Genomic DNA, 57,671 nt, shown 5'->3' on the forward strand with positions numbered 1-57,671 from the left:
GCGAGCCACGAGCCGAGCCCGTGGATGGGTGACCGGCAGACGTTCCAGCTGCTGCCCTCGGCGCAGAAGGGCACGCCGGACACCGATCCGGAGAAGCGCGAACTGCCCTTCCGGCACGACAAGGAGACGGCGCAGCCGCATTACTACGGCGTGACGTTCGAGAACCGCATCAAGGCCGAGATGGCGCCCACCGACCACGCCTCGATGATGCGGTTCAGCTACCCGGGCGACGATGCGAGCGTCGTCTTCGACAACGTCACGGACGAGGGTGGTCTCACCCTCGACAAGAAGAACGGCGTCGTCACCGGCTACTCCGACGTCAAGAGCGGCGGGTCCGCCGGCGCCACCCGGCTCTTCGTCTACGGCGCCTTCGACAAGGCGGTCACCGGCGGCGACTCCTCCGGGGTCACCGGCCATATGCGGTTCGACGCCGGCAAGGACCGGACCGTGTCCCTGCGGCTCGCGACCTCGCTGATCTCCGTCGACCAGGCCAAGGACAACCTGAACCAGGAGATCCCGGAGGGCACCTCCTTCGGCAAGGTCAAGGACGAGGCACAGGACCAGTGGGACGACGTGCTCGGCCGGGTCGAGGTCGAGGGGGCGAACGAGGACCAGCTGACCACGCTGTACTCGAGCCTGTACCGGCTGTACCTGTACCCCAACTCCGGTCACGAGAAGGTCGGTTCGAAGACCCAGTACGCCAGCCCGTTCTCCAAGCCGACCGGCAAGGACACCCCGACGCACACCGGCGCGAAGATCGTCGACGGTGAGGTGTACGTCAACAACGGCTTCTGGGACACGTATCGCACGACCTGGCCGGCGTACTCCTTCCTCACCCCGAAGAAGGCGGCGAAGCTGGTCGACGGCTTCACCCAGCACTACAAGGACGGCGGCTGGAGCTCGCGTTGGTCCTCGCCGGGGCCGGCCGACCTGATGACCGGTACGTCATCGGACGTGGCCTTCGCCGACGCGTACGTCAAGGGCGTGGACCTGGACGCGAAGCCCGCGTACGAGGCCGCGCTCAAGAACGCGACCGTGGTGCCGCCGAATTCGGCCGTCGGCCGCAAGGGCATGGAGACCTCGCCGTTCCTCGGGTACACGAGCACCGAGACGCACGAGGGCATGTCCTGGGCGCTCGAGGGCTACATCAACGACTACGGCATCGCGAAGATGGGCGAGGCCCTCTACAAGAAGACGGGTGAGAAGCGGTACAAGGAGGAGTCGCAGTACTTCCTCAACCGGGCCCGGAACTACGTGAAGATGTTCGACGGCAAGGCCGACTTCTTCCAGGGCCGTGACCTGGCGGGCGACTGGCGCGTCAAGTCCGAGGACTACGACCCCCGCATCTGGGGCCACGACTACACGGAGACCAACGGCTGGGGCTACGCCTTCAGTGCCCCGCAGGACTCCCGTGGCCTGGCCAATCTCTACGGCGGCCGGGACGGTCTGGGCAAGAAGCTGGACACCTACTTCGACACCCCGGAGACGGCGGCGCCGGAGTTCAAGGGCTCGTACGGCAGCGTCATCCACGAGATGACCGAAGCCCGTGACGTACGGATGGGCATGTACGGGCACAGCAACCAGGTCGCCCACCACGCCACGTACATGTACAACGCGGCCTCGCAGCCCTGGAAGACCCAGGAGAAGGTCCGCGAGGTCCTCTCCCGGCTCTACGTCGGCAGCGAGATCGGCCAGGGCATCCACGGCGACGAGGACAACGGCGAGCAGTCGGCCTGGTACCTCTTCTCCTCGCTCGGCTTCTACCCGCTGGTGATGGGCAGTGGCGAATACGCCATCGGCTCACCGCAGTTCACCAAGATGACCGTGCACATCGAGGGCGGCAAGGACCTCGTGGTGAAGGCGCCGAAGAACAGCGACAAGAACATCTACGTCCAGGGCGTCAAGGTCAACGGCAAGAAGTGGAAGTCGACCGCGCTGCCGCACTCGGTCCTCGCCAAGGGCGGCACGGTCGAGTTCGACATGGGTCCGAAGCCGTCGCGCTGGGGCACCGGCAAGAAGGACGCCCCGGTATCCGTCACGAAGGACGACAAGGTCCCCGACCCGCGCGACGACGTCCTCGAGGGCGACGGTGCGCTGTACGACAACACCTCCGAGACGGACGCCGAGGTCGCCTCGGTGAACCTGCCGGTGGCCGAGGAGACCAAGGCCGTGCAGTACACCTTGACCTCGGCGGACCGGGCCGAGGCACCCGACGGATGGGTGCTCGAGGCCTCCAGGAACGGCGACAAGTGGAAGACGATCGACCGTCGCTCCGGTGAGTCCTTCGCCTGGGACCACCAGACACGGGCCTTCACCATCGACGATCCGGGCAAGTACAAGCACTACCGCCTGGTCCCGAAGAAGGCGACGAAGCTGGCGGAGATCGAGCTGATCGGCTAGGTCGCGTCCGGCAAGTCCGGACATGCCCCAGCCGCCGGACCCCGGTGGCCCGGCGACGGCCTCCCGATACGGGGCGGGCGCGGAGTGATCCGCACCCGCCCCGTATCCGTGCGCGAGGTGGCCGCCCGGTGCGGCGGGGCCGGGCGACACCGGGGTGACCGACCTCTCCCCGTGCGGGGACGACAGGCGCAAGGGCACCCTTTAGGGTGAATAAGTACTTTTGCGAACCCTGGGAGGTCTTTTGTCAGGCGCAGCCGACAGCCCGGGGCGGCAGGACGACGCCGCTCTGGGCAGCCGTCGAATACGGATCGCACTGGCCGTCTCCGGCGCCGCGGTGATCGCCTTCGGAGGCCTCTACCTGGCCGGGCGGCTCACGGCCGGCGACGGGATACCCCGGGGCACCCAGGTGGCGGGCGTCGACATCGGCGGCCTCAGCACCGCCCAGGCGCGCGAGCGCCTGACGAAGGAGAAGGGCGCCGACTGGTCCGCACCCCTCTCCCTGCGGGCCGGCGACCGTACCGCCGAGGTCTCCCCCGCGGCGGCCGGTCTGACCGTCGACGTACCGGCGACCGTGGACCGGGCCGGGACGAACAGCGGCAACCCGTTCTCGGTGATCGGCTCCCTGTTCACGGACTCCGACGGCCGGCAGGTCGACCCCGTGGTCGAGGTCGACGAAGGGAAGACCCGGGCGGCCCTGGAGAAGACCGCGAAGGACGTCGACCGCAAGCCGCGTGACGGTTCGATCACCTTCCGTGACGGCGAAGCGAAGGCGGTCAAGGCCCGCACCGGCCAGCGCCTGGACGAGGACGGCGGCGCCGAAGCCCTGCGCGACGCATATCCGGTGGCCGACGACCGGCCGGTGACCTTGCCGGTGGAACGCTCCCGGCCGGACGTCTCACAGGCCGAAGTCGTCCGCGCCATGGACGAGTTCGCCCGGCCGGCGATGTCCGCGCCGGTCACCCTGACCACCGGCGCGGAGCGGATCACCGTCTCCCCCGAGACACTGGGCCGGCACCTTTCCCTGAAGGCCGAGAAGACCCAGAAGGCCGAGAAGACCCAGAAGAGCGAGAAGAGCGAGAAACCGGGCGGCTCCGCGGACCCTGCGGGCGCGCAGCAGGCTGCCGCCACCGACGACGGCATGCGTCTCGTACCGAAGCTGGACGGCAGGAAACTGCTCGCGGATCCGGCGTTCGCCGACCAGCTCGCCCGCGCGGCCGGCACTCCGCAGGAGGCCCGGCTCGACGTGCAGGGCGACCAGGTCGTCGTCGCCTCCGACGGGCAGGAGGGCCGCAGCGTCTCCGCCAAGGACCTGCACAAGGCCGTCATGCCGCTGCTCACGGGCAAGGGCGAGGCGGACCGCACGGGAGCGGTGGCGACCCGGGCCGTCAAGCCGAAGCTGACCGCCGAGTCGGTGGAGGATCTCGGCATCAAGGAGGTCATGTCGTCGTTCACGGTGAACTTCCCGGCCGCCCCGTACCGCACCACCAACATCGGGCGGGCCGCGGAGCTGATCGACGGATCCCTGGTGATGCCGGGCGAGACCTGGAGCTTCAACAAGACCGTCGGGGAACGTACCAAGGCGAACGGCTTCGTGGACGGCACGATGATCCTCGACGGCAAGTACCAGGAGGCAGCCGGCGGCGGAGTGTCCTCGGTGGCCACCACCGTCTTCAACGCCGTGTTCTTCGCCGGCGTGAAGCCGGTCGAGTACGGGGCGCACTCCTTCTACATCGAACGCTATCCGGAGGGCCGGGAGGCCACGGTCGCCTGGGGCAGCCTCGACCAGAGCTTCCAGAACGACTCCGGGCACGCGATGTACATCCGGGCCACCGCCACGGACACCTCGGTCACGGTGACGTTCCTCGGCACCCGCAAGTACGACAACGTCGAGGCGGAGAAGGGCCCGCGCACCAACATCAAGCAGCCCGCGAAGCACGAGGTCAAGGGCGACAAGTGCGAGCCGCAGACGCCGTACGAGGGCTTCGACGTCTCGGTCGACCGCGTCTTCCAGAACGACGGCGCCGAGGTGCGCCGCGAAACCTTCAACACGCACTACACGCCGCGCGACGAGATCACCTGCGTGGACAAGTAGTCCTCCGAGGGTGCGGGCGGCTCACCCGCAGCAGCAGAAGGACACTCGACAGTCACGCACGGCTGTAGCTAAGATCCACGGCAGCATCGCGTGCCGGTCACCGACCGGGTGAGGCATGGAGGTGCCGGAGTCTGCCTTTGGAGGCATTCACCGTGTCAGTGCAGTTCAATCACACCATCATCGCGTCGAAGGACGCACGGGAGTCCGCGGAGTTCTTCGCGGAGCTTCTCGGACTCGAAGTAGGCGCCCCCTGGGGCCCGTTCACCCCGGTAGTACTCGACAACGGGGTCACGCTGGACTTCGCCACCCCGCCCGACGGGAACACCCCGCTGCAGCACTACGCGTTCCTCGTCTCGGAGGACGTCTTCGACGCCGCGTACCAGAAGATCTCGGACCGCCGTCTGCAGCACTGGGCCGACCCGCACCAGCAGCACCCGGGCGAGTACAACACCAACGACGGCGGCAAGGGTGTCTACTTCCTCGACCCGTCCGGGCACGCGATGGAGATCCTGACCGTCCCGTACGGCGGCTGGCCGACCGAGAAGTAGCCGCCGCCGGAGGTTCACCACGCAGCAAGGGCCGCACCCCGCGGAGAAGCGGGGTGCGGCCCAACTGCTGTGCCGGGTCGGCTACTTGCGGATCAGCGACCGGAGCACGTACTGCATGATGCCGCCGTTGCGGTAGTAGTCCGCCTCGCCGGGGGTGTCGATGCGGACGACCGCGTCGAACTCCACGCCCGTGTCGGTGGTGACCTTGACCGTGCTCGGGGTCGTGCCGTTGTTCAGCTCGGTGACGCCGGTGAAGGAGAAGGCCTCCTCACCGGTGAGGCCGAGCGTCTCGGCGGTCTGGCCCTCGGGGTACTGCAGCGGCAGCACGCCCATGCCGATCAGGTTCGAGCGGTGGATGCGCTCGTAGGACTCGGCGATCACGGCCCTGACGCCGAGCAGCGCGGTGCCCTTGGCGGCCCAGTCGCGGGACGAGCCGGAGCCGTACTCCTTGCCCGCGAGGACGACCAGCGGGATGCCCTGGTCGATGTAGTTGCGCGAGGCGTCATAGATGAACGACACCGGCTTGTCGGCCTGGGTGAAGTCGCGGGTGAAGCCGCCCTCGGTGCCCGGCGCGATCTGGTTGCGCAGGCGGATGTTGGCGAACGTGCCGCGGATCATGACCTCGTGGTTGCCGCGGCGCGAGCCGTAGCTGTTGAAGTCACGACGCTCCACACCGTGCTCGGTGAGGTACGTGCCGGCCGGGGTGTCGGCCTTGATCGCACCGGCCGGGGAGATGTGGTCGGTGGTGACGGAGTCGCCCAGCTTGGCGAGTACGCGGGCGTCCGCGATGTCCTCGACCGGGGTGGTCTCCATCGTCATGCCCTCGAAGTACGGGGGCTTGCGGACGTAGGTGGACTCGCTGTCCCACTCGAAGGTGTTGCCGGTCGGGATCGGCAGCGCCTGCCACTGGGCGTCGCCCGCGAAGACGTCGGAGTAGGACTTGTTGAACATGTCCTCGCCGATGGCGTTCGCCACGACGTCGTTGACCTCGGCCTCGGTCGGCCAGATGTCATCGAGGAAGACCGGCTTGCCGTCCTGGTCGGCACCGAGGGCGTCCTTGGTGATGTTGACCTTCATCGAACCGGCGATGGCGTACGCGACGACCAGCGGCGGGGACGCCAGGTAGTTCATCTTGACGTCGGGGTTGATGCGGCCCTCGAAGTTCCGGTTGCCGGAGAGGACCGAGGTGACGGCCAGGTCGTTCTCGTTGACGGCCTTGGAGACCTCGTCCGGCAGCGGGCCGGAGTTGCCGATGCAGGTGGTGCAGCCGTAGCCGACCAGGTTGAAGCCGACCTTGTCGAGGTACGGGGTGAGGCCCGCCTTGTCGAAATAGTCGGTGACGACCTTGGAGCCCGGGGCGAGGGTCGTCTTCACCCACGGCTTGCGGGTCAGGCCACGCTCGACCGCCTTCTTGGCCACCAGCGCGGCGGCGACCATGACGTACGGGTTCGAGGTGTTGGTGCAGGAGGTGATCGCGGCGACGGTGACGGCGCCGTGGTCGAGCTCGTAGGAGGAGCCGTCGGGGGCCGTGACCGTGGTCGGGTTCGACGGGATGCCGTTGGCCGAGGCCGGGGCGTCCGAGGCAGGGAAGGACTCCTTGCCCGCCTCCTCGTCGTCGGCGACGTAGTTGCGGACGTCCACGGCGAACTGCTCGGCGGCGTTCGCGAGGACGATGCGGTCCTGCGGGCGCTTCGGTCCGGCGATCGACGGAACGACGGTGGCGAGGTCCAGCTCGAGCTTCTCGGAGAAATCGGGCTCGGCGGCCGGGTCGAGCCAGAGGCCCTGCTCCTTGGCGTACGCCTCGACGAGCGCGACCTGCTGCTCGTCGCGGCCGGTCAGGCGCAGGTACTTCAGGGTCTCGTCGTCGATCGGGAAGATGGCCGCGGTGGAGCCGAACTCCGGCGACATGTTGCCGATCGTGGCGCGGTTGGCCAGCGAGGTGGCGGCGACGCCCTCGCCGTAGAACTCGACGAACTTGCCGACGACGCCGTGCTTGCGCAGCATCTCGGTGATCGTGAGGACCAGGTCGGTGGCGGTGGTACCGGCCTTCAGCTCACCGGTCAGCTTGAAGCCGACGACGCGCGGGATGAGCATCGAGACCGGCTGGCCGAGCATCGCGGCCTCGGCCTCGATGCCACCGACGCCCCAGCCGAGCACGCCGAGGCCGTTGACCATCGTGGTGTGCGAGTCGGTGCCGACCAGGGTGTCGGGGTACGCCTGGCCGCCGCGGACCATGACGGTGCGGGCCAGGTGCTCGATGTTGACCTGGTGGACGATGCCGGTGCCGGGCGGGACGACCTTGAAGTCGTCGAAAGCGGTCTGGCCCCAGCGCAGGAACTGGTAACGCTCCTTGTTGCGGCCGTACTCCAGCTCGACGTTCTGCGCGAACGCCTCGTTGGTGCCGAACTTGTCGGCGATGACGGAGTGGTCGATGACCAGCTCTGCCGGGGAGAGCGGATTGACCTTCGCCGCGTCGCCGCCGAGCTCCTTGACGGCCTCACGCATGGTGGCGAGGTCGACGACGCAGGGCACACCGGTGAAGTCCTGCATGATCACGCGGGCCGGCGTGAACTGGATCTCCTCGTTGGGCTGGGCCTGCGAGTCCCATCCGCCGAGAGCCCGGATGTGGTCGGCGGTGATGTTCGCGCCGTCCTCGGTACGGAGCAGGTTCTCCAGGAGGACCTTGAGGCTGTAGGGAAGGCGTGCGGAGCCCTCGACCTTGTCCAGCCTGAAGATCTCGTACGACTCGTCGCCCACGCGCAGCGTGCTGCGGGCGTCGAAGCTGTTCGCCGACACGACCGTCTCCTTCATCCGTGTGCGCGTATCTCTGCGCGCTGTACCTCTGGTGCGGTTTTCACCGCGCGGTGCCGCCCGGCGTTGCAACGATCCGCTAAGGTAAGGCTTAGTTAGGTAACCCTTACCGGGTGGCGGTGCGATGCGCCCTCGGCAGATATCTCGATGTCGAGATAACTCTAGTACATCGCCGCGGCACGGTCATGCCCGGCCACCCCAGTCTCCCGCTCCGGCGCCCATCGGGCGCGGCCGGGAGATGCCCCTGGGGTGACCGGGCAGTGGCGTGGCCGGCCGGGTGCTACTTGCCCTTGTCGGGCCCGCCCCTCTTGTTCTTCAAGGTGACGGGGACGCCGTCCGCACTGTTCTCGGCTGTGACGGCGTACGGGCCGGTGACCGGGTTGTCCGGCAGTACGTAACCCTCCGGGACCTCCGTCTCGCGCAGGTAGTACTCGCCGAGCGGCAGGTCCGCGAAGGACGACTTGCCGGATGCGTCGGTGGCGCGCCCCTGGCGGGTGCGGGTGTCCGGGTCCGCACCGCCGGTCTGCAGGCCCTCGGTGCCGTTGGTCTCGCGCCAGAGCTCGAAGACCGCGCCGCCGAGCGGCTTTCCGGTTCTGGCGTCCTTCTTGAGCAGGTCGAGGGAGCCGGTGAGGTCGTTGGGGACTCGGACGGGGCGGTTCTCGGCCGTGATCCTGGCTCCGGCCTGCGGATCCTCGGAAGTGATCACGAGCGGACCGAAAACGGCCGGGTCGGGCAGGTCGTAGCCGTCGGGGGCGGCCGTCTCGCGCCAGTAGTAGGAGCCCGGCGACACGTCCTCGGCGCAGACGCCGTCGCCGTCCGTGGTGCAGGTGTCGCCCACCCGGCTGTCGGGAGCGGAGCCCCCGGTCTGCAGGCCGTCGGCGCCGTTGGTCTCGCGCCAGAGCTCGAATCTGGCGCCGGGCAGCGGGTCGCCGGTGTCGGCATCCTTCTTGTCGACCTGGACCACACCCTGCCCCTGCGGGGCGTTGCCGCACTCCGGCAGGTCGCCGTTGAACGGATAGTTGTGGAACTCCTGACCGCCGCCGCCGGACGCCGCACTGGCGTGGGTCATCGAGCCCGTGGTGAAGAAGCGGCCGTTGATGCCCGGCAGGCTGACCGTCGTCATCGAGCTCTGCTCACCGAGCAGCACACTGCCCTGGAACTGCCCGGTGCCCTTCAGCTCGGCCGTCGTGGCATCCGGGAAGTCCACAGCAGTCGGTCGCGGTAGGAGTTGAGCGCGTCGGTGCTGTCGTCGATGCCGCCGCTGTAGGTGTTGATGACGCGGTCCGCACCGAGCACGTTGACCAGGATGGTCGCCCCGTCGGGAATGCCCTCGAAGATGACGCCCTGCTGGCCGCCGCTCGGGCCGACCATGTCGAAGTCGACGTTGAAGACCTGCAGCGACGAGGCGCCGTCGCCGGTGAAGCGGGTCTGCGTCCCCTCGTTGACCGCCGTGCCGGTCGCGGGGCGGGACTCACCGTTCGCGCGTGCGTAGCACCGGCTCGCCTCGGTGAGTTCGTCACGCAGTCCGGCGTAGGGGGTGGCGGCGTCCGGGTCCTCGGTCACCGTGGTGTCGACGTCGCCGGACACCGAACCGGCATGCCGGACCACTCCGTCCTCGCCGAGCAGGGTCTGGCCGGGCGCGACCGCCACGTTCCCGCCGGTGGTCAAGTAGTCCGAGCCGTCCGGCGGGGGTACGCGGGACCCGACGCCGGCGAGGCCGATGTTGTAGACGCCGCTGACGCCGGCGGCCTTGTTCATGTCGAAGTCGCCGAGCACGACACTGCGGCCCTCGGCCTCGGCCGCCGAACCGCGCACGAGGAAGTCCTCGCCCACGAAGATGTTGATGCCGTTGTCGTATCCGGCGATGGGTCCGTTGCTGATGCCCGGGAACGGGTCCGGACAGTCGCCGGGCACGCAGGGGCCGAGTCCGCCCGGCAGCGGCGCCGCGGTCGCGGGCCCCGCGGCGAGGCCCAGGGTGAGCACCGGCAGTACGCCGGCCAGCACCGCGCAGGCGAGTCCGGTGGAACCGGCGCGGGCACGCCACGTGGTGACGCGTCGAGTGATGGGTTTCATGCCGCGAGGATCAGAGCGCGCCCAGGACGATGCCGGGCACGACGCGTCGCTTGGTGCGTTTGCCCGACACCCCGTCACCCCCACGTGCCTCAACGTTTCTTGACGCTTGATCAGCTTTCCGGCCGCGCCGACGCCCCCTCCGCACCGCGGCAAATCCCCGCCGACACCGCCCCGTAGGCGGATCCACAACTCCACCTGCACGACCGAGCGTCACGCTTTTCCGGCCACGGGTCACTCAGGGTCATCCCCCTAATGGCCCCACCCCAGACCCCTCGAGAAGTTGACATCTCATATCTGAGATAGCCTGCACCTATGGCAGACGACTACCTCGTACGCATCGGTAAGCTCATCCGCGACGCCCGTCAGCACCGGGGCTGGACACAGTCCCAGCTCGCCGAGGCGCTCGGCACCAGCCAGAGTGCGGTGAACCGCATCGAGCGCGGGAATCAAAACATCAGCCTTGAGATGATCGCTCGAATCGGTGAAGCGCTCGACAGCGAGATCGTCTCTCTGGGCTACGCGGGCCCGATGCATCTGCGCGTGGTCGGCGGCCGCCGGCTCTCCGGCGCGATCGACGTGAAGACCAGCAAGAACGCCTGCGTGGCACTGCTCTGCGCCTCGCTGCTCAACCAGGGCCGCACCGTACTGCGCCGAGTGGCCCGTATCGAGGAGGTCTTCCGGATCCTCGAGGTGCTCAACTCGGTGGGCGTACGCACCCGTTGGATCAACGACGGAGTGGACCTGGAGATCGTGCCGCCGGCCGAGCTCGATCTGGACGCGATCGACGAGGAGGCCGCGCGCCGCACTCGCTCGATCATCATGTTCCTCGGCCCGCTCCTGCACCGGATGGACCGCTTCAAGCTCCCGTACGCCGGCGGCTGCGACCTCGGCACGCGCACCGTCGAACCGCACATGATCGCGCTGCGCCGCTTCGGGCTCGAGGTCACCGCGACCGAGGGGATCTACCACGCGGAGGTCCAGCGGACCTCGCCCGACCGCCCCATCGTGCTGACCGAGCGCGGCGACACGGTGACCGAGAACGCCCTGCTCGCTGCCGCGCGCCACGACGGTGTCACCGTCATCCGCAACGCCTCCTCCAACTACATGGTCCAGGACCTGTGCTTCTTCCTCGAGGCGCTCGGCGTCCAGGTGGACGGCATCGGCACCACCACCCTGACCGTGCACGGTGTCCCGGTCATCGACACCGACGTCGACTACTCGCCGTCCGAGGACCCGGTCGAGGCGATGAGCCTGGTGGCGGCCGCGGTGGTCACCGAGTCCGAACTGACCGTGCGGCGCGTGCCGATCGAGTTCCTGGAGATCGAGCTGGCGGTACTCGAGGAGATGGGGCTCGACCACGACCGCTCGGCGGAGTACCCGGCGGACAACGGCCGGACCCGCCTGGTCGACCTGACGGTGCGTCCGTCCAAGCTCGAGGCACCGATCGACAAGATCCACCCGATGCCGTTCCCCGGCCTGAACATCGACAACGTGCCGTTCTTCGCGGCCATCACGGCCGTCGCCCAGGGGCAGACCCTGATCCACGACTGGGTCTACGACAACCGCGCGATCTATCTCACCGACCTCAACCGCCTGGGCGGCCGGCTCCAACTCCTGGACCCTCACCGGGTGTTGGTCGAAGGTCCGACGCGGTGGCGGGCCTCCGAGATGATGTGCCCGCCGGCCCTGCGCCCCGCCGTCGTCATCCTGCTCGCCATGATGGCCGCCGAGGGCACCTCGGTGCTGCGCAACGTCTACGTCATCAACCGCGGCTACGAGGACCTGGCCGAGCGCCTGAACTCGGTGGGCGCCCAGATCGAGACGTTCCGCGACATCTGATGCGACGATCCCGCCGCACCCCGTGCGACCTGCCGTTGAGCGGGTCGCACGGGGTGCGGCGGCAGCTCCGGGGATTCTCCGCGGCTTCTCCGCGACGTTGAGCAGGCGGCGAGCTGTGCGTGCGCTGCCTCGTGCGACGGTGAGGCGGCCCTCGGCCACGCGCCGGCGGTACCAGACCCGCCTGGACTTGCGCTCGACGGCCCGAGGCAGCTGGTCGAGGCCGTTGGTCGGCTCGATTCCACCTTGTCCACGGTGTGGACCTGCGCGAAACTCCTGACGGTCCGGTCTCTCCATCAGAGACGTGTCGGGAGACAGGTGACCTCCTAAGCACCCTCACCGGGAGACACCTCATGAACAGGCACTGCTTCGGCGCCAGAATCGTTCTCACACTGACAGCGGCGGGTGGGCTGGCACTGACCGGCGTCTCGTCGGCTTCGGGAGCACCCCCGGCCTCGCCGTCGGCATCTTCATCGGCCACATCAGCCACATCGGCCACCTGGACGCTGGAGCAGTCGGACCAGGAGGTGTGCAGCCGCCCGGACACCGGGCCCCACAACTTCTACTTCCTCGCCCCGGTCACCGGATCCACCACGAAGGACATCAAGCTCGAACTCCAGGACCTGCCCACCAACGTGACCAGCAGCGGCGGGACAGTACACCCCGGCGAACTCAACGACAGCGGAGAGTTCAACGGCTTCGTGCACGTGGCCATCGGGCCGACCCCGGCCGGCGAGTACGACATCAAGCTGGTGGCCTCGGACGGCACGGACACCCAGAGCAGTCCGGCCCGGATCTCCGTCAGGTCCGATTGCTGACCACACCGGAACGCACCCTCACCAGAGGCGCCGGCTGCGGCTACGGCTCCGAGGCCCTGCTGCTCCGTGATCGCCTGCCCGCGCGAGGCCCGTCGGGCGGGGAAGTCGGCCGGCCCGCGCCGTAACAGCCCCTGCCCCGTACGAGGTCGTCAAGACCGCGCGGGATCTCCTCCATGGGGGTGACGGCATCGTGGGCGTGAGGCCAGTAGAGATCGGCGTGATCGGTGTTCGGCCGACGGAGTGCTCGGAGGCGAGGGCGAAGTCCCCACGGTCCTTGCTGATCGGTTCGCCGACGAGCCGCTCGGACGCGCCGCCCTGGTAGCCCTCGCCAGGGTCGAGGAAATTGCCGTCGGCCTGAACGTGGGTCTCGAACACTTTCGTGGGCCGGGCGGGAGTGCCAGGATGCCTTGCCAAAGAATGTTCTCGGTGTGCCCCGCGGGGGTGGGGCGGGATGTGCTGTGACGCGCGAGCCCGGAGGGTCCGCGCCATGAGGCCTGAACGGCGTTACGGCGATACCGAGGGCCTGGTAACGGTGGGGAGCGTGGGCCGTGTTCGTCGGGCGGGATCAGGAACTGGCCGAATTACAGAGTGCGTTGAAGGTGCAGCGGCTGATCACGCTGACGGGCACCGCCGGTGTCGGCAAGAGCCGGCTGGCCCGGCAGGTGGTCGAGCGCGAACGGGCCGCCAGCGGTGACGAGAGCTGCTGGGCCGACCTGTGGCAGCTGGCCGACGAGCGGATGCTCGCGGCCCTGGTCGCGGACGCGTGCGGGTTGTCCGACCACACCCCACGGATGCCGTTGGACGTCATCGCTCAGTGGATCGGCGAGCGCGAACTGCTGATCGTCCTCGACTCCTGCGAGCACGTACTGCCCGCCTGCCGGCGGCTGGTGGAGACCCTGCTCGCCGAGTGCCCGCATCTGACGATCCTGGCCACCAGCCGGGAGGTGTTCCACCTCGACGGCGAGCATGTGGTGGTGGTCGAGCCGCTGCCGTGTGCGACGGATGCCGCGGAACTCTTCCTGCAGCGCGCGGAGCAGATGGGCGCGGTGCCGCCACCCGGTGAACTGAACCAGGTGACCGAGCTGTGCACGTATCTCGACGGCCTGCCGTTGGCCTTGGAGTTGGCTGCCGGGGCGCTGCGCCACAGCAGTATCGCGGAGCTTCTGCACCGTCCGCGGCACGCTCTGCACCGCGAGGAGACCGACCCGGTGCGCATCCCGACGCCGCGTCGGCACGAGGTGCTGCGTACCGCCCTGGGATGGAGTCACGAACTGTGCACGCCCAAGGAGCGGCTGCTTTGGGCCAGGCTGTCGATCGTGCTCGGGCACGTCGACGCGCCGATGGCGGCCGCGCTGTGCGCCGGCGGCCCACTGACCGCGCGTGACGTCGAGGACGCGCTGGCCGGGCTTGTGGACAAGTCGGTGGTCACCCGCCGCGGCGAGCGCTATCTGCTGCTCGACACGGTGCGCGAATACGGGCGCCTGTGGCTCACGCAGCTCGGGGAACTGGACAGCATGGCCACCGCGCACGCCGCCCATTTCCTCGCGCTGGCGCGGCAGGCCGACGCCACGTGGACGAGCGCCGAGCAGAGCGGCTGGTACCGCACGATCAAGGAGGCCCATCCCGATCTGTGCGCGGCGCTGGACTACTTGCTGGACCACCACGTCGACGACGCCGTCGAGTTGGCCACGCTGACCGGCTTCTACTGGACCTGCTGCGGCCATGCCCACACCGCCCAGCAGTATCTGGCCCGTGCCCTGCAGGCCGGTGACAGCGGGCAGCAGGCGGCGACACGGCAACGGGCCGTCTGGGCACTGGGGTTGACGCATCTGCTGCAGGGCAACCACGCCGTTGGAACCCAGCTCGCCCGTCAGTGTCTGGCCCTGGCGCGCGGCGACCAGGACCCGTCCGGACTGCTGCGCGCCGCCTATCTGCAGGCCATGAGCGACCTGTTGCAGGGCAACGCCGATCAGGCCCTCGATCTGCTGGAGGGCGCCCTGCAGGCCACGCACGATGAGGACGGTGCTGCGGCACCGGCCGGGCACGCGGTGATGATGTGCCGGATGCTACGGCTGTTCGCGCTGACCGGCGTCGGCCGCCTCGAGGAGAGCCAGGAAGCGGCTACTGCCCTGCGCACCGAGTGCGTGGCCATGGGCGAGCACTGGATCCGCTCGTACACCGACTACCAGCTGTGTGTGATCGCGCTGCGGGAGCAGCACGGTGAAGCGGCACTGGAGCACGCCCGCTCGATGCTCACCTCCAAGCAGCAGATCGGCGACACCTTCGGGATCGCCCTGGGCCTGGACATGCTGGCCGCCTCGTACTCGGCCAGCGGCGACGGCCGCTCCGCGGCACTCGCCTCGGGAGGCGGGCAACGGCTGTGGGAAGCGGTCGGCCACCCCCAGCGCGGCGCGCCGGATGTCCAGCCGCTGCGCGAGTTCGGCGAGAACACCGCACGCGAACTGGTCGGCGCCGGCGCCTACGACACCTACCACAGTCAAGCCGCCCACACGGATCCAGCTGCTGTGCTGGCCTGGGCGGCGGGTGGTGAAGCTCCGCTGTAGGGGACAGGCGGGGGCATCGCTCAGTGGCGGGGAAGAGGCTGTCTCGCGCCGGCAGAAGACCGTATGGGCATATGGGCAAACAGGCCGTCCCTCCAAAGGGCTCCCCTCCCGAACCGATAAGCAGATCACTTGTCGCGCGCGCCCCCTTCGCCCCAAAGGCCCCTTGGGGGGCGGGGCTTGAGGGGGCGCGCGGTGGTGAATGTCCGCGCATGAATTCGACCGGGCGCGTCTCCTGCCGCAAGGGCTTTCCAAGAGCCGCCGCTGGTAACTTCCGGCATCGTGATCAATTCGTTCAGCGATGCTCCGGAGTTCGGACCCCTCACCACACCCGTCCCCGGGCACCAGGCCGCCGTCCGTCCCGCCCTGTTGCGCCCCTGCGAGCCCGACGACCGCGCCGCACTCAAAGCGCTCCTCGCCTCCGGATCCGTACGGGAGGTGCATGACCACATCGACGAGCAACTCGGGGAGCTCGCGCGCTGCCTGCGCCCGGGTGAAGATCTCTCGGGGGACGAGCTCGACGACGCTGTGCAGGATCTGACGGACGGCGTCGAGCCCGGCCACTACGGCACGTGGGTCTGGTACCCGTGGTCGGGGCGTCTGGTGCACCTGTTGCCGCGCGAGCAGTTCCGGCGGGTGCGCACCGACCGCAACCGCGACAAGATCACTGCCGCTCAGCAGCAGAGCCTGCTGGAGCGGCGGATCGCGGTGGTCGGCCTGTCCGTGGGCAACAGTGCCGCGCTCACCTGCGCCATGGAAGGCATCGCAGGATCGTTCCGCCTGGCCGACTTCGACACCCTCTCCCTGAGCAACCTCAACCGGCTGCGCGCCGGGGTCCACGATCTCGGCCTGCCCAAGACCGTGCTGTGCGCCCGGCAGATGTACGAGATCGATCCCTATCTCGACATCGAGCTGTGGCACGACGGGCTCACCGACCACACCATCGAGTCCTTCTTCGACGACCCGGAGCGTCCCCTCGATCTGCTCGTGGAGGAGTGCGACGCCCCGTGGGTGAAGACCGCCGCCCGCGAACACGCCCGCCGACACCGCGTCCCTGTCCTCATGGACACCAACGATCGGGGCCTGCTCGACGTCGAGCGCTTCGACCTCGAGCCGGACCGGCCGCTCTTCCACGGCCGTGCGGGCGACTTGAGCGCCCGCGAGGTGCGAGGGCTCCCGCCCTCGGACACCCTCGCCCATCTGCTGCGCATCTGTGACGAGAGCCGTCTGAGCGCGGCCATGACCGACGCCCTCTCCCGTATCGGCAGCACGCTGTCCAGCTGGCCCCAACTCGCCAGCGGGGTCATGCTGGGCGGTGCCCTGGTCACCGACACCGCACGCCGGATCCTGCTCGGAGACCCGGTCGCATCCGGCCGCTACTACGTGGACCTCGAAGCCCTCATCGCTCCCCGCGGCACCCCCGACGCCGCGGACTGCGCCGCGGCTCCGAGGCGCGCGACGGCGGGAGCCGCGCGGTGAACCGGCTGCCCGAACTGCACGGCGAACACCTGTGGTTGCGCGAGCTGCGCGTCACCGACCTGGCGCCCTTCGAGCGCATCCAGACCCACCGGCTGCTCACCCGCTACCTCGGCGTCGACCGTATGGACGCCCGTCAGGCGCAGGACGCCTTCGCCCAGCACCTGGCCCAGCCCTACACCCATCCGCGGCGCAAGCACACCATGGCCGTGTGCCCGCCCGGGCAGGACACCATGGTCGGCACCATGGGCCTGCTCATCGAGGAGTACGGCCGCAACGCCATGCTCACCAGTCTGGTCCTCCTGCCCGACGCCCCGGTCAGCGGTCACGGCCACGAGGCAGGACGCCTCCTGATGGCGTACGGGTTCGGCCCGCTGGGACTGCACCGCATCTGGGCCGGGCATCGCGCCGACCACACCCGTATGGAACACGTCATGCTCGCCGCCGGCCTCCACCCCGAGGCCACCTTGCGCCAGTTGTTCCACACCCAGGGCCACTGGCACGACGTCACGACATACGCGGCACTGGCCCCCGAGTGGGCCGCGCAGGCCACCTGCGCCGAACGCGCCATCCTCCAGGGCGCCCCGCCGGACTCAAGGACCGGCACGGCGTCCGCTCCCGTGCTCGGCGAGCGGGCCGGCGCGAGGTGAAGATCCTTCAGGGCCGCGGCCCCGAGGACGCCGACGGCCGGACTGCCGGGATCGTCGACGCATCTTCGAGGCTTCAGGGGCCCGGGGTCATCGGTGTTTCCCCTCGCCGCCGTCGGGACGCTTGTCGTTCACCAGGTGCCACAACCACGTGTCGGCGTCGAGCGCCTGATGTCGGTGCTCCTGCCCCGGACTGACCAGCTCGTAGGTGCGCTCCAGCCAGTCGTTCAGCGGGGCGATGGGCATCTCCACCAGGGCCTCACCTTCGAGGTTGTGGAGACAGAGCCAGAGCGTGTCCTCGTAAGTGGGCCATGCCCGAACATCCCCCCGCCCGGTGCTGCGGAGCACGCCCTCGATCAGGATTTCGCGGGCGAAGGCCCAGCGCACCGGGTTCTTCATCGCCAGGTGGAATTCGAGGTGCACCGCGTACGGATCGTCGGCCAAGTAAGTGAAACGCGAGAGCATAGGCACCGCCCACCCCTCTGCCAGCATGAACTTGACCAGCCATTCGCCTGTCGCTCGCGGCGCCGGAGAGGCACGTTCCTGCCAGACGTCGCTGCTGTTCGGCCCGTTGTCGGCGTCAGCCATCCTTGTCGCACCCCTTGAGACCCCGACCTCACGTAACGGCGAGCCCAACGAGTTGTCGCAGTCGTCGCTGACGGGGGTCTGCGGACCGGTCGGAGACATCGAGCACCGGACGTACGGGTCCGCACGAAAGGTTGGGACCACGCCGGTCCGGAAGGCGCGAGCGATTACCGCTGCCGGCAGCCTCGGGAAAGGACGTGGAGTTCGTCGGTCCTGTGCGGGGTGCTCATGTCGTACTTCTGACAGAGGCCGCCGGGGTCCGGAGCGACTGAACTCCACCGTAACCGCAGTGATTCGGGGAAACAACGGTCCGGATTCACCGACAGACGTCACCCCACCCCAGAAGGTGCACGGGTGGCGGACCGGCCGCGCAGAGGGTCAGGGGGACGCATCACCGGACACTGCGAGAGCAGCCTGGCCGCCGCCCTCGACGATGTCCCTGGCGAGGTCGGCGAGACGGAGGTTCCTGGTACGGGCCTCAGTGCGGATCCGCATGAAAGCGACGTCGACATCCAGGCCGAGCCGTTCCGCGAGCACTCCCTTTGCCTGCTCGATCAGAATCCGGCTGTTCAGGGCGGTCTGCAGCTGTTCGGTGAGACTGTCACGATGCCGGATGGCCCGCTGCTGGAGCAGGCCGACGGTGGCGACGTCGGCCAGCGCCTGCCCGACCCGCCTGGTCTCCTCGTCCAGCACGTGGGGCTCGACGTGGAAGAGGTTGAGCGCGCCGATGACCTCGGCGCGCAGCCGCATGGGCAGGGCGTGGACAGAGGCGAAACCCACCTCGGCGGCGGCCTCGGTGAAGTGCGGCCACCGGTCGGTGGCGGACAGGTCGGCGACCGATACGGGTTCGCCCGTGCGGAAACAGTCCACACAGGGCCCTTGCTCGGTCTGCAGCTGGAACAGCTCGAGAAGTCGCGTGCGCTCCGTGGACGCGGCCACCAGCTGCAGCCGGTCCCGTTCGTCGGTGAGCAGGAGCCCGGCGGCGGCGACTCCGAGGACCTCCACGCATTTCTCCGTCAACCCGTGCAGAAAGTCCAGAAGATCGAAGTCGTCCACGAGGGTGTCCGCCAACTCCACGAACACCTCGGTAAGTCGCACCTGTTTCATCTCACTCACCCGCGTCCTCACTCGGCGCCGCAGCGGAGCTTTCCCCTACCGCGTAGTACTGCCACTCCGAACACCTTCGACCACCGTAGCCTTCCGGCCACCTCACCAGGCGCCACCGAGGCGACGGCTCACGGCTCGCTCCCCCCGAAACGCAGCCGCCTGGCCACCACATCCTTGCCCACGTCGCTCAGCCGACGGTCGTGAGCGAACGCGTAGGCACGCAACCGCACCAGCGCCACCGAGGCGGACACACCCAACTGCACGGTGACCATCCCCGTCGCCTGGTGAATCTCCGGATGCTGCAGCCCGCCGCGCTCGCCCCAGCTGCCGTCCCGACGGGCGTGCTCGCCGGCGCCCTCGTCGAGCATCAGGGCGAGCACGGTGTCGGCCAGGACCAGCGCGTCAGCGAGCCGCTCACGGCCCAAGGGCCCCGGCTCGGCCCGGTACAAGGACATCACGCCCACGCTCACGCCGCCCACCTGCAGTGGAAGGACGAACAGCGCGCAGACCCCGGCTGCGACAGCCGCCGGGGCAAAGACCGGCCAGCGCACCCGACAGTCGGCATCCGCGAGGTCCGAAGCCAGGGAAGGACCGTCGGAGTAACCGTCGACTCCCGGCCCTTCACCGAGCGTGACGGTCAGCCCTTCCACGTCCAGGGCGAGCTGAGAGCTCGCGTAGAGCGTCTCGCGCTGCGCGCCCGCCGTCGTGGCGGTGACGGCGACGGCATCCACCCCGGTCGCGGAGATCGTCGCAGCGCATACGTGCGCCAAGGTGACGGGCCCGGCCTCCGCACGGTCCACGATCTGGTGCCACAAGCGCAGCCTGCGATCGTGCTCCACTCGGCTCGCCCCATCTCAGCGGACTGACTGTCGTGCGTCCCGGGAGGGGCCGTCTCGTCCCGACTTCTCCAGCTTCTTCGGGTAGGCGAGGCCACCCTACTCCGCAGCCCCGGGCGCATTGATCGGCTCCTTCTCGGACCGGAGGGCCTTACGAGTCCCCTTCGTCCCTTGCCCCGGCGATCACCCACATGAATACTGCGCCACATCCGCACTGCCGGTATCCCAAATACCGGAACGGCGATCCCGCATGGCCATGCGCAGGGGTCCCGTAGCCGAACAGTCCGACCACCCACAAGGATTGATGTGCGAAGACTCGTCAGAAGACCTGCCCTCGTCGTGCTGGCCGCCACCGCGGCGACGGCGATGATCACAGGCGCCGCCGCGCCGGCCGACCCCGGTACCCCGGACGCCGCGCCCCCGCCCGGGGAGCAGCAACCCGCGGCGCACCGGGTGCAGTTGATCACCGGTGACGTCGCCCTCGTGACCGACGGCCGGACCACCGGGTTCGAACCCGCAACGGGCCGCGAGAACATACCCGTCAGCGTGCGCAGCGAGGGCGAGCGGTCGCTCGTCGTGCCGCTCGACGCCCAGCGACTGATAGCCGACGGCAAGCTCGACGAGCGCCTCTTCGACGTCGCGCGGCTCGACACGAAGGCCGCGCGCACGGCGTACAAGGACGGGCTGCGTGTCATCGTCGGCTACCGGGGCTCCGCCTCCGCCGCCCGCACACAGGTCCGCGACGCCGGGTCGACCAAGGTCCGCCACACCCTGAAGGCCCTCAACGCCGAGGCGCTGACCACCCCCGCGGACGACCTGCCCGCGCTGTGGAAGACCCTGACGCGCGCGGACTCGGAGGCATCCCGCCGTGCCTCCCCGGGCATCGACCGTGTCTGGCTGGACGCCACGGTCAAGGCCCAACTCGACGTCAGCGTCCCGCAGATCGGTGCGGACAAGGTCTGGGAGGCCGGCTTCGACGGTACGGGCGTGAAGGTCGCCGTCGTCGACACCGGAGTGGACGAGACCCACCCCGACCTGGAGGGCAAGCAGGTCGCCGAGAAGAACTTCTCCTCTGCCGCGGACACCGAGGACCGGCAGGGGCACGGTACTCACGTGGCCTCCACGGTCGCCGGATCCGGAGCGAAGGGTGGCGGCACGTTCAAGGGCGTCGCGCCGGGGGCGGAGTTGATCGACGCCAAGGTCCTCGACGACTCCGGCAGCGGTGACGAGTCCGGGATCATCAGCGGCATCGAGTGGGCGGTCGGAGAAGGCGCCGACATCGTCAACATGAGCCTCGGCGGCGTGGACGCTCCAGGCGTCGACCCGCTCGAAGAAGCGGTCAACCATTTCACCGAGACCGACGGCGTTCTGTTCGCCGTCGCCGCCGGCAACGAGGGTCCCGGCGCGAGCACGATCGGCACCCCCGGTGCGGCGGACCGTGCGCTCACCGTCGGAGCCGTCGACGACGACGACAGGACGGCCGACTTCTCCAGCCGCGGCCCCCGCGTCGGCGACGGCGCGATCAAGCCGGACGTGACCGCACCGGGCGTCGACATCACCGCCGCGTCGGCACCGGGCAGCGCCATCGCCCAGGAGTACGGCGAGAACCCCGAGGGCTACGTCACCATCTCCGGCACCTCGATGGCGACGCCCCATGTCGCCGGCTCCGCCGCGCTGTTGAAGCAGCAGCACCCGGGCTGGACGGCCGAGCAGCTCAAGGGCGTCCTGACCGCGTCCGCCAAGGACACCGGGTTCACGGCCTTCGAGCAGGGAGCCGGACGCATCCGGGCCGACGGGGCGACCGCGACGTCCGTGTACGCCGAGGAGACCTCGCTGAACTTCGGCAAGGCCGCCTGGCCGCACGACGACGACGAGCCCGTCGAACGAACCCTGACCTACCGCAACACCGGTGACGCCGACGTCACGCTCGACCTCACGGCGAGCGGTGCCGGCGCGGACGGCCAGGACGCCCCCGACGGCATGTTCACGGTGAGCGCCGCCGAAGTCACCGTGCCCGCCGGCAAGTCGGCCGAGGTGACGGTCACCGCGGACACCACCGTCGAGGCGCCGGACGGACGGTACAGCGGCGCGGTCGTCGCCGCGGGCGAGGAACAGAGCGTCCGCAGCGCCTTCACCATCGAGCGCGAAGTCCCTTCGTACGCCGTGGAGTTGAGCCACCTGGGTCGGGACGGCAAGGCGGCCGCGCACTTCCAGACGTACGTCACCGGCTTGACCGGTGATGCCGCCGGCACCGAGTACGCCCTCGACGAAACGAGCGGATCCGGCACGCTGCGGCTGCCGGTGGGCAAGTACGACGTGCAGGGCATGATCGTCGCCGACCGGGCCGACAGCACCCAGGGCACCGACTGGATCGCCCAGCCCGAGCTGGTGGTGGACGAGGACCGGAAGGTCACGCTCGACGCGCGCACGGCGAAGCCCGTGGACATCACCGTGCCGGACCGCAAGGCCGAGGCTCAGCAGGCTTACATGGCCTACAAGGTCGTGGCGGACGGCATCAACCACCAGTCCGCCTGGCGGATGGACTCGTACGAGAACCTGCGTGCCGCCCATCTCGGTCCGGAAGCCGCCGAGGGGTCACTGCAGCAGCTGTGGGAGGCGGACTTCGCCGCCGGTGACAGCACGCAGTACTCACTGGTGTACGGCGGTCCGGTGGAGCGCCTCGCCACCGGCTTCGAGCGGCACGAGAAGCGCGGGGGCCTCGCCGTGGTGAGGGCGGGGCTCGGCGAGCCCGTGCCGGGCAAGGACTCCTATCTGGCGACGATCGGCCGCGTGCAGGGATCCTTCCTGGGCTTCGCCTCGGGCCGTATGCCGCTCACCGCGCCGAGCACGCAGCGCCTGTACCTGTCCACTGCGGACGAGGCGCGATGGAGTATCACGCACGAACAGCTCGGCGACACACTGCCGAACGGCTGGCAGGTGACCGATGCCCGGCACGGCGTGAGCGGCAAGGCGTACCGAGCGGGGCGCGAGGACACGGAGAACTTCAACACGGGGGTCTACGGGCCGGTGCTGGACGAAGGCCACGGCCTCACGCGGTCCGACGGATCCCTCTACGCCTTCCTGGAGATGTTCTCGGACGGTGCGGGCCACGGCGGGTCCAGCGAGCTGGAGTCCGTGCGCACGACCCTGCACCGGGACGGCGAGAAGATCTCCGAGAACGAGGACGATCTGACCGCGGCCTCGTTCCCGGTGCCGGCCGAGGACAGCGAGTACACGCTCAGTACCTCGCAGACGCGGGACCCGAAGATCGCGCGGGTCGGTACCCGGATCGACGCGTCATGGACGTTCCGCTCCGAGGAGGGCGACAAGGAACTGCCCGCCTCCACCGTCCACTTCCGCCCCGGCGTGGACCTCGAGTCCACGGTGCGGGCCGGGAAGAAGGTCCGGATGCCGGTGGAGGTCGAAGGTGCGGCGGCCGGGGACAACCTCGGTTCGCTGACCGTCGAGGCCTCGTACGACGAAGGTGACAGCTGGCGGGAGCTGCGCGTGAAGAACGGCAAGGTGTCCCTGCGGGCGCCGGGCAAGGACGAGGGGGTGGCGCTGCGGGCCGAGATCGTCGACCGGCAGGGCAACGTCTCCAGGATCGCCGTGCACGACGCCTTCCGCGGGCGCTGAACAACGGTGCGGCCGGGCGCCCTCGGGCGCCCGGCCGCACGCGCCGGTCCTGACGGGGCTGGAAATCAGTGGTCGTCCCAGTGGTCCGCGTGCTCGGCGTGACGGTGGCCGTCGTGCAGATAGTCGACGTGGTCGCCGTGCGGGACCGCGACGTGGCCGCAGCCCTCGCCGTGCCGGTGGGCGTGGTCGCCGTGGGCGCTGTGTGCCTCGGTCTCGCACTCGTCCGTGTGGTCCTCGTGGACGCGGTGCAGGTGGCCGTCGTGCGCGTAGTCGGTGTGGTCGCCGTGCGGGACGGCGACATGGCCGCAGCCCGCTCCGTGCTGGTGGGTGTGGTCGGGGTGGGGAGCGTGTGCAGCGGTCGGCATGGGGCTCTTCTCCAGAGGTGCGGGCGGGTCGGCCGCGAGGGTGTTCTGTGCGGCTGTGGGTGATTTTGCTCCTCTTGGGCGGGCCCGTACAGACTCTGCGGAGGGTGTGTCCGTCGCGAGCGGCGCCCCCGTACGACGTCAACACTTTCCGGCCATGTCACCCGTCTCCGTGAACAATCGCCCAGCGCGTACAACCACCGAACCCACACAAAGGTCTCAACAGGTGGCTTCAGCAACACCATGGCGAAGCCGTTCGGTTCACTGGATCGAGGTGCCATGAAGCGTTCCATGAAGACCCTGGGTGCGTCCCTGCTCACCGTCGGAGTCGTCGGCGCGGGAATGGTGGCGACGGCTCCGGCCGCCGGCGCCGCGACTGCCGCCGCCGGATACAACGGGGCCTGCGGCTCCGGCTTCGGGGTGGTCAACTCCATGCCGGTCGGCTCGGCCGGCACCGTCTACCTGACGTACAACTCGAAGACCGGCGAGAACTGTACGGTCACCATCCGCAACAGCACCGGCGAGCCGACCCACATGGTCGCCTACGTCCGCAACGTCGACACCGACGAGGACAGCTACGAGGAGGGTGACTTCACCCAGTACGCCGGCCCGGTGTACGTGGCCGCGCGCGGCGCCTGCGTGGAGTGGGGCGGCGTCATCGACAAGGTGCAGGCCTGGAACTTCGGCTCCAACTGCGGCTCCCTGGCGGGCAAGTCGTCCCACAAGGACTGGTTCGCCGGCGAGCGCTGAGCCCCGGGCGCACGATGGCCGGGCCCCGTGGGGAGGTGGGGTCCGGCCGCTCCGCGCTCCGGCGGGCGTCAGTCGACGACTGCCGTCCCGTCGAGCTCCACCAGGGCCCGCTCTCCCCAGCGGCGGGCCGCTCCGGTCACGGCCGTCGCGGGACGGTCAGGTCCGGCCAACCACCGCTGGATACGGCCGAGTTGGGCCATCCGGTGCGGCCGTCACCGCCGAGAGAGCCGTGGCCGGCGAGCCGGACACCGACGGCCGGGACGGCGTAGGAGAGCCGGTGGTCGGCGACGGCGTACGAGAGCCGGTGGTCGGGGGCGGGTCGGCCCGGGCCGATGCGCTCCACGCGCATCGGTCTGCGTACTCCCTGTCGGTGGGCACGGGAAACCTGCCGCGCGGTGTCGATGGCGAGGAGATTCGCGGCCGCTGTGCGCACCGGCCAGGCTCCGTCGGCATCTGCGCGCAGCTGCGCGCACTTACCCCACTCCCCCGCCTCCCGTAGGAGCGAGCGAGGGCGTCGGCACCCTGACGTATCGCGATCTGTTGACTGCCGTCACCACCACGATACGCTCGTTCCACGGTCCCACCAGGCCGATGGATCGAGCGGTCCCGCACCGCCCACGCCGGAACCCGGCCATCCGCGGACCCGGAACGCTCGGACGACCCGACGACAGTCAGGGGACGCACATGGAGCTGACGGCCTCGGCGCACACGGACACCTTCGCGCGGGATCACCTGCCGCCCGCCGACCAGTGGCCGGAGCTGCTCCGCGAGCTGCCCGAGCTGCACTATCCGGAGCGGCTGAACTGCGCCGCGGAGCTCTTGGACGGAACGGTGGAGCAGCACGGCGCGGAGCGGACGGCCTTCGTCCTTCCGTCCGGCGAGCGCTGGTCGTACGGCAGGCTCCGCACCGAGGTGGACTCGATCGCCCGGGTGCTGACCGAGGAACTCGGCGTGGTGCCGGGCAACCGGGTACTGCTGCGCGGGCCCACGACGCCGCACCTCGCCGCCTGCTGGCTGGCCGTGCTCAAGGCCGGCGCGGTGGCGGTGACGGTCCTGGCCCAGCAGCGCGCCCAAGAACTGGCCACGATCTGCGGTCTCGCCCGGGTCGGGCACGCGCTGTGTGACGTGCGCAGCGTCGACGATCTGGCCAAGGCGGAGGTGCCGGGCCTGACGATCACCGCCTTCGGCGGGGACGCGCCGGACGATCTGCTGCGACGGGCGGCGGAGCACCCGGAGCCCTTCGAGGCGGTGGACACCGCCTCCGACGACGTGGCGCTGATCGCGTTCACCAGCGGGACGACCGGACGCCCCAAGGGCTGTATGCACTTTCACCGGGATGTGCTCGCCATCGCCGACACCTTCTCGCGGCACGTGTTGCGGCCCGAGCCCGACGACGTCTTCGCGGGCAGTCCGCCACTCGGTTTCACCTTCGGTCTCGGCGGTCTGGTGATCTTCCCGCTGCGGGTGGGCGCCGCGTCGCTGCTCCTCGAACAGGCGGGCCCCAAACAGCTGTTGCCGGCGCTGGCCGAGCACCGGGTGTCGGTGGTGTTCACCGCACCGACCGCCTACCGCGCGATGCTCGACGCGTTCGACGGGCACGACCTGTCCGCGCTGCGCCGCTGCGTCTCGGCGGGCGAGAACCTGCCCGCGGCCACCTGGCAGGCCTGGCACGAACGCACCGGCCTCAGGATCATCAACGGCATCGGCGCGACCGAGCTGCTGCACATCTTCATCTCCGCGGCCGACGACGCGATCCGGCCGGGGACGACGGGCGTACCCGTACCCGGCTGGCAGGCGCGGGTGGTGGATGCCGCGGGGCACCCCGTACCCGACGGCGAGCCGGGCCTCCTCGCGGTCCGCGGCCCCGTGGGCTGCCGTTATCTCGCGGACCCGCGCCAGACCGAGTACGTGCACGACGGCTGGAACGTGACCGGCGACACCTACGTGCGCGAGAGCGACGGCTACTTCCGCTACGTGGCCCGCGCGGACGACATGATCATCTCGGCCGGCTACAACATCGCCGGGCCCGAGGTGGAGGACGCGCTGCTCAGGCACCCGGATGTGCTGGAGGCGGCGGTGGTCGGCAAGCCGGACGAGCGGCGCGGGCAGGTGGTGGCGGCCCATGTGGTGCTGCGCGACGCGGTGGCCGGAGACGAACTGACGGTGCAGCGGCTGCGGGAGTTCGTGAAGGCCGAGCTGGTGCCGTACAAGTGCCCGCGCGAGATCACCTTCCTCGACGCGCTGCCGCGCACACCGACCGGGAAACTGCAGCGGTTCAGGCTCCGTGCCGGGCCGGATGATACGTCCCGGGAGCAGGTTCTAGAGTGATCACGTGTCCGAGCTGCACACTCCCAGGTCCCTTATCGTCACGTACTACGGCGCGTACGGGCGCCGCCTCGACGGCCCCGTACCGGTGTCCGAGCTGATCCGGCTGCTCACGCCCGCCGGAGTGGACGCGCCGTCGGTGCGCTCCTCGGTGTCCCGGCTCAAGCGCCGCGGGCTGCTGCGCCCGGAGCGGACGGCGCGCGGGGCAGCCGGGTACGTGCTCTCCGAGGACGCGCGGCAGCTGCTCGACGACGGTGACCGGCGGGTGTACGCGAGCGGGCCGCCGCGGGCCGCGGACGGCTGGGTGCTCGCCGTGTTCTCGGTGCCGGAGTCGGAGCGCAGCAAGCGGCACATACTGCGCTCGCAGCTGGCGCGGCTCGGCTTCGGCACGGTGGCGCCCGGGGTGTGGATCGCGCCGGACCGGCTGCACGACGAGGCACGGCACACCCTGGAGCGGCTGCGGCTCGCGCCGTACGTGGAGTTGTTCCGGGGCAGTCATGTCGGATTCTCGGCGAGCGCGGACGCGGTGGCCGGCTGGTGGGACCTGACCGCGATCGCCGAGCTGCACCAGGAGTTCCTCGACCGGCACGAGCCGGTGCTGCGGTCCTGGCGGGAGCGCACGGACGCCCCGGCCGAGGACGCGTACCGCGACTACCTCCTGGCCCTCGACTCCTGGCGCCATCTCCCGTACGCGGACCCGGGGTTGCCGCCCGAACTGCTGCCCGTCGACTGGCCGGGGACACACTCGGCCGAGGTCTTCGCGGAGCTGCACGAGCGGCTGTACGAGGCGGGGGCGGCCTTCGCGGCGGTGGCGTGACCGGCGCGCCCGCCGGGATGCTTCAGCCGAGGGAGCACAGCCGGTCCGGCGCTCGCGGACGAGGCCGCCGGGCCGGCGCCCGTGAACCAGTCCCGCCCTCCCCGACGCAGGTCACCCCGGAATGTGGCCTACGTCCCACCCCGTACAGACCGTCGGCCCTGTCCCCCGCGCACGCACCTTCGTATCGTTGAAATCAGGACAGGCGCACGTCAGCGGCTGCACAGCGAACGGACCACCCCGTGCCCCCGAACCCTCCCCCGACCGCCACCTGGCGGATCGCACTGCCGCACAGCACCGCGGCCGTGCCGGTGGCGCGCGCACTGGTCCGTACCGCACTGGCCGAGATCGCCGCGGCCGATGCCTGCGACACCGCGGAGCTGCTGACCGCCGAGCTGGTGGCCAACGCGGTGGAGCACACCCCGGCGGGCTCCGGCATCGAACTGGTCATCGAGCTGCTGCCGAGCGGCTGCCACGTCGAGGTGCACGACGCCGACCCGTCCCCGCCCGGCGACCTCTCCCGGCCGGCGGACACCGAGCAGCCCGATCCGTGGCAGGAACACGGACGCGGCCTCCTGCTGATCCGCACCCTGAGTCAGGAGTGCGGACACCGTGAGACCGATTCGGGCAAGGCCGTCTGGTTCCGCCTGCCGGCCCGGGACTGACGACCGCGCAGGTCCCGTACTCGGATTCGTACGACGACGCGCGAATCGCCTCGCTCGAGGCCCCGTCCGCGGACCCGCTCCCGGCCGGTCCAGGAAGATCCACGCCGAAGTCCGAATGGCCCCCATTCCCCTCCCGTATGAGTGCTGACGCCTGGTCGACGGCCCCTGTTCAATCGGTCCCGTCGCATCCGAGGTGAGGGCGTGAGGGGACGACTGTGGACGATGGCCAGATGCTTGCGCACGGCCGGCGGACCGTTGTGGTGACCGGTGGTACCGGAGGGATCGGGGCGGCGATCGCCTCGCGGTTCGCCGCCGACGGGGACCGGGTGATCGTCGCCGGACTCGATGCGGAGCGCGCCGCGGAGCAACTGCCCGCGGCAGTACGGGTCGTACAGCTCGATGTGACACGCAACGGCGAGCTGCAGGACCTGCTCTCCGAGTTCGACGACCTGCACGTCCTGGTCAATGCCGCGGGCGTCATCACCCGGGACCAGGAGTACGACCCGGACGTCTTCGCGCAGGTCCTGGAGGTCAACCTCACCGGGACCATGCGCTGCTGCGTCGCGGCGCGCAAGGCGCTGGCCGGCTCCGGGGGTTCGGTGGTCAACATCGCCTCGATGCTGAGCTTCTTCGGCGGGCCCAAGGTGCCCGCCTACAGTTCGAGCAAGGGCGGCGTCATGCAGCTCACCAAGGCGCTCGCGGTCGCCTGGGCCGAGCAGGGCATCCGCGTCAACGCCGTCGCACCTGGCTGGATCCGCACCGGTCTGACCAGCGAACTGCACGGGAGCCCCGAGGCCAGCCGCCGCATCATCGAGCGTACGCCGATGGGGCGTTGGGGCGATCCCGGGGACGTCGCGGGGGCCGTCTCCTTCCTCGCGGGACCCGATGCCGCGTTCATCACCGGAGCGGTACTGCCCGTGGACGGCGGCTATCTCGCTGCCTGAGGCACCTCCGCGAGGGCGCCCCGCCCGTCACCGTTCAACCGACGAAGGGACCGACAACCATGCCCGCAGCCGACTCGCCCGCCGCCCCGGAGGGCCCGGTCATCCCCGTCTCCTCGGTCGTGCCGCCGGAGATCGCCGTCGCCGCACTGCCCGAGGACGAACGGGTGTGGGTCCCCCAGGCACCCCATGTGTGGTTCCGCCCGCTGATGTTCAACACCGTCACCGGACAGTGGTGCAACCTGCTGAAGGTGACCGCCGCCGGAATCGTCTCCCGGCACCGCCACCCCGGAGCCGTCTTCGGCTACGTCATCAAGGGCAAGTGGCACTACTACGAGCACGAGTGGGTGGCCGAGGCCGGCCACTTCGTCTATGAGCCGCCGGGCGAGATCCACACGCTCGCCGTGCCGGACGACTGCTCGGAGATGATCACGTTCTTCAACATCAGCGGGGCCATGGCCTACGTCGACGAGAACGGCGTCCAGACCGGCTACGAGGACACCTTCACGAAGATCGACCTGTGCCGTACGCACTACGAGAAGGTCGGGCTCGGCGCCGCATACGTGGACCGCTTCATCCGCTGAAGGACCGCTCCGCGGGGCCGTACGCCTGCATCAGATATGCGAATACCGGCATTCGAGCAGCGGACTTACCGCCCCGCGGACACCGCCCTACTGTCTCCCCGACTCGAGCTCATTCCGCAGATTGCACCAGCAGACGGGAGCAAGCCCGAATGACGACGACGACCTATCCCCAGGGGACCATCGAGGCGTTCCGCGGTATCGCCACCGCGTCGGTCGCCGACGCAGTGGAGCAGACAGGTGCCCGCGGGTACCTCTCGGGCACCATCAGGCAGATCCTGCCGGGCAAGCTGGTCGGCCCGGCGGTGACCGTCCAGGAGGTGCCGTCCCACGAGCCGGAGCCGCCCCATCACGCGCTGCGGGCCATCGACGAGTCCGCGCCGGGCAGCGTGATCTGCATCGCCGCCGGAGGGGCGGACGTGGCCGTGTGGGGCGGTCTGATGTCCGCCGGAGCGGTGGCCAACCAGGTCGCGGGCGCCGTTCTCGACGCGGGCGTACGGGATGTCGAGGAGATCCGACGCGACTACCCGCAGCTGCCCGTGTACGCCTGCGGCAGCGTTCCGGCGACCACCGTCGGCCGCTACCGCACGGTGTCCTGCAACGAGCCGGTGGTGATCGGCGGTGTTCCGGTACGCCCCGGCGACCTGATCGTCGCCGACACCGACGGAGTGGTGTGCGTCCCCGCGGACCGGGTCGCCGAAGTCCTGGTCACCGCGCAGGAGATCGAGCGGCGCGAGCGCGAACAGACCGTCCTCATCACCGAGTCGGGCTCACTGCGCGACGGACTCGAGAAGTACAACCGGATCTGAGGAGGGGCCCATGGACGTCCTGGCGATGGGTGAGCCGCTTCTGGAGTTCAACGCACGGACCGAGGCGGGCGGACGGGTCGGCGCCTCGGACTCCTTCGCCGTCGGGTACGGCGGCGACACCTCCAACTTCCTTGTGGCAGCACAGCGTTCGGGTGCCCGCACGGGATATGTCACGCGCATCGGCGACGACGAGTTCGGTGACGCCCTCGCGGGTCTGTGGCAGCGGGAGGGCGTGGACACCCGCCATGTCGTCCGGGAGGCCGGCGGGCGTACCGGTGTCTACTTCATCTCCAGGACACCGGCAGAGAGCCGGTTCACCTACTACCGCGCCGGCTCGCCCGCCACCCGGCTGACCCCGGGAGACGTGCCGGAGGAGTCCGTCGGCGGCGCACGTCTGCTGCATCTCACGGGTATCACCCAGGCGATCAGCACCTCGGCGTGCGATACGGCGTTCCGCGCCATGGAAGTCGCCCGCGGCAGCGGGACGCAGATCAGTTACGACCCGAACCACCGTGCGGCGCTCTGGCCCGTCGAGCGAGCCCGCGCGGTGATGCTGCGCAGCATCGAGCTGTGCGACATCGCGCTGCCGAATCTGGCGGAGGGACGGATGCTCACCGGGACGGACGATCCGGAGGACGTGCTCGCCGCACTGGTGCGGCGCGGACCGTCGACCGTGGTCCTGAAGATGGGCGAGCAGGGTGCGTTGCTGGCCCACGAGGGCGAGGTCACCCGCATCGCGCCGTACACCGTGGACGCGGTGGATCCCTCCGGGGCCGGCGACACGTTCGACGGTGCGTTCACGGCCCGCCTGCTCGACGGGGAGAAGCCGCTGCCGGCCGCCCGTTACGCGGCCGTGGCCGCCGCACTGACCACCACAGGGGCAGGCGCGGTCCTGCCCATTCCGCACCGGGCGGACGTCGACGCCGTGCTGTCCGCAGGCGCCGCACCGTCCGGAGACAGGGACCAGCCACCAGCCAGGTAAGCCATAGGAGATGAGTCATGTCTCGCTCGAAACGCCACATCGTGGTGGCGGCATGCGCGGGCCTGTTGCTGCTCGCAGGGTGCTCCGACGGGTCGACGGTCGACGACGACGTCGGCGGGGCCGGAGGTGCCGCGCCGACCAAGGTCTCCGCGGGCTATGTGTCGGCGATCGACCAGATCGGCCTGCCGGCCGGGGTCGAGGCGGGCTACTTCGACGAACAGAGCCTCGACGTCAAGCTGGCGGATCCGTATGCGACCGGGGTGGACGCACTCAACGCGCTGCAGGCCGGCGAGGTCGACTTCGTACAGGTCGGAACGCCGGCGATCGCGGCGGCACAGAAGGGCATCGACCTCACCCTGGTGGGCAACTACACGGGATCGTCCACTCAGCGCAGTATCGACGAGACGATGGCTGTGGTGGCGGGCCCGGGAGCGGGCGTGGACGGCAAGGACCTCAAGACGCTGAAGGGCAAGCGCATCGGCGTATCGGAGGGCTCCATCAACCACCTCTACCTGCTCGGGCTGCTCAAGAAGGCGGGACTCGAGGCCGACGACGTGAAGATCGTCAATACCGAGCCACCGGATCTGGCGGTCGCGCTCAAGACCGGCGGGATCGATGCCGCGATCGTCTGGGACCCCTTCCCGATCACCGCGGTCAAGCAGGTCGAAGGCGCCAAGGAGGTTCTGCGGGGCGGCGGTTACATCCCGTTCGTGGGCTATCTCGTCACGACACGCGAGTTCGCCGAGAAGAACCCCGCTCTCGTCGAGCGGTTCCTCACCGCGCGGGCGCAGACCGATCAGTGGATGCGTGAGAACCCGGACGACGCGGCCGATTCCGCGACCCGCTGGCTGCCGGGGACCGACAAGGCGGTCGCCGAGAAGGCGATGAAGTACAACGTCAAACAGCTCGACCCGCGCTTCTCGGCCTGCAACTTCCTCGCCCTGGACACCCTCGCCGGACTGCTGGCCGAACAGGGCGCCGTGAAATCCGGGTTCGACGTCAACAAGTACTTCGACCCGGCGCCGATCCTGAAGGTGATGGACGAGAACCCGGATCTCTTCAAGGACCTGCCCGCCGTCCCCGAGTCCGCGGCCCTCGACACCGACTACACCTTCGACCGCACGACCGCTGCGAAGGCGTGCCCGTCATGACGGCGCGGGCCGGACGCCCGGGCACCGGGGTCGCGGCGCGGAGCATCTCGGCCGCGTGGTTCATCGGGCCCCTCGCGGCGCTCGTCGTGGTCTGGGCGGTGGTGGTGTCGGCGTCCGGGGCCCCGATGCGGGTCTTCCCCGGCGTCGGGGACGTGGCGGCGGCGCTCGGGGACATGTGGGCGAGTGGTGATCTGTTCCGTCATCTGGGCGCCAGCCTCGGACGGATGGGGGTCGGCATCGCCCTGGCCCTGGTCACCGCACTGCCCTTCGGGATCGCGCTGGGCGCGAGCGCCGCGCTGTCCGCGTTCTTCACGCCGCTGCTGCGCTTCTCCGTCGCGTTGGCGGGCATCGCGTGGATCCCGATCGCCACGCTCTGGTTCGGGTACGGCGACCGGGCGGTCGTATTCATCGTCTGGAACGCGATGTTCTTCGCCCTGACGTACAACGCGATGCTCGGCGTCCGGCAGATCCCCACCCAACTCCTGCGTGCTGCACGGAGCATGGGCGCGAGCCGGTCGCGGATGTTCTGGGAGATCCTGCTGCCGGGCGCCCTGCCGAGTCTGGTGACCGGACTGCGGGTCGGGCTCGGGTACGGCTGGCGGGGCCTGGTCGCGGCCGAGATCATCGCGAGCAACGCAGGTCTCGGCTATGCCCTGTTCCAGGCCCAGAAGTATTTCCGGACCGACGTGATCATCGCGTCGATGGTGATCATCGGAGTGCTCTGGCTGCTCATGGACCGGCTCCTGCTCGCCCCGCTCGAGCGGCGCACGGTCGAGCGGTGGGGCATGACGGGGGTGGACAAGTCATGACGTCGACCGTCTTCTCCGCCGGGAAGCGGACCGGGGCCGGCGGGCCGGACGACCGGAACCTCGTGAAGAGGCGCCCGGGCAGAGTCCGGCGGACGTGGCTGTGGTGCACACGCCGGAGCGCGTTCCGCACGCTCGGGCCGTTCGTGCCCGTGGTCGCGCTGTGGTGGCTGCTCGCGGACCTCGAGGTGTTCCCCGAGTCGTTCTTCGTGAGTCCGCCCACCGTGGTCGCCGAGTTCGGTGACCTGCTGCGCAAGGGCGTGCTGCCCGGATATCTCTCGGACTCGCTGACGCGGCTCGCGTACGGCGTCGGCTTCGGGCTGCTCATCGGGCTGCCGATGGGCTTCGTCGTGGCGATGTTCGCGCGGATCCGGCGCTTTTGCTGGCCGGTTCTGCTGTTCTTCCAGGCGATCGCGGACATCGCGTGGCTGCCGATCGTGATCGTCTGGTTCGGCTTCAGCCTGACCGCCGTGACCTTCGTGATCGTCTACACGATCGTCTTCCCGCTGATGCTGAGCGTCGTCGCGGGAGTCGAGCAGGTCCCGCGCGAACTGGTGCGGGCGGCGCGGAGCCTGGGCGCGAGCCCGCTGAGAGTGTTCTTCGAAGTGATCGTTCCCGGCGCTCTGCCGTCCGTCGCGGGCGGCGTACGCACGGGCCTCGGTTACGGCTGGCGGGCCCTGGTGGCCGCCGAGATCATCGTCGGCACCAGCGGGGTCGGCTTCATGATGTTCGACGCCCGCAGGGTCGGCGACATCAGCCAGGTCTTCCTCGGCATGGTGGTGCTCGGAACGCTCTGGTACGCCCTCGACGCGCTGGTCCTGGCGCCGTTCGAGCGGGCCACGGTCGAACGGTGGGGGTTGGTACGGCGGATGGAGGCCGACGGATGAACGCACTGGAGATCAGCCAGCTCAGCAAGTCCTACGTCGATGCGTACACCGGGGAGGAGATCACCGCCGTCGGTGACGTGTCGTTCAGCGTCGCCGAGGGCGAGTTCGTGTCGATCCTCGGGCCCAGCGGCTGCGGCAAGACCACGGTCCTCAACATCATCGCCGGCTTCGTGCGGAGCACCGGCGGCTCGGCCGTCGTCGACGGGCGCCCGGTCGAGGGGCCCGGGCCCGATCGCGGTGTCGTGTTCCAGAGCCATGCGCTGTTCCCGTGGAAGACGGTGCTCGGCAATGTCGTCTTCGGCCTGCGCATGCGCGGTGTCCCGCGTGCCGAACGCGACGCTCGGGGACTGGAGTTCCTGGAGCTCGTAGGGCTGAGCGGCTTCGAGACCAAGTACCCGCACGAGCTGTCCGGCGGCATGCAGCAGCGCCTCGGGGTGGCGCGGGTGCTCGCCAGCGAGCCGGCGCTGATGCTGATGGACGAACCGTTCGCCAGCATCGACGCCCAGACGCGCCGCAAGCTGCAGGAGGACCTGACGGACATCGTCGAGCAGCGGCACCCGACGGTCTTCTTCGTCACCCACGACGTCGACGAGGCGGTGTTCCTCTCCGACCGGATCGTGGTGCTGTCGGGCCGGCCGAGCCGGGTGCACGAGATCGTGGAGGTCGACCTGCCCAGGCCCCGCTCGTGGCGTACGGCCGCGGAACTCCCCCAGTTCCGCGCCACCGCCAACCGGGTCAACGAGCTGCTCGCGGGAGATGAGGACCATGCGCACCCGGTCGACGCTTCCTCGTAGGGCGGCGAAGAGCCCCACCGTCCGCAAGATCGCCTTCGTGATCCTGCTGGTCGTCGCCTATCAGATCTGGCTGAGCGTGCAGACGATCGGGAAGGTCGATGCAGGCGTGGGCGAGGTCCGCGACCCTCGTGGGCGGTTCTCCGCAGATGTCGAACTCGGCTTCCCGCCCGAGCGGTACCACATCCTCCAGCTGCAGAAGCACGGCCGCATCGCCGGGACCGACGGCAACGTGGTGCATCTGCGGGGCGTGGCCGAGGCGGGCGTGGACGCGCTGGCGCGCGAGTACTGGATCGAGCACATCGACACCCCGGCGAAGCCCTCCGGGCGCTGATCCGCACACCTGCCCGGGCCGCACACCTGCCCGGGCCGCATACCGACCCGAACCGCACGCTGACCCGAACCGGCGCGCACGGCGCGCCGTGACTACCGGAAAGGCTCCTACCGATGACCGATGAACAGTGGGACGGCAGTTCACGCCGCTCCTTCCTCAAGCGCGGCTCGACCGGCGCCGCGGCAGCGGCACTCGCGGTGTCCTCGGGCGCCTTCGCCGCCGGCACCGCCTCCGCCTCCTCCCCGGCCCGGGCCGCCGGCGCCGATGGTGCACCGTTCCCGCAGCTGAACTGGCCCGAAGAAGTACGGGAGGGAGCGGCGACACCCAAGCTGTGCCAGTGGATGTCCCGCAACCCCGACGAGGCCACGGTCCGCCGCTGGCGCCAGGCCGGCGTCACGGGCGCGTTGGTCACCGACACACCCGAAGTGCCGTGGAATGCGGCCGAGTTGATGAAGGACCGCAAGCGCCTCGAGGACCGGGGCATGCATGTCACCGCCTACCTCATCAGCGCCCCCGACTCCGTCGTACGCGGCGAGGACGGCCGCGACCGGGCGATCGAGGACATCAAGACCTCGCTGCGCGCGGCCGGGCGGGCCGGGATCCCGGTCGTCGAATACAACTGGTACGTCCACCGCCTGATGGAGGGCTACTACGAGGAGCTCGACACCACCGACCGGATCGGCGCCGGCCACACGGCCTTCGACCTGGACCGCGAGGTGGACGGCGTCAAGGTGCGTGACCTGCCGCGCCCCGAGGGCGTGCCCGCCTTCACCCGCGAGGAACTGTGGGAGCACTACGAGCACTTCCTGCGGGAGGTGATGCCGGTCGCCGAGGAGGCGGGCGTACGGATGGCCGTTCACCCCAACGACCCGCCGGCGGCGGTCAGTCGGGGCAACCCGCAGATCCTCGGATCGGTCGACGACTGGCGGCGCATGGTGGAGACGGTCGACAGCCCGTCGAACGGGATGACCGTGCACGCCGGAGTGACCGCGGAAGTCGGCTTCGACCCGGTCGAGTTCCTGCGCTGGATGTGCGCCAAGGACCGCGTCAACCACATCCACTACCGCAATGTCCGCGTGGACGAGCCCCGGGTGAAGTACGCGGAGGTCTTCCCCGACACCGGTGACTCCGACATGTTCGGCTTCATGCGCCAGCTGGTCCGCGCGGGCTACACCCGGGGCGTGCTCGCCGAGCACCCGCGCGCTCTCGACTTCGACCGTGAGAACGGGTCGATCGAGGACAACCAGTACAAGGATGTCGGCGGGGGCGGGCACGGCGGCGAGCTCTACGACACCGGGTACGCCCGCGCCATGATGCAGGCGGCTCTGATCATGGAGCAGGGCCGGACGGGCGGTCACCACGGCCGTACCGTCAACTGACCGGCGGGGCACGGCAGATGAGCAGGCCGGTACTCGAGGACGCGGCGCGTGCGGCGCTGCGGCGGGGCGTCGACGCGGTGGCGGACGCCGCAGGAATCACGCTGGGCCCGGGTGGGCGTGACGCGGTGATCGGCGGCCCGTCCGGGGCTCCGCCCGTGGTCACCCGTGACGGCGCCACGGTCGCGGACGCGGTGCGGCTCGCCGATCCGTACGCCGGGATGGGCGCCTGCCTGGTCAGAGAGGCGGCGGCGCACACCCGGAGCGTCGCCGGGGACGGGACCACCACCACGGTGGTGCTGGCGCAGGCGGTGTACGCCGCCGGGCTGCGCGCCGTGGTCGCGGGGGCCGGTCCCATCGGTGTCAGGTACGGCATCGAGACCGCCGCGGCGGCGGTGGTCGACCGTCTCACAGGGACGGCCCGGCCGGTGACGGGTGAGCGAGAGGCGGTACGGGCCGCGAGCGCGGCTGCCGGTGACCGGGAGCTCGGCGAGCTGGTCGGGCGGGTCCTCGCCAAGACCGGGCCGGCCGGTGTGATCACGGTGGAGGAGGCTCATGTCCCGGACGTCGAGGCCGAGTTCGTGGAGGGGATGCGGCTCGACAAGGGCCTGCTGAGCCCCTTCATGGTCACGCACCCGCAGCAGGCGAAGGCGGTGCTCGAGGATGCGTACGTTCTCCTGCACCACGGCAGGATCGTCTCAGCGGACCAACTCCTGCCGGTCCTGGAGCGGGTGGCGCCGACCGGCCGGCCGCTGTTGGTCGTCGCGGACAGCCTGGAGCCGGGTGCGCTGTCGCTGCTGGTGATGAACCGGCTGCGCGGCACGCTGCTCTGCTCCGCCGTGGCCGCGCCCGCGCTCGGCGCGCGCAGGCTGGAGCGTCTGGAGGATCTGGCCGTGCTGACCGGAGGGCAGGTGGTGGCGCCGGAGAAGGGGCTGACGCTCGCGCTGACCGGCTTGGAGGACCTGGGACGGGCGGCACGCGTGGTGGTCACGTCGGACTCCACGACGGTGATCGGCGGCATGGGTTCCGCCGCGTCCGTACGCCGGCGGAGCGCGTATCTGGCCGGCGCCGTGGCGGCGGCCCGGTCCGCGGACGACCGGGAGGTACTGGCCGGGCGGCTGGCCGGCCTCACCGGCGGTGTGTGCGTCGTCCGGGTCGGCGGGCAGACGGATCCGGAGCGGGCCGAACGGATGCGACGGGTCACGGGCGCGGTGGCCGCGACGCGGGCCGCGATGGAGGAGGGCGTCCTGCCGGGCGGCGGGGCGGCCCTGGTGCACGCGGCCGGTCTCCTCGACGACGGGCTCGGGCTCACCGGTGACGAACGGGCCGGCGTGCTGGCGCTGCGGGCCGCGCTGTCGGCGCCGCTGCGGCGCATCGCGCGCAACGCGGGCGAGGACGGCGAACACGTGGTGGCGCGGGTGGCCGCGGAGTCCCGGGGCTGGAACGCATCGACCGGCCGTTACGGAGACCTGCTCGCCGACGGAGTCCTCGACCCGGTCCGGGTCACGCGCACGGCCCTGGAGAGCGCCGTGTCGGTGGCGGGTCTGCTGCTCACCGCAGGGGGCCTCGTCGCCGATGCCCGCCCGCGTGACGAGGCCTCGGTCAGCTGGCGGCGCCGCGGTCACGGGCACCATCACGCATCCGGCGCCGGCCACTCCCACGGACACACCCACGGCCCCGGATGACAGGCAACCGTCCGCCGGGAAAGCAGCTATTCGGGATCCGGATGGGCGCCCAACGATTGGCAGGGCGGGGCTTGTCGGCCCGATGGCCGCAGGATAGACGAGAAAGATGCTGCAAACCGACCTGCGTCTCGAATGGTTTGTCTCCTTCCTCAGCGTCATCGACACCGGCAGTTTCAGCGCCGCCGCCCGAGCGATCCACGGCTCTCAGCCCCGCGTGAGCATGCATGTCGCCGCCCTCGAACGTGAGGCGGGCGTACCGCTCTTCGACCGTGACCGGCGCCCGGTGTCGCTCACCGAGGCGGGGGTGACCCTGGCCGAGCACGCCCGCATCATGCTGCGCCAACTGGAGGGCGCGGAAGAGGCCATGGCCGCCCACCGGGGCGTGGCACGCGGGGTGGTCACGCTCGGCAGTTACCCCAGCGCAGGTGTGGCGTTCGTGCCCGGGCTCCTTGCCCGTATGGCACGCAACCGCCCGGCCATCAAGGTGATCCTGGTGGAGCGTTCGACGCTGGAGCTGGACGGGGCGATCGCCACCGGTGAGGTGGACATCTGTCTGCGCCCGATGACCCCTCCGCTCGGCTCCTCCGTGGAATGCCTGCCGCTGTGGCACGAGTCGCTGATCGTGGTGCACCGGCCCGATCACCCCCTGGCCGCGCTGCCCGAACCGCTGCCTGTGACGGAGGTGGCGGAGCATCCACTCATCACGATCGGCCGGCTCGGCTCGCCGGACACCATGGGCTTCGAGACCTACAAGGCGTTCCGTGAACGCGGCTACGAGCCCAACGTGGTGCAGGCCACCAACCAGCCGCAGACGCTGATCTCCCTGGTCCGCAGCGGCCTCGGTATCGGTGTCACCAACATGCTCGCCGTGTCCACCGCCGATGCCCACGGGGTCGTGGCGCGCAGACTCGACGTGCCCTGCGGCCGACGGGTCGGGGTGCACTGGAGCGCGACCGGCCCGCTGACCCCGGCGGCCCGCACTCTGCTCCGCGAGATCGAGGCGTCCGGCGTACCGTCCGGAACCCGCAGGATCGCTCCGAGAAATACCCGGGCACAGCAACGCCGCTGAAACACCGCGGCCTTTCCCGGACCATTCGACAATCGAATTCGGGTATCAGGAAGCCGCTCTTCACGCCTCCTGGCGGCGTCTCTATCGTTTCGGTCGTTCCCGTGCGCTCCGCGTCTTTCGCGCACTCCGTCCAGTACGGCCGAGGAGGAACTGCCATGAAGAAAAGCAGATCCCGTGTCTCCCTAGCGGTCGGTATTTCCGTCCTGCTGACCGGAGGTCTCGGGATCACCGCTTTCACTCTGAACGAGCCGGCGGCGAACGAACCGTCGACGGCCCGGATGCCGAAGGAGCGTGCCGCGGTCGCCGACCGGGGCCCTGCGCAGCAGCGAGCCGCACAGTCCGAGGTCAACCCCGTCGCATCGAAGGCGCAGGTGACGGCCATGACCGCGGACTGGAAGGGGGCACGCCTCCCCGACGGCCGCCCGAAGGTGTCCGACGACATCCTGAAGCGCATGAAGGTCGTCTCGACCGAACAGGCCTGGGGATTTCTCGACGGCAAGGGATATCGCAACCAGTTCGCCGGCGAGTGGAAGACGATCCACTCCGACAAGGCCGTCATCGGACGGGCTCTCACCGCCCAGTTCATGCCGAGCAATCCGGCACTCGAGAAGAGAATGACCGACGCCGGGCACGCGGCCGGCCATGACGGCCAGATGAACACCTGGCCGATCGAGATGCTCGAGAAGCGCGACGTGTATGTCGCCGACGGATTCGGAAAGGTCAAGGACGGCACCCTCATCGGCGGGAATCTGGGCAGCGAGATCCACGCCAGAACCGGCACCGGAGTCGTCTTCGACGGCACGGTGCGCGACCTGGAAGAGCTGTCCGAGATCAAGGGATTCAACGCCTTCGTACGCGGTTTCCACCCGTCGTACATCAAGGACGAGATGCTGACCGGCGCCAACACCACCATCCGGATCGGCGAGGCCGTGGTCATGCCCGGCGACATCGTGCTCGCCAAGCAGGAGGGCGTGGTCTTCATCCCGGCACAGCTGGCCGGGGATCTGGTCGAGGACGCCGAAGTGACCCTGCTCCACGACCTGTTCACCAAGGCGCGGCTCGCCGACGGCACCTACACCGCCGGGGAGCTCGACAAGGGATGGGACGACCTCGACCAGAAGATCAGGGACGACTTCGTCGGCTGGCTGAAGGAGAAGAAGGACGATCTGCCCGTGCCGCCCGAGCGGGTCCAGGAAATCATCGACGGTTCGAAATGATCCCGGACCCACCGGAGTCAGGAGAAAGCCATGCGCGATGAGGCACACAGCGCCGAGGTGACGGACGCCCCCGAAGACCGGCCGTCGCGGCTCGGCAGGCGCGCGATGCTGGGACTCTCGGCCGCCGGCCTCGGCGGACTGAGCCTGGGCGCTCTGGCGTTCCGGCCGGTCGAGGACCAGGTCGACTACCTCACCCAGAAGGTGAGCCGGGCGTCGAAGCCCTCCCAGCTCAAGATCACGGACATGCGGGTGGCGGTACTCAAGGGCGTTCCGTTCACCAGTCCTGTCGTCCGGATCTCCACGAACCAGGGCATCAGCGGATACGGCGAGGTGCGCGACGACGCGGACAAACGCTACGCACTCGAGCTCAAGAACCGCCTCGTGGGCCAGAATCCGTGCAACGTCGAGAAACTCTTCAAGCGGATCAAGCAGTTCGGCAACCACGGCCGCAGGGGCGGCGGAGTCTCCGGCGTCGAGATGGCGCTCTGGGACCTGGCCGGCAAGGCGTACGGAGTGCCCGTCTTCCAGATGCTCGGCGGTGCCTACCGGCGCAAGATCCGTCTCTACACCGACACGACGGAGTCCGAGGACCCCAAGGAGTACGCGAGCCGCATGAAGGACCGCGTCGACAAGGGCTTCACGTTCCTCAAGATGGACCTGGGCATCGAACTCATAGCGAAGAAGCCGGGCACGATCGTCGGCAAGGGCCTCTGGAAGGGCAATCTGGAGCAGTACGACGAGACTCCCGGTGGCTACGGCCAGACCGAGCACAACTTCACCATGGTCCAAGTCACGGACAAGGGCATCGACTTGATGGCGGAGTACGTGGAAGCCGTGCGGGACGCGGTCGGCTACGACATCCCGCTCGGCATGGACCACACCGGCCACTTCGACGTGAACACGGCGATCCGGCTCGCCCGCCGCTTCGAGAAGTACAACCTCGCGTGGATGGAAGACCTGGTGCCCTGGCAGTACACCGACGACTGGAAGGAGATCACCGCGGCCATCAATGTGCCGACCATGACCGGCGAGGACATCTACGGTCTCGAGGCCTTCCGGAAACTGTGTGACGCGGACGCCGTCGACATCATCCAGCCCGACCCCGCCACCGCGGGCGGGATCCTGGAGACCAAGCGCATCGGCGACTACGCCAGGGAGAAGGGCAAGCCGATGCCGCTCCACTACGCGGGTTCCCCGGTCGGTGCGATGGCGTCCGCGCATATCGCGGCGGCCAGCGAGAACTTCATCGCGCTCGAGTACCACGCGACGGACGTGCCGTTCTGGAACGACCTGGTCGATCAGGACGAGCCGCTGATGGAGAAGGGCTGGTACCACCTCACCGACAAGCCGGGGCTGGGCATCGAGATGGACGAGAAGGAGATGGAGAAGCATCTTGCCGATGGCGAGAAGCTGTTCGCCCCCACTCCCGAATGGGACAAGAAGGTCACCCACGACCGGACCTGGAGCTGACAGGAGGCGGGCCCTGCGCACACGGTGCAGCGCCCGCCCCGTCCGTCTCGTCCCGCCTCCCCGTCCGGGGAGTGGGACGGCTGTGCGGACACCCTTGTCGAGCGGGAGCACCACGAGTATTTCAGTAATCAACATCACGGACGGACGGCCCGCAGCCGACGGCTCCCTCGGGCAGTCGGTCGACAGACTGTCGGTCGAGGGACAGCTCAGGAGGCCGGTTTGGACTTCTCCAGCGTCTACAACTACCGACTCGACTGGATCGCCAGCTTCGTCGCAGTCGCCCAGAAGGGCGGATTCTCCGCCGCGGCCAAGGCGCTCTACCGCTCCCAGCCCCGGGTGAGCAGCCACATCGGGGAACTCGAACACGTCCTGGGGGCCCGGCTTTTCGACCGTTCCGTGCAGCCGGTGGCGCTGACTCCGGAGGGCCGGGCCCTGCTGCCGCACGCCGAGGAGGTCCTGTTCAGGATCGACGCCTTCTCCGATGTCGCGGAGGGCGCGGACGGGGTGGTGCGCGGCGAGGTGCGCATCGGCATGTATCCCAGCGCCGCCGCCTTCCTGTATCCGCCGCTGGTGCGGCAGCTGCGCCGGCAGGCCCCGACCGTGGGCGCCACTCTGCGCGAAGGGGCGACGCTGTCGCTCGAGAGTCTGCTCAACTCGGGAGAGATCGACCTGGCGATACGGCCGGTGCTGCCACTGGTGAAGGACGACCGGCTGGTGAGCACCTGGCTGTGGAGCGAGCCACTCGTGGCGGTGGTTCCGACGGGGCATCCGCTCGCCGGGAGTTCGTCGGTGACGCTCCAGCAGATCGCCCCGTTCCCCGTCATCACGGTCGGCGAGCCCACGGAGGAGTCGCCGCGCCACTTCGAGACCGATCTGGCGCTCGCCGAGTCGGGTGTCCGCCCGGTGGTCGCGTTCCAGACCAACCAGCCCCAGACGCTGGCCTCGATGGTGCGCGGCGGTCTCGGAGTCGGGATCACCAACGCGCTGGCCATGCTGACGGCCAACTGCGACGGCGTACGCCTGATCCGGGTCGCCTCCGGCCACGTCAGCAGGCACGTGGCCCTGTGGTGGCGGGGCGACCGGGCAGGGTCGGCCGCCGTCGACCTGGTGCGGGAAGTGATCGGCGCACTCCCCACGCCGCGGATGCAGTCCATCGACGACCCCGACAGCACCCGCCCGGACCCGCCCTGCTCCCGCGAACGGGCCTCCGCCGCCGACCCCGCGGCCCGAACTCCCGAGGAACACAGCGGAGTCACGGGGACGAGTCACCCGCGACCGTGAGGTGCCGGCCCGCCGGTGACGGCGCCTCACCCTCCGCCCGGTCGCCCGAGCGCCTCCCACAACTCCTCGGGCACCGGGCACCGGGCGAGTCGAGCGGCCGACTCGACCCTGCCGGGACGGCTGACACCCACCACGGTCGAGGCGATCCGCGGATCACGGGTGGAGAACTGCAGCGCCGCGGCGGCCGGCGGGACGCCGTACTGCTTGCAGATGTCCCTGGCCTCTCGCGCCCGTCGCACGGTCGCCTCGTCGCCGCCGTGCCGGCCCGGGCCCTTCGCGAGGATCCCGCCTGCGAACGGCCCTGCGTTGAGGACGGCGAGGCCGGCCCGGTGTGCCGCTTCGATCAGCTGGTCCGCGGACCGGTCGAGGAGCGTCCATCGGTGGTGGACGAGCAGCACCTCGAAGAGCCCGGTCGCCACGAACCTGGCCAGCGGCCCGACGGCTCCGCCCGCCAGACCGATGTGCGCCGCCAGGCCCTCGTCGCGCATTCTGACCAGTTCCCTGACCGGCCCGCCCGGTGCCATCGCATCGGCGAAGGCGAGATGCTCGGGGCCGTGCAGATAGACGAGCTTCACCCGGTCGACGCCCAGCCGTTCCAGGCTCCCCTCGAGCGTGCGCCGCACCTGCGCGGCGGAGTAGTCGCCGGTGAGCGCGTCCCGGTCCACCTTGGTCGACAGTACGAAGCCGTCCGGGAGCCCGCCGGACTGCGCGAGCGCGACGCCGATGCGCCGTTCGCCCGCCCCGTCGCCGTACGCCGCCGACGTGTCGAGGCAGCCGAGGGGGCTGCGCAGGATCTCCCGCACGGTCCGTACGGCGCGCGTCGCGTCGACGTCGTAGCCGAAGACGGCCGGCATCCCCGCCAGCGGACCGCCGCCGAAGGACACCGCCGGGACGCGAAGGCCGGTCCCGCCCAGGCGTGTGCCGGCGCCCGTCCTCACCGCACCACCGCGAGCCGCGGTACGCGACCCCGCTCGTGCCACCCTTGCCCGATCCACTCCATCGCACCCTCCCCGGTCCTGTGACCCAGAGGTTCCGACGGAACGCGCCGCGCTGTCGCCCGTTATCGGAGCAGCGGATGGCGGCTATTCGCGGCTCGCCGGTGCGGTGACCGCTGCCGTGATGCGCACGAGGATCGACGACCCCGCCCCTGGCCGACGGGGCTCAGCGCAGGCCGAGGGTCGCCACGAGGATCGCCTTGATGGTGTGCAGGCGGTTCTCCGCCTCGTCGAAGACGACCGAGTGCGCGGACTCGAACACCTCGTCCGTCACCTCGAGCGAGTCGAGGCCGTACTGGTCGTGGATCTCCCGCCCGACCTTGGTACCCAGATCGTGGAACGCCGGCAGGCAGTGCAGGAACTTGACGTCCGGTTTGCCCGTGGCCCGCAGCACGTCCATCGTCACGGCGTACGGCCGCAGCGCCTCGATCCGCTCCGCCCAGACCTCCTTCGGCTCCCCCATCGACACCCAGACGTCGGTGGCGACGAAGTCCGCCCCGGCGACGCCCTCCGCCACGTCCTCGGTGAGCGTGATCCGGGCACCGCTGACGGCGGCGAGCTCCCTGGCCTGCGCGACGACCTCGTCCGCGGGCAGGAAGCCGCGGGGCGCGACGATCCGTACGTCCATGCCGAGCAGCGCGCCGGTGACCAGGTACGAATTGGCCATGTTGAAGCGGGCGTCGCCGAGGTAGGCGAAGGCGATCTGCTCGAGCGGTGCGGCGCTGTGCTCGGCCATGGTGAGGACGTCGGCGAGCATCTGGGTGGGGTGCCAGTCGTCGGTCAGGCCGTTGTAGACGGGGACGCCGGCGTGCTCGGCGAGTTCCTCCACGGCCTGCTGGCTGTCGCCGCGGTACTCGATCGCGTCGAACATGCGGCCCAGTACCCGTGCCGTGTCCTTCACCGACTCCTTGTGCCCGATCTGCGATCCGGACGGATCCAGATAGGTGGTCGACGCGCCCTGGTCGGCGGCGGCCACCTCGAAGGCGCAGCGGGTACGGGTGGAGGTCTTCTCGAAGATCAGCGCCACGTTCCGCCCGGTCAGGCGCCGCTCCTCGGTGCCCGCCCGCTTGGCGGCCTTGAGCTCGGCAGCCAGCGCGACGAGTCCGCGGAACTCGTCGGCGGTGAAGTCCAGCTCCTTGAGGAAGTGGCGGCCGGTGAGGTCGGTGGACATGAGCGCTCCAGGGGGACGGACGGGCAAGGACAGTCGATGATGGAAGTCTATACGATCGATAGAATTCTTATACGGTCACGGCTGGGGACCCGCGACTCCGCCCCAGGAAGCCTCCGAAAGTCCCCGAACGGCCACCGGAGATTCCCCAGGGCCCTGAAGCCCCCGCCATCCGCGCCCGTCAGCCGACCGGATCCCGCTGTACCGGACAGCTCATGCACCGAGGCCCGCCCCTGCCCCGGCCCAGTTCGCTGCCGGGGATCTCGATGACCTCGATGCCCTCCTTGCGGAGGTGGGTGTTGGTGGTCGAGTTCCGCTCGTAGGCGACGACGACGCCCGGTTCGACGGCGAGCACGTTGCAGCCGTCGTCCCACTGCTCGCGCTCCGCCGCGTGCACGTCCTGCGTCGCGGTCAGCACCCGGATCCCGCTGAGGCCGAGCGCGGCCGCGATGGCGCGGTGCATGTGCTCCGGCGGATGGTCGGTGACCTTCAACTCCCGCTCTCCCACTCCTGGTTCGATGGTGTACGAGCGGAGCATGCCGAGACCCGCGTACTGCGTGAAGGTGTCACCGTCGACCATGCTCATCACCGTGTCGAGGTGCATGAACGCCCGCCGCTTCGGCATGTCGAGCGCCACGATCGTGGTCGCCGACCCCGCGGCGAACAGCTTGTGGGCCAGCATCTCCACGGCCTGTGGCGTCGTCCGCTCGCTCATGCCGATCAGCACCGCTCCCCTGCCGATCACCAGGACGTCTCCGCCCTCGATCGTCGACGGAAAGTCCTTCTGCCCCTCCGACCATCGGTGGAACGGCCCTGCCTGGCCGCCCGCGAACAGCGGATGGTGCCCGTAGATCGCCTCGAAGTGCACGGTCTCGCGCTGCCGCGCCGGCCAGCGCATGGCGTTGATGGACACCCCGTCGTAGATCCAGGCCGAAGTGTCGCGGGTGAACAGATGGTTGGGCAGCGGGCCGAGCAGGAAGTCGTCGAGCTCCATGGCGTGGAAGCGCACGGAAGTCGGCTCCGGGTGTGCGCTCAGATACTCCCGTTTCGTCATCCCGCCGACCAGGGCGTCCACCAGGCGTTCGGACGGCAGCGCGTCGAAGGCGCTGCGCAGGATGTCGGTGGCCAGCGGCCCGTACTCCTTCTCGTCGAAGACCCGGTCGAGGACGAGGCTTCTGGCGGCCGCGACGTCGAGCGATTCGCGCAGCAGGTCGGTGAAGAGGTGCACGGTCACTCCGCGGTCCCTGAGGACGTCGGCGAAACCGTCGTGCTCCTGGCGGGCGCGGCGCACCCACAGCACGTCGTCGAAGAGCAGTGCGTCCTTGTTGGTCGGAGTGAGCCGCTTGAGCTCCAGATCGGGCCGGTGCACGATGACGCGCCGCAGGCGCCCGGTCTCGGAGTCGACGTGGAATCCCATGGCCCCATCCTTCCCCGCGCCGCCCCCGCACGCGCGACTTCCGCGAGGACGGATGGTGGGCCGGCGGTCGCCGCAGCGGCGGCCAACTGCCGTACGCCCGGCGTGACACCGCCCGGTGCGTGGGCGCTCCTCCGGTACGGTCGTCGGCGCCCATCCCCGTACGGAGGCGAGAACAGCATGTGTGCCGCGACGTTCCCGGTGCCGGCGCAGGAGATCCGGGACCGGCTTGCGCAGGACGCGGTCCCCGGACGCGCCGCGCAGGAGAAGCAGTACCTGCGCAGCGAACTCGAGCACATCGGCGTCCCGCTGCCCGCCCTGCGGACCGTGGCGCGGGACGTGGTCCGCGCCTGTCCAGAGCCGAGCCGGGAGCAGATCGCCGGGCTCGCCCGAGCGCTGTGGTCGCGGCCCGTCCACGAGCACCGGTCGATCGCGCTGCTGCTGCTCGCCGGCTGGGTGGACCGGCTCCGGGAGGAGGACACCGCGCTCCTGGACGCCTTGCTGCGGGAGTGCGGGACATGGGCCCATGTCGATCTGCTCGCACCGTCCGTGTCCGGGCGGATGCTCCTGGACCGGCCTCGGGTGGCGGACGCGGCCCGCCGCTGGGCCGCGGATCCGGCGCAGTGGGTGCGGCGTGGCGGCATCCTGACGTTCCTGCCGGCGCTGCGCCAGGAACAGCAGTTCCCGCGCTGGTTCCCGGTGTTCGGGGAGGTGGTCGATCCGCTGCTCGGCGACGACCGCTTCTTCGTGCGCAAGGCGATCGGCTGGATGCTGCGGGAGGGCACCAAGCATCACCCGGGGCCGGTCGCCGAGTGGCTCGGCGACCGGCTCGACCGGATCTCCGCGCTGACGCTGCGGGAAGGCGCCCGCCGGCTGCCGGAGGCGGACGCCGCGCGCTTGCTCAGCGCTCACGCCGAGCTCCACCCGAACAGGCCCCGCCGCCGCTCGTGAAACCGGCGGCGGGACCCTGCCTTCACAGCCTCGGGTCCACCGGCTCCGACTCCAGGGCGAGCACCGCGAACACCGCCTCGTGCACCCGCCACAGCGGCTCCCCCTCGGCGAGCCGGTCCACCGCCTCCAGACCGAGCGCGAACTCCCGCAGGGCGAGCGACCGTTTGTGCCCGAGGAAGCGGCTGCGCAGCCGCTGCAGGTTGTCGGGCCTGGTGTACTCGGGACCGTAGATGATCCGCAGGTACTCCCGGCCGCGGCACTTGATGCCGGGCTGGACCAGCCGGCCGCGGCTGTCGCGCACCACGGCCTGGACCGGCTTCACGACCATGCCTTCGCCGCCGCGGCCGGTCATCTCCAGCCACCAGTCGATGCCTGCGGCTACGGAGGCCTCGTCGCCGGTGTCCACGTAGAGCCGGCGGGTGGTGCGCAGCAGTCCGCTCGTGTCGTGTTCGACCATGCGGTCGATCACGGCGAGCTGCTCGTCGTGCGGCAGCGCGGTGAGGCTCCGGGCGCTGGTGGCGAGGATCTGGAACGGCGCGAGCTGCACCCCGTCGAGCCCGTCGGTGGTCCAGCAGTAGCGCCGGTACGCCTCGGTGAACGCGGCCGCGTCCGTGGCCCGTTCACCTTGGCGGTCCAGAAGGTCGCCGGTGTCCACGCCGCGGGCCTTCGCCGCCTCGAGCGCGGCCACCGCCGCGGGCAGGGCCGCGCCGGAGGCCGCGCCCACCGCCGCGTACTGCGAGCGGAGCAGGCCAGAGGCCTTGAGCGACCAGGGCATCAGCTCGGCGTCGAGCAGCAGCCAGTCGGCCGACTCGCCCTCACCCGGGCCGAGTTCGCCCCAGAGTCCGGCCGCGGTGACCGCGGCGCGCAACCGCGCCAGGACCTCCTCGGTGACGGTGGGGTCGTCGAAGAAGGGGCGTCCGGTGCGGGTGTAGACGGCGCCGGTGGGCGCCCCGGCCGCCTCGTCGAGGCCGAAGGACTCCGCGGCCGTCGCGGCGTCGCGGCACAGCAGCACCACCGCGCGCGAGCCCATGTGCTTCTCCTCGCACACGACCCGTCCGACCCCGTCCGATGCGTACTGGGCGAACGCCTCGGCAGGATGCTCCAGGTAGCCCTCCCGCCCCGAGGTCTCGGTGGGCGCCATCGTCGGCGGCAGGTACGGGAGCAGCCGCGGGTCGACCGCGAACCGGCTCATCACCTCGAGCGCCGCCGCACCGTTCTCCTCACGCACCGAGACCCGGCCCATGTGCCGGGTCTCCACGATCCGGCGGCCCTGCACATCGGCGAGGTCCAGCGGCCGGCCCTGGTGCCCGCCGGGTGCCTCGGTGGCGAGCGGCTTCACCGGCTCGTACCAGACCTGTTCGGCGGGTACGTCGACGAGTTCGCGCTCCGGCCAGCGCAGCGCCGTGAGCCGGCCGCCGAAGACGGCACCGGTGTCCAGGCAGATGGTGTTGTTCAGCCAGCTGGCCGTCGGCACCGGGGTGTGGCCGTAGACCACGGCGGCGCGTCCCCGGTACTCCTCGGCCCACGGGTAGCGCACCGGCAGGCCGAACTCGTCGGTCTCGCCGGTGGTGTCGCCGTACAGCGCGTGGCTGCGGACCCGGCCGGAGGTGCGGCCGTGGTACTTCTCCGGCAGACCGGCGTGGCAGACGACCAGCTTGCCGCCGTCCAGGACGTAGTGGCTGACCAGTCCGTCGATGAACTCCCTCACCTGGCCCCGGAATTCGTCGCTCTCGTCCTCCAGCTGGGCCACGGTCTCGGCGAGGCCGTGAGTGTGCTGGACCTTGCGGCCCTTGAGGTAGCGGCCGAACTTGTTCTCGTGGTTGCCCGGCACGCACAGCGCGTCGCCGGAGCCGACCATGCTCATCACCCGGCGCAGCACTCCCGGACTGTCAGGGCCGCGGTCGACCAGGTCGCCGACGAAGACGGCGGTACGGCCCTCGGGATGCGAGCCGTCCACGTAACCGAGCTTGCCGAGCAGGGTATCCAGCTCGGAGCGGCAGCCGTGGATGTCGCCGATGATGTCGAATGGCCCGGTGAGGTGCCCCAGGTCGTTGTAGCGCTTCTCCAGGGAGATCTCCGCGTCGTCCACCTCGTCGACGCCGCGCAGCACATGCACCTTGCGGAAGCCCTCACGCTCCAAGTGCCGCAGCGAGCGCCGCAGTTCACGCTGGTGGCGCTGGATGACGCGGCGGGGCACACCTGCCCGCTCGACGCGCCCTGCGTTGCGCTCGGCGCAGACCTCCTCGGGTACGTCCAGCACGATCGCGATGGGCAGTACGTCGTGACTGCGGGCCAGCTGGACGAGCTGCTTGCGGCTCTCCGACTGGACGTTGGTCGCGTCCACGACGGTGAGGCGGCCTGCTTCGAGGCGCTTTCCGGCGATGTAGTGCAGGACGTCGAAGGCGTCGCTGCTCGCGCTCTGGTCGTTCTCGTCGTCGGCCACCAGGCCGCGGCAGAAGTCCGAGGAGATGACCTCGGTGGGCTTGAAGTGCTTGCGGGCGAAGCTGGACTTGCCGGAGCCGGTGGCGCCCACGAGTACGACGAGGGAGAGGTCGGTCACCGGGAGCCGGCGGGCCTCGCGGCGGCGGGACGGGGCGTCGGTTCGTCGCTCGGTGTCACTCATGCTGCCTCGTCTCCCTTCGTGATGGTCGAGGTGGTGGTCGGCGCTGGGGCGGTGGCGTCGTCACGCCGGGTGAAGACGGCCATCTGGGTGGGCGGACCGACCTCCGGGTCGTCCGGTCCGACCGGGGTGAACTCCACGGCGTATCCGTGCCGTTCGGCCACCTGCCGCGCCCAGGCGCGGAACTCTGCGCGGGTCCACTCGAAGCGGTGGTCACCGTGCCTGCTGTGCCCGGCGGGCAGCGACTCCCAGCGGACGTTGTATTCCACGTTCGGCGTGGTCACGAGTACGGTCGTGGGCCGCGCCGAGCCGAACACCGCGTACTCCAGGGCGGGCAGCCGGGGCAGATCCAGGTGCTCGATGACCTCGCTGAGCACCGCGGCGTCGTATCCGGTGAGCCGCTTGTCGGTGTAGGCGAGCGAGCCCTGGACCAGCTTGACCCTCGCCGCACGGCGGTCGCCCATGCGGTCCAGCTTGAGGCGGCGCGAGGCGATGGTCAGGGCCCGTACCGACACGTCCAGACCGACGATCTCGGTGAACCGGGTGTCCTTGAGCAGCTCGTGCACCAACTGGCCCTGCCCACAACCGAGATCGAGCACCCGCCCGGCACCCGCCGTACGCAGCGCGGCGAGCAGCGCCTCGCGCCGCTGCACCGCGAGTGGGACGGGCCGCTCCTCGGTGTCGGTGTTCTCGTCCACCGCGTTGTCGATCTCCTCGACCTGACTGTCGTCGGTCTCGGCGAGGCGTACGAGTTCGAGCCGCTCCATGGCCGCACGGGTCAGCGACCAGCGTCGGGAGAGGTAGCGGCTGGTGATCAGCTTCTGCTCGGGGTGCTCGGCCAGCCAGCCGTCGCCCGCCCTGAGCAGCTTGTCGACCTCGTCGGGCGCCACCCAGTAGTGCTTGGCGTCGTCGAGGACCGGCAGCAGGACGTACAGGTGGCGCATCGCCTGGGCCAGGACCTGCTCGCCCTCGAGAACCAGTCTCACGTAACGGGACTCGCCCCACTCCGGGAACTGCTCGTCGAGCGGCAGCCGGGTGGCCTCCACACTCCACCCGAGCGGTTCGAAGAGCTTCGCGACCAGCTCGGGGCCGCCGCGCGCGGGCAGCACGGGGATCTCGATACGCAACGGCTGCGGCTGCCCGACCAGTTCGGGCCGGGCGACACAGGTGCCCTGCAGGGCCGACTTGAAGACCCGGCCGATCGCCACGGCGAGCAGCGAGGAGGCCGCGTACGGGCGGTCGTTGACGTACTGCGAGAGCGCCGAGTCGGGGGCGCCTCCTCTGCCCTTGCCCTTGCCGCGCCGTACGAGCGCCACCGGGTCCACCTCCAGGAGCAGCGCGGCGGCGCACCGCTCCTCGGACGCCTCGGGATAGAAGACGTGCGCGGTGCCGTGCGAGGTGGAGAACGCCTGCGTCTTCTCCGGATGCTTGTGCAGCAGAAATCCGAGATCGGTCGCGGGTCGCTCCGGGCTGCCGGTGGTGCTGATCGTCAAGAACACCCGTCCGAGTATGCGACGCCACGTCCGCCATGGCGAGAGACTTTCCACGACGCCTGTCCGGCGGGCGTGAGCCGCACTGCGACGAGGCCCCCGGCCGGGACCAAGGTCCCGGGGATCGGGGTCTTTCGCAGGGACGCAGGACCGATGGCCCCGCCCTTCCTCCGGCATCGGCTGCCGAGAATGGCGACAGGGCAGTGACCGACGCGGCGAGCCTGCCGCGGCCCATCCCGTCCGGCCCGTCCTGGTGCCGGAGCTCGCCGTCGACAGGAGGCTCGTCTTGCTCGTCATCGACTCCCGGCGGACCAGCGCCGCCCTGCCCCGCAAGGAAGCCTCCGCGTTCCTCAAGGAGAGCTGCCCGTGGGCCGACGAGGACGCGGTGCTCCTGGTCATCAGCGAACTGGTCGGCAACGCGATCCGCCACACCGACGGACCGTGGCGGCTGTGCCTGCAGCAGAGCGGGGCGGCACTGGTCGCGGACGTGGAGGACGCCGGATCCGCGATGCCGGTTCGCGTGCAGCCGGACGCCGACCGGGAAGGCGGTCGCGGCTGGCACATCGCCGACCGCCTCACCTCGGAGCTTCAGGTGATCCCCCACGACGACGGCAAGACCGTGCGAGCGGTCTGGCATCGACAGCACACCGCCTGATCGGCGCGCTCACGAAGGATGTTTGCGACCATGCTCGACCTCGCCGGCCGGCTCGGTGCACGCAGCGCTCGCCGTCACGACATGCTCACGGCTCGCGCCGTGCGGATCGTGCGTCTGCTGCCGCTGCCACTGATCATGGCGGGCGCCGCCTTCTACCTGTTCACACCCGCGGGGTTCACTTCGCCGCCGTTCTTCGAGACCGCGCCGCTACTGATCGCCCCCTTCTACTCGCTGCGCGGAACCGTGGCGGTGGCCGCCCTGGCCCTCGCCGTACAGGTCGTGCTGGAGCTGGACAACGGGACGGCGGGCGACCCCTCCGCGATCACCGAGATGGTGACGCAGCTGCTGGTGGGCGGCATCGCCGTGGCCCTGCACGTGATCGTCGCGGGGCACAGCCGGCGTCTCGCCACGGCGCGGGGCATGGCCGAGACGTTGCAGATGGCCGTACTGCCGCGTCCCCCGCGGCAGGTGGGCTCGCTCGATGTCGCGGCCCGGTACGAGGCGGCCGAGGCGGACGCCCTGATAGGCGGCGACCTGTACGTCGTACAGGAGACGCCGTACGGCGTGCGCCTGCTCGTGGGCGATGTGCGCGGGAAGGGCATGCAGGCGGTCCGGGCGGTGGCCCACACCATCGGCGTCTTCCGCGAGGCGGCCGAGCAGCAGTCCGACCTCGCGGTGGTGGCCGACCGTCTCGACCACGCGGTCCAGTGCGGGGCCCGCCTCGCCGACGGGCCGGCGGTGGTCGAGGGTTTCGTCACCGCGGTCCTCGCCGAGGTCGACCGGGAGCGGGACCTGCTGCGCGTCGTGAACCGCGGCCATCCCGGGCCGCTGCTCCTGACACCGGGTCACCACGCCGGCAAGGGCTTCGGTACGACCGCTCAGCTGCAGGTGCGGACCGTGGAGCCGAGCTCGGCGTCGCTGCCCCTGGGAATGGGCGATCTCGGCAGCGGACCCACGGAGTCGGTCGAGGTTCCCTTCCCTCCGGGGGCGACCCTGCTGGCCTTCACGGACGGCCTGAACGAGGCGCGCGACCGGGACAACACCTTCTTCGACCCGGTCACCGTCCTGCGGGACCACAGGTTCACGACCCCGGAGCACGTCCTCGACACCTTGCTCGAGGCCGTGCACCGGCACACGAACGGACGCCAGACGGACGACCTGGCGCTCCTCGCCGTCACCCACCGCCAGGGCACGGCGCCCGACTGAGCCCCGTCCTCGAACCGCCGTCCGCCGGGCGACGCCTGGCATCACACCAGACGCCGCCCGGTCGCCTTCCGGCGACGACGGCAGTACGAGCACAGCGGCCTAACGCCGTGTGGGCCGCCGGTTCCTGAACCAGAGGGTGCCGCCCAGGGCTGCGATCAGCCCTGAGCCGAGGGCGATGGGCGCCAGCGGAAGATCGTCGCTGGACCCTCCGAGACCGCCCTGGACACCACGGCTCGGCGCGGGGTTGGTCGGGGTGGCTGTCGGGGTCGGGGTCGATGTCGTGGATGCGGAGATGTTGATGGAGTAGCTGGACACGCTGCCCTCGCAGTCGACCTGCACCGGGTGAGCGCCGGCGGAGGCGCCGGAGCGGATCTTCGCCGTACCCGTGTAGATACCGGCCGAGCCGGTCGAGAGCGGCACGACGGAATCGAACACCTCCGACGTCGCGGTCGCGGACTCGGCCTGGCAGCCGCCGGACACCGAAAGGATCACGGAGTCCCCGGGCTTCGCCGGGTTCGGCGTCGCGGAGAACGACGGCTGCTCGTCCGCGAACGCCGACGGCACGGCGAGCGACAGAGCGGTGACAGTGGTCAGGGCGGCAGTGGCGGCTGCGGATATGACGCGCATGAGTCCTCGATCCGGGCGCGGCCGGACGGGTCGGGTCTCGGGGAACCGCGCGCCTTCACCTACCTGCATGGCAGGCCCGCTCCCCTGCGGCGACTCGAAGCGGCGCCACCTGGAGTAGCGCTCCGAGCCGCAACCCGGCCCCGCCGAGCACACAACTCGGCCTCAAACGAGGGGTGTTCGTCAGCGGTACTGAGCCGGGCGGGTGGCTACCGAATGGTGTGGCGCCGAATGGCGGTGGCACAGCACGGCATCGGGTCCACGTACGCGGGCCCGGACGAGCCGGCTCTCCTCACGGCGACGACGCACTGTCGTCGCTGTACAGGTGGCAGACGGGACCTTCGACGTGGTCGGCGTGCGCGCCGTTCGAGGACCCGATCATGCGTTGCACGGCTCTGCGGGCCGCCTCTCCCGCGATGTTGGCGGCCGGCTGGATCTCCTCTCGGGGCGTGCGATGGGGGGCGTCAGGTGGCGGCGGGTTCGCCAGGTCGGCCGTATCGGTGAACGCGGCCGCGGTGGGAAGCGCGAGAGCGGCCAACGCCGCGGCGGCGATCAGCACGGCCCGCAGCCGGATACCCGTACACAAACCGGTGCCGTACCGGGCAGGTTCAGACTGCGGCGTGGACGACCGCGCCGGGCTCGGTGAACGAGGCTCTGGGAGTGCTCACGCACTGATGGACGTGGGCCGTGGCTATCGCGGAGCGGGAAGTACGCATGACGAAAGAGGCCCTCTCGGGTCGGTTTCGGTGGAAGCCGCCCCATTGCGGCACATCTACAACTCCGGGCATAGACGGACTAACCACCCGAAGGAGATGTGGCGACACTAGCACGGCCAAATGGTGCATCTCACTTCAGATATGGAACTAAGACGCAAAATCTCCTGCCTCGTCGGCGATCGACCGGACGACCGGCACGCACCGCCAGGCAGCGGACGCCGCAACACGCCACGACCCCGGCTACGCGAGAAGCCGAATTAATATGATGATAATTCGCGAATGCGCCCTTATGTCCGCTCGTGGTCCGTCGCTTCGACGCTCATCTCCGCCCTGGTCCTCGGCGGCTGTGCCCCCGCTTCGTCCCCGGCGGACACCGGGCACGATCGGAGCCCCGAGGTCTCCGCGCCCTCCGCGCGCAAGGGACCTCCCCACCCTCGCTCCGCACCGATCCCGCAGTTGGGCAAGCAGATGGAAGACTCGGTGAGCCGTCTCGGCGCCCGGCAGGTCGTCGTGGTGCAGGGCGAGTCCCCCGAATCCAGCTACGCGACGGCGAACCTGTACGAGTACGACGCGAAGCAGGGCTGGCACCGAGCCGCACAGCCGTGGCCGGCCCGCAACGGCCAGCGCGGCTGGACCGGGGCCCACACCGCGGGCGACCGAAGCACACCGGTCGGGGTGTTCGGGCTGACCGACGCCGGCGGTCTGCTGCCCGACCCCGGCACCAAGCTGCCCTACGACCAGGACTCGGCCTACAACATCGACGGAGTCGGCTTCCTGGGCGAGCCCCTCGAGGGGGCGTTCGACCACGTGGTGGCCATCAACTACAACCGCAACCCCGGCACTCCACCGAGGGACCTCAGCCGCCCGATGGGGGCCGAACGGGGCGGGGGCATCTTCATCCACGTCGACCACAAGGGGCCGACGCAGGCCTGCGTGGCGCTGGCCCGGGACAAGATGCGCGCGCTCCTGAAATGGCTCGACCCGGCGAAGAAGCCGGTCATCGCCATGGGTGACCCCGAGGCGATCCTGCGGTAGCCGGGTCGGACCGAGCAGCGGCCGCGGGCCGAAACCGCGATGCCCGTCACCGGGCGGTGCCCGGCGCCCCTTTCGGGGAACCGGGGCCGCACGGTGACGGGCATCGTCCGGTCAGCGGTCCTCAGTCGTCCTCGTTCGCCCCGGAGGCGTCGAGGTACCGGTTCACCGTGTCCGCCGTGTCGCCCGACGGCAACGCGGCCATCCTCGGCAGCAGTTGGGCGGCGATCAGCGTGGACAACGCCGAGTTGTCACCGCCGCTCCCACCGTCCGTGCGGACGACCACCGGCTGCGGCGCCTTGGACGCGAGCTCGGCGCCCACGTCGAGGCGGCGGCGGGCCAGCTCGTACTGCAGCACCGCCCTGTTGTCGCGGTAGGCCTTGGCCAGTGCGCGCTGGGCGCGGGCCTCGTTCTCCGCGGAGATCAGACCGCTGCGGCCGCGGGTCTCGATCTCGAAGCGCACCCGCTGGGCGTTGGTCTCCTGCTCCTCGAGGAGCTGGGCGACCTCCTCGCGTGCCCGGTTGAGCGCGGCCTTCACCTCGACGATGCGGGCGTCGCGCACCTTCTTGGCCCGCTCGATGTCCATGCCCAGGCTGTCGATACGGCGCTTGCGGATCAGGCCCCACTCCTGCTCGTAGGCCGTCCGCTCCTTGGCGACCCGCTCACGGGTGGCCAGGTGCTGCTGGTACTGGGTCGGCAGCTGGACGTCCGGGATGTTGCAGCCGGTGATGCGGACGCCGTAGCGGTCCAGTTGCCGGTTGAGCAGCTCCTGCATGTCGGCCACGTCCGAGCCGCGCAGGTCGTAGGCCCGCTCGGTGCGCATCTTGCGGGCGCGCTGACGGATGGCGTCCTGGACGGCACTGGAGAGGACCAGGTCGAAGTTGCCAGCGCCGATGGCGCGGACGAACAGCACCGCGTCCGTGATGCGGAACTTGAGGAAGAACTCGATCGAGCGCAGCGGCACGTTCTCCTGCGTCGGGCAGGCCATCACCGGTGCGGAGTACGGGATCTCGGTCGCCGTGTCGACGACGAAGTCCACCCTGGACCACGGGTGCCACAGGTAGTGGCGGCCGGCGTC

At 70.1% G+C, this 57,671-nt stretch carries 47 protein-coding genes and 1 pseudogene (2 of these 48 running past the window's edge); 32 read left to right on the plus strand and 16 right to left on the minus strand.

The window, feature by feature from the left end; genetic code table 11:
* From DSC45_RS12685 to DSC45_RS12695, 3 genes are all read left to right on the plus strand, one after another.
* A protein-coding gene (locus DSC45_RS12685) for a GH92 family glycosyl hydrolase (protein WP_119290241.1) crosses the window boundary here: on the plus strand, window positions 1-2,400 show its 3' portion. The gene continues 1,416 nt to the left of window position 1, outside the view; only the last 2,400 of its 3,816 coding nucleotides appear in the window; its start codon lies off the left edge, out of view; the stop codon is at window positions 2,398-2,400.
* A 241-nt stretch (window positions 2,401-2,641) separates the two neighbouring features.
* The gene (locus DSC45_RS12690; protein ID WP_240434604.1) at window positions 2,642-4,492 is read left to right on the plus strand and encodes a VanW family protein; all 1,851 of its coding nucleotides are present in this window, start codon (window positions 2,642-2,644) and stop codon (window positions 4,490-4,492) included.
* Between the two features lie 152 nt (window positions 4,493-4,644).
* Window positions 4,645-5,040, plus strand: coding sequence for a VOC family protein (locus DSC45_RS12695; protein WP_119290560.1), 396 nt, complete (start codon window positions 4,645-4,647; stop codon window positions 5,038-5,040).
* A gap of 81 nt (window positions 5,041-5,121) precedes the next feature.
* On the opposite strand, the gene acnA is transcribed toward DSC45_RS12695, so the two are convergent.
* The 3 genes from acnA to DSC45_RS35690 all read right to left on the minus strand — a co-directional run bounded on the left by acnA (window position 5,122) and on the right by DSC45_RS35690 (window position 9,924).
* Window positions 5,122-7,851: an aconitate hydratase AcnA gene (gene acnA, locus DSC45_RS12700; RefSeq protein WP_119290243.1), complete on the minus strand. Its 2,730-nt coding sequence runs from the start codon at window positions 7,849-7,851 to the stop codon at window positions 5,122-5,124.
* Window positions 7,852-8,131: 280 nt separating this feature from the next.
* Entirely contained in the window at window positions 8,132-9,058 is a 927-nt protein-coding gene (locus DSC45_RS36085) for a SpaA isopeptide-forming pilin-related protein (protein WP_205571315.1), read from the minus strand.
* On the minus strand, window positions 9,025-9,924 hold the full coding sequence (locus DSC45_RS35690; RefSeq protein WP_205571316.1) for a choice-of-anchor A family protein: 900 nt from the start codon (window positions 9,922-9,924) through the stop codon (window positions 9,025-9,027). The genes DSC45_RS36085 and DSC45_RS35690 overlap by 34 nt, the downstream gene beginning before the upstream one ends.
* A gap of 312 nt (window positions 9,925-10,236) precedes the next feature.
* On the opposite strand from DSC45_RS35690, the gene DSC45_RS12710 reads away from it, so the two are divergent.
* The 5 genes from DSC45_RS12710 to DSC45_RS12730 all read left to right on the plus strand — a co-directional run bounded on the left by DSC45_RS12710 (window position 10,237) and on the right by DSC45_RS12730 (window position 17,265).
* Window positions 10,237-11,763 carry a helix-turn-helix domain-containing protein gene (locus DSC45_RS12710; protein WP_119290244.1) on the plus strand — a complete coding sequence of 509 codons (1,527 nt, stop codon included), beginning with the start codon at window positions 10,237-10,239 and terminating at the stop codon, window positions 11,761-11,763.
* 350 nt (window positions 11,764-12,113) lie between these two features.
* Window positions 12,114-12,578, plus strand: a complete 465-nt coding sequence (locus DSC45_RS35695) for a DUF5980 family protein (RefSeq protein WP_162929202.1) — start codon at window positions 12,114-12,116, stop codon at window positions 12,576-12,578.
* A gap of 548 nt (window positions 12,579-13,126) precedes the next feature.
* Window positions 13,127-15,142 (plus strand): ATP-binding protein, encoded by a 2,016-nt coding sequence (locus tag DSC45_RS35700; RefSeq protein WP_162929203.1) that lies wholly within the window; start codon window positions 13,127-13,129, stop codon window positions 15,140-15,142.
* A 279-nt stretch (window positions 15,143-15,421) separates the two neighbouring features.
* Window positions 15,422-16,618, plus strand: a complete 1,197-nt coding sequence (locus tag DSC45_RS12725; RefSeq protein WP_240434605.1) for a ThiF family adenylyltransferase — start codon at window positions 15,422-15,424, stop codon at window positions 16,616-16,618.
* Window positions 16,615-17,265, plus strand: coding sequence for a GNAT family N-acetyltransferase (locus DSC45_RS12730; RefSeq protein WP_119290248.1), 651 nt, complete (start codon window positions 16,615-16,617; stop codon window positions 17,263-17,265). The genes DSC45_RS12725 and DSC45_RS12730 overlap by 4 nt, the downstream gene beginning before the upstream one ends.
* An 87-nt stretch (window positions 17,266-17,352) precedes the next feature.
* On the opposite strand, the gene DSC45_RS12735 is transcribed toward DSC45_RS12730, so the two are convergent.
* The 3 genes from DSC45_RS12735 to DSC45_RS12745 all read right to left on the minus strand — a co-directional run bounded on the left by DSC45_RS12735 (window position 17,353) and on the right by DSC45_RS12745 (window position 19,793).
* Window positions 17,353-17,850: an SsgA family sporulation/cell division regulator gene (locus DSC45_RS12735; RefSeq protein WP_162929204.1), complete on the minus strand. Its 498-nt coding sequence runs from the start codon at window positions 17,848-17,850 to the stop codon at window positions 17,353-17,355.
* Window positions 17,851-18,225: 375 nt separating this feature from the next.
* Window positions 18,226-18,954, minus strand: a complete 729-nt coding sequence (locus DSC45_RS12740) for a GAF and ANTAR domain-containing protein (protein WP_119290252.1) — start codon at window positions 18,952-18,954, stop codon at window positions 18,226-18,228.
* Between the two features lie 128 nt (window positions 18,955-19,082).
* On the minus strand, window positions 19,083-19,793 hold the full coding sequence (locus DSC45_RS12745) for an ANTAR domain-containing protein (RefSeq protein WP_119290254.1): 711 nt from the start codon (window positions 19,791-19,793) through the stop codon (window positions 19,083-19,085).
* A 303-nt stretch (window positions 19,794-20,096) separates the two neighbouring features.
* Between DSC45_RS12745 and DSC45_RS12750 the strand changes: the two genes are divergently transcribed.
* Window positions 20,097-23,426, plus strand: coding sequence for a S8 family peptidase (locus DSC45_RS12750; RefSeq protein WP_346426657.1), 3,330 nt, complete (start codon window positions 20,097-20,099; stop codon window positions 23,424-23,426).
* A gap of 65 nt (window positions 23,427-23,491) precedes the next feature.
* Here the strand turns inward: DSC45_RS12750 and DSC45_RS12755 are convergent, their stop codons facing one another.
* Window positions 23,492-23,791, minus strand: a complete 300-nt coding sequence (locus tag DSC45_RS12755; RefSeq protein ID WP_119290256.1) for a hypothetical protein — start codon at window positions 23,789-23,791, stop codon at window positions 23,492-23,494.
* 288 nt (window positions 23,792-24,079) lie between these two features.
* Between DSC45_RS12755 and DSC45_RS12760 the strand changes: the two genes are divergently transcribed.
* Window positions 24,080-24,538, plus strand: coding sequence for a spore-associated protein A (locus tag DSC45_RS12760; RefSeq protein ID WP_119290568.1), 459 nt, complete (start codon window positions 24,080-24,082; stop codon window positions 24,536-24,538).
* 68 nt (window positions 24,539-24,606) lie between these two features.
* Here DSC45_RS12760 and DSC45_RS36315 read toward each other — a convergent pair.
* Window positions 24,607-24,752: pseudogene (locus tag DSC45_RS36315) on the minus strand (RidA family protein); the annotation flags it as partial.
* A 470-nt stretch (window positions 24,753-25,222) separates the two neighbouring features.
* Here DSC45_RS36315 and DSC45_RS12770 point away from each other — a divergent pair.
* The 18 genes from DSC45_RS12770 (at window position 25,223) to DSC45_RS12855 (ending at window position 43,722) form a co-directional block, all read left to right on the plus strand.
* Window positions 25,223-26,866: an AMP-binding protein gene (locus DSC45_RS12770; RefSeq protein ID WP_119290259.1), complete on the plus strand. Its 1,644-nt coding sequence runs from the start codon at window positions 25,223-25,225 to the stop codon at window positions 26,864-26,866.
* 4 nt (window positions 26,867-26,870) lie between these two features.
* On the plus strand, window positions 26,871-27,680 hold the full coding sequence (locus DSC45_RS12775; protein ID WP_119290261.1) for a PaaX family transcriptional regulator: 810 nt from the start codon (window positions 26,871-26,873) through the stop codon (window positions 27,678-27,680).
* Between the two features lie 239 nt (window positions 27,681-27,919).
* Window positions 27,920-28,342: an ATP-binding protein gene (locus DSC45_RS12780; protein WP_119290263.1), complete on the plus strand. Its 423-nt coding sequence runs from the start codon at window positions 27,920-27,922 to the stop codon at window positions 28,340-28,342.
* 230 nt (window positions 28,343-28,572) lie between these two features.
* Window positions 28,573-29,286 carry an SDR family NAD(P)-dependent oxidoreductase gene (locus DSC45_RS12785; RefSeq protein ID WP_119290264.1) on the plus strand — a complete coding sequence of 238 codons (714 nt, stop codon included), beginning with the start codon at window positions 28,573-28,575 and terminating at the stop codon, window positions 29,284-29,286.
* A 59-nt stretch (window positions 29,287-29,345) separates the two neighbouring features.
* Window positions 29,346-29,867, plus strand: a complete 522-nt coding sequence (locus tag DSC45_RS12790; RefSeq protein WP_119290266.1) for a 2,4'-dihydroxyacetophenone dioxygenase family protein — start codon at window positions 29,346-29,348, stop codon at window positions 29,865-29,867.
* 149 nt (window positions 29,868-30,016) lie between these two features.
* Window positions 30,017-30,673, plus strand: a complete 657-nt coding sequence (locus DSC45_RS12795; protein ID WP_119290267.1) for an RraA family protein — start codon at window positions 30,017-30,019, stop codon at window positions 30,671-30,673.
* A 10-nt stretch (window positions 30,674-30,683) separates the two neighbouring features.
* Window positions 30,684-31,655 (plus strand): sugar kinase, encoded by a 972-nt coding sequence (locus DSC45_RS12800; protein ID WP_119290269.1) that lies wholly within the window; start codon window positions 30,684-30,686, stop codon window positions 31,653-31,655.
* Between the two features lie 17 nt (window positions 31,656-31,672).
* Entirely contained in the window at window positions 31,673-32,806 is a 1,134-nt protein-coding gene (locus tag DSC45_RS12805) for an ABC transporter substrate-binding protein (protein WP_162929205.1), read from the plus strand.
* The gene (locus DSC45_RS12810; RefSeq protein WP_119290572.1) at window positions 32,803-33,615 is read left to right on the plus strand and encodes an ABC transporter permease; all 813 of its coding nucleotides are present in this window, start codon (window positions 32,803-32,805) and stop codon (window positions 33,613-33,615) included. The genes DSC45_RS12805 and DSC45_RS12810 overlap by 4 nt, the downstream gene beginning before the upstream one ends.
* The gene (locus tag DSC45_RS12815) at window positions 33,612-34,499 is read left to right on the plus strand and encodes an ABC transporter permease (protein WP_119290271.1); all 888 of its coding nucleotides are present in this window, start codon (window positions 33,612-33,614) and stop codon (window positions 34,497-34,499) included. Before DSC45_RS12810 ends, DSC45_RS12815 begins: the two co-directional genes overlap by 4 nt.
* Window positions 34,496-35,293 (plus strand): ABC transporter ATP-binding protein, encoded by a 798-nt coding sequence (locus tag DSC45_RS12820; protein ID WP_119290273.1) that lies wholly within the window; start codon window positions 34,496-34,498, stop codon window positions 35,291-35,293. The genes DSC45_RS12815 and DSC45_RS12820 overlap by 4 nt, the downstream gene beginning before the upstream one ends.
* On the plus strand, window positions 35,265-35,624 hold the full coding sequence (locus DSC45_RS12825; RefSeq protein ID WP_119290275.1) for a hypothetical protein: 360 nt from the start codon (window positions 35,265-35,267) through the stop codon (window positions 35,622-35,624). The genes DSC45_RS12820 and DSC45_RS12825 overlap by 29 nt, the downstream gene beginning before the upstream one ends.
* Window positions 35,625-35,737: 113 nt before the next feature.
* Entirely contained in the window at window positions 35,738-37,003 is a 1,266-nt protein-coding gene (locus tag DSC45_RS12830; RefSeq protein ID WP_119290276.1) for a mannonate dehydratase, read from the plus strand.
* Window positions 37,004-37,020: 17 nt separating this feature from the next.
* Window positions 37,021-38,685 carry a chaperonin GroEL gene (gene groEL, locus DSC45_RS12835; protein WP_119290278.1) on the plus strand — a complete coding sequence of 555 codons (1,665 nt, stop codon included), beginning with the start codon at window positions 37,021-37,023 and terminating at the stop codon, window positions 38,683-38,685.
* 106 nt (window positions 38,686-38,791) lie between these two features.
* Window positions 38,792-39,754 (plus strand): LysR family transcriptional regulator, encoded by a 963-nt coding sequence (locus DSC45_RS12840; protein ID WP_119290279.1) that lies wholly within the window; start codon window positions 38,792-38,794, stop codon window positions 39,752-39,754.
* A gap of 155 nt (window positions 39,755-39,909) precedes the next feature.
* Window positions 39,910-40,971: an RraA family protein gene (locus tag DSC45_RS12845; protein WP_205571317.1), complete on the plus strand. Its 1,062-nt coding sequence runs from the start codon at window positions 39,910-39,912 to the stop codon at window positions 40,969-40,971.
* 30 nt (window positions 40,972-41,001) lie between these two features.
* Window positions 41,002-42,441: a mandelate racemase/muconate lactonizing enzyme family protein gene (locus DSC45_RS12850; protein ID WP_119290281.1), complete on the plus strand. Its 1,440-nt coding sequence runs from the start codon at window positions 41,002-41,004 to the stop codon at window positions 42,439-42,441.
* 219 nt (window positions 42,442-42,660) lie between these two features.
* Complete coding sequence (locus DSC45_RS12855) at window positions 42,661-43,722, plus strand: LysR family transcriptional regulator (protein ID WP_162929206.1); 1,062 nt, start codon at window positions 42,661-42,663, stop codon at window positions 43,720-43,722.
* A 26-nt stretch (window positions 43,723-43,748) separates the two neighbouring features.
* On the opposite strand, the gene DSC45_RS12860 is transcribed toward DSC45_RS12855, so the two are convergent.
* The 3 genes from DSC45_RS12860 to DSC45_RS12870 form a co-directional block, all read right to left on the minus strand.
* Window positions 43,749-44,576 carry an aldo/keto reductase gene (locus tag DSC45_RS12860; protein ID WP_119290576.1) on the minus strand — a complete coding sequence of 276 codons (828 nt, stop codon included), beginning with the start codon at window positions 44,574-44,576 and terminating at the stop codon, window positions 43,749-43,751.
* Window positions 44,577-44,883: 307 nt separating this feature from the next.
* On the minus strand, window positions 44,884-45,888 hold the full coding sequence (gene argF, locus DSC45_RS12865) for an ornithine carbamoyltransferase (protein WP_119290285.1): 1,005 nt from the start codon (window positions 45,886-45,888) through the stop codon (window positions 44,884-44,886).
* Window positions 45,889-46,066: 178 nt separating this feature from the next.
* Window positions 46,067-47,302, minus strand: a complete 1,236-nt coding sequence (locus DSC45_RS12870) for an arginine deiminase (protein WP_119290287.1) — start codon at window positions 47,300-47,302, stop codon at window positions 46,067-46,069.
* 177 nt (window positions 47,303-47,479) lie between these two features.
* Here DSC45_RS12870 and DSC45_RS12875 point away from each other — a divergent pair, with 177 nt between their 5' ends.
* Complete coding sequence (locus DSC45_RS12875; protein WP_119290289.1) at window positions 47,480-48,250, plus strand: DNA alkylation repair protein; 771 nt, start codon at window positions 47,480-47,482, stop codon at window positions 48,248-48,250.
* Window positions 48,251-48,272: 22 nt separating this feature from the next.
* Here the strand turns inward: DSC45_RS12875 and DSC45_RS12880 are convergent, their stop codons facing one another.
* Both DSC45_RS12880 and DSC45_RS12885 read right to left on the minus strand, forming a co-directional pair.
* A complete protein-coding gene (locus tag DSC45_RS12880) occupies window positions 48,273-50,873 on the minus strand; it encodes a polynucleotide kinase-phosphatase (RefSeq protein WP_119290291.1) in 2,601 nt (866 codons plus the stop codon).
* Window positions 50,870-52,369 carry a 3' terminal RNA ribose 2'-O-methyltransferase Hen1 gene (locus tag DSC45_RS12885; protein WP_119290293.1) on the minus strand — a complete coding sequence of 500 codons (1,500 nt, stop codon included), beginning with the start codon at window positions 52,367-52,369 and terminating at the stop codon, window positions 50,870-50,872. The genes DSC45_RS12880 and DSC45_RS12885 overlap by 4 nt, the downstream gene beginning before the upstream one ends.
* Window positions 52,370-52,646: 277 nt before the next feature.
* Here DSC45_RS12885 and DSC45_RS35705 point away from each other — a divergent pair, with 277 nt between their 5' ends.
* Entirely contained in the window at window positions 52,647-53,015 is a 369-nt protein-coding gene (locus tag DSC45_RS35705) for an ATP-binding protein (RefSeq protein WP_162929207.1), read from the plus strand.
* A 30-nt stretch (window positions 53,016-53,045) separates the two neighbouring features.
* Window positions 53,046-54,221: a PP2C family protein-serine/threonine phosphatase gene (locus DSC45_RS12895; RefSeq protein ID WP_240434606.1), complete on the plus strand. Its 1,176-nt coding sequence runs from the start codon at window positions 53,046-53,048 to the stop codon at window positions 54,219-54,221.
* Window positions 54,222-54,320: 99 nt separating this feature from the next.
* Here the strand turns inward: DSC45_RS12895 and DSC45_RS12900 are convergent, their stop codons facing one another.
* Both DSC45_RS12900 and DSC45_RS12905 read right to left on the minus strand, forming a co-directional pair.
* Window positions 54,321-54,848 carry a hypothetical protein gene (locus tag DSC45_RS12900; protein ID WP_119290297.1) on the minus strand — a complete coding sequence of 176 codons (528 nt, stop codon included), beginning with the start codon at window positions 54,846-54,848 and terminating at the stop codon, window positions 54,321-54,323.
* Window positions 54,849-55,137: 289 nt separating this feature from the next.
* Entirely contained in the window at window positions 55,138-55,431 is a 294-nt protein-coding gene (locus DSC45_RS12905; protein WP_119290300.1) for a hypothetical protein, read from the minus strand.
* Between the two features lie 409 nt (window positions 55,432-55,840).
* On the opposite strand from DSC45_RS12905, the gene DSC45_RS12910 reads away from it, so the two are divergent.
* A complete protein-coding gene (locus DSC45_RS12910; RefSeq protein WP_119290302.1) occupies window positions 55,841-56,596 on the plus strand; it encodes a L,D-transpeptidase family protein in 756 nt (251 codons plus the stop codon).
* Between the two features lie 121 nt (window positions 56,597-56,717).
* Here the strand turns inward: DSC45_RS12910 and DSC45_RS12915 are convergent, their stop codons facing one another.
* On the minus strand, window positions 56,718-57,671 hold the 3' portion of the coding sequence (locus tag DSC45_RS12915; protein WP_119290304.1) for an SPFH domain-containing protein. 384 nt of this gene lie beyond the right edge of the window; 954 of the gene's 1,338 nt are visible here — the last part of the coding sequence; its start codon lies beyond the right edge, outside the window — the gene reads right to left on this strand; it ends in the stop codon at window positions 56,718-56,720.

Origin of the sequence: Streptomyces sp. YIM 130001 (genome assembly GCF_003574445.1) — a bacterium.
Classification (GTDB): domain Bacteria; phylum Actinomycetota; class Actinomycetes; order Streptomycetales; family Streptomycetaceae; genus Streptomyces.

Excerpts from the sequence above, each read along its gene's own strand:
- acnA (WP_119290243.1), bottom strand. The coding sequence starts at position 7,851 with ATGAAGGAGACGGTCGTGTCGGCGAACAGCTTCGACGCCCGCAGCACG.
- DSC45_RS35690 (WP_205571316.1), bottom strand. The coding sequence starts at position 9,924 with ATGAAACCCATCACTCGACGCGTCACCACGTGGCGTGCCCGCGCCGGT.
- DSC45_RS12710 (WP_119290244.1), top strand. The coding sequence starts at position 10,237 with ATGGCAGACGACTACCTCGTACGCATCGGTAAGCTCATCCGCGACGCC.
- DSC45_RS35695 (WP_162929202.1), top strand. The coding sequence starts at position 12,114 with ATGAACAGGCACTGCTTCGGCGCCAGAATCGTTCTCACACTGACAGCG.
- DSC45_RS12735 (WP_162929204.1), bottom strand. The coding sequence starts at position 17,850 with ATGGCTGACGCCGACAACGGGCCGAACAGCAGCGACGTCTGGCAGGAA.
- DSC45_RS12740 (WP_119290252.1), bottom strand. The coding sequence starts at position 18,954 with ATGAAACAGGTGCGACTTACCGAGGTGTTCGTGGAGTTGGCGGACACC.
- DSC45_RS12755 (WP_119290256.1), bottom strand. The coding sequence starts at position 23,791 with ATGCCGACCGCTGCACACGCTCCCCACCCCGACCACACCCACCAGCAC.
- DSC45_RS12760 (WP_119290568.1), top strand. The coding sequence starts at position 24,080 with ATGAAGACCCTGGGTGCGTCCCTGCTCACCGTCGGAGTCGTCGGCGCG.
- DSC45_RS12770 (WP_119290259.1), top strand. The coding sequence starts at position 25,223 with ATGGAGCTGACGGCCTCGGCGCACACGGACACCTTCGCGCGGGATCAC.
- DSC45_RS12785 (WP_119290264.1), top strand. The coding sequence starts at position 28,573 with ATGCTTGCGCACGGCCGGCGGACCGTTGTGGTGACCGGTGGTACCGGA.
- DSC45_RS12790 (WP_119290266.1), top strand. The coding sequence starts at position 29,346 with ATGCCCGCAGCCGACTCGCCCGCCGCCCCGGAGGGCCCGGTCATCCCC.
- DSC45_RS12795 (WP_119290267.1), top strand. The coding sequence starts at position 30,017 with ATGACGACGACGACCTATCCCCAGGGGACCATCGAGGCGTTCCGCGGT.
- DSC45_RS12800 (WP_119290269.1), top strand. The coding sequence starts at position 30,684 with ATGGACGTCCTGGCGATGGGTGAGCCGCTTCTGGAGTTCAACGCACGG.
- DSC45_RS12805 (WP_162929205.1), top strand. The coding sequence starts at position 31,673 with ATGTCTCGCTCGAAACGCCACATCGTGGTGGCGGCATGCGCGGGCCTG.
- DSC45_RS12810 (WP_119290572.1), top strand. The coding sequence starts at position 32,803 with ATGACGGCGCGGGCCGGACGCCCGGGCACCGGGGTCGCGGCGCGGAGC.
- DSC45_RS12815 (WP_119290271.1), top strand. The coding sequence starts at position 33,612 with ATGACGTCGACCGTCTTCTCCGCCGGGAAGCGGACCGGGGCCGGCGGG.
- DSC45_RS12820 (WP_119290273.1), top strand. The coding sequence starts at position 34,496 with ATGAACGCACTGGAGATCAGCCAGCTCAGCAAGTCCTACGTCGATGCG.
- DSC45_RS12825 (WP_119290275.1), top strand. The coding sequence starts at position 35,265 with ATGCGCACCCGGTCGACGCTTCCTCGTAGGGCGGCGAAGAGCCCCACC.
- DSC45_RS12830 (WP_119290276.1), top strand. The coding sequence starts at position 35,738 with ATGACCGATGAACAGTGGGACGGCAGTTCACGCCGCTCCTTCCTCAAG.
- groEL (WP_119290278.1), top strand. The coding sequence starts at position 37,021 with ATGAGCAGGCCGGTACTCGAGGACGCGGCGCGTGCGGCGCTGCGGCGG.
- DSC45_RS12840 (WP_119290279.1), top strand. The coding sequence starts at position 38,792 with ATGCTGCAAACCGACCTGCGTCTCGAATGGTTTGTCTCCTTCCTCAGC.
- DSC45_RS12845 (WP_205571317.1), top strand. The coding sequence starts at position 39,910 with ATGAAGAAAAGCAGATCCCGTGTCTCCCTAGCGGTCGGTATTTCCGTC.
- DSC45_RS12850 (WP_119290281.1), top strand. The coding sequence starts at position 41,002 with ATGCGCGATGAGGCACACAGCGCCGAGGTGACGGACGCCCCCGAAGAC.
- DSC45_RS12860 (WP_119290576.1), bottom strand. The coding sequence starts at position 44,576 with ATGCCGGCCGTCTTCGGCTACGACGTCGACGCGACGCGCGCCGTACGG.
- argF (WP_119290285.1), bottom strand. The coding sequence starts at position 45,888 with ATGTCCACCGACCTCACCGGCCGCCACTTCCTCAAGGAGCTGGACTTC.
- DSC45_RS12870 (WP_119290287.1), bottom strand. The coding sequence starts at position 47,302 with ATGGGATTCCACGTCGACTCCGAGACCGGGCGCCTGCGGCGCGTCATC.
- DSC45_RS12875 (WP_119290289.1), top strand. The coding sequence starts at position 47,480 with ATGTGTGCCGCGACGTTCCCGGTGCCGGCGCAGGAGATCCGGGACCGG.
- DSC45_RS12880 (WP_119290291.1), bottom strand. The coding sequence starts at position 50,873 with ATGAGTGACACCGAGCGACGAACCGACGCCCCGTCCCGCCGCCGCGAG.
- DSC45_RS12895 (WP_240434606.1), top strand. The coding sequence starts at position 53,046 with ATGCTCGACCTCGCCGGCCGGCTCGGTGCACGCAGCGCTCGCCGTCAC.
- DSC45_RS12900 (WP_119290297.1), bottom strand. The coding sequence starts at position 54,848 with ATGCGCGTCATATCCGCAGCCGCCACTGCCGCCCTGACCACTGTCACC.
- DSC45_RS12910 (WP_119290302.1), top strand. The coding sequence starts at position 55,841 with ATGCGCCCTTATGTCCGCTCGTGGTCCGTCGCTTCGACGCTCATCTCC.